Origin of the sequence: Gracilimonas sp., from assembly GCF_040218225.1 — a bacterium.
Classification (GTDB): domain Bacteria; phylum Bacteroidota; class Rhodothermia; order Balneolales; family Balneolaceae; genus Gracilimonas.
On the sequence record NZ_JAVJQO010000009.1, the window covers coordinates 1 to 44,275 of the forward strand.

Below are 44,275 nucleotides of genomic sequence, written 5' to 3' on the forward strand. Positions count from 1 at the left end.
CGATGGCGTGGAGATGGTAATGCCGGGAGATAATGTGAAGTTAAGCGTAGAACTCATCCAGCCGGTAGCGATGGAAGAGGGACTGCGATTTGCGATACGCGAAGGTGGCCGCACTGTCGGTGCCGGAGTGGTAACTAAAATATTGGATTAAGATAATACCTTAAATAAGGCCAGTGCATAGAGCAGACGGTTACCCGCCTGCTCTTGTGCGCTTTATACGGGTGTAGCTCAGTTGGCAGAGCACTGGTCTCCAAAACCAGGTGTCGGGAGTTCGAGCCTCTCCACCCGTGCAGATAAAATAAATGATATGAGCAAGATTAATGATTTTTTTGACGGTGTTGTAAAGGAATTCAAGAAGGTTTCCTGGCCGACCCAGAAAGAGCTGATCGATAACACGATTATCGTGGTGGTTTTTTCAATCATAATTTCGGTATTCATCTTTGGTGTTGATCAAATGTACAGCACCATATTAGAAGCTATTTATAATTAATAATGAGCAAAGAATTAACACATGATTGGTACGTAGTTCGCTGCTTTTCCAGTCATGAAAAAAAGGTTAAAGAGTTTCTCGAGCGCGAAATTGAAGATCAGGGTTTAGAGGATAAGATTAAGGAAATCTTGATTCCTACTGAAACGGTTGTTGAGATTCGCTCTGGAAAGAAGCGTACCCGAGAGAAAAACTTTTTCCCCGGTTATATTCTTTTGAATACTCATTATGATGAAGAAGTAAACAATTTGATACAAAGCGCACCTTCCTGCCTTGGTTTTTTGAAGGTAGGTAAAAATGAAACGGTGCCAACTCCACTGAAAGATCACGAAGTCAAACGCATCATTGGACGAGTGAAAGACGGTGGTGATGAACCACGGAATATTGAAATTCCGTACAGCGAGGGAGACCTGGTTAAAGTGATATCCGGTCCGTTTAAAGATTTTGACGGAACCGTTCAGGAAGTAAACCCTGAAAAACTAAAGCTGAGAGTCATGGTCAGTATTTTTGGCCGTAAGACTCCGGTTGAAGTAGATGTTAGCCAAGTTGAATCCGCTACATAAAGAACCTAGTTGATGCACACTAGCTATTACGCAAATTAAACAGAAGTTATTAATTATAGGATCCTGAGAATCCATGGCTAAAAAAGTTGAGAAAATCCTGAAGCTCCAGATTGTTGGGGGGCAGGCAAACCCTGCGCCACCTGTTGGACCGGCACTCGGTCAGGCGGGAATCAATATTATGGAGTTTTGTAAAGCCTTTAACGCTAAGACTCAGGACAAGGCCGGAACTGTTGTTCCTGTTGAGATTACAGTTTATGCTGATAAGTCTTTTACATTCAAAACAAAGACTCCACCAGCACCTGTACTTCTTAAGAAAGCAGCGAAAATCAAGTCCGGATCAGGTGAACCTAACCGAAATAAAGTAGGTACAGTAACCTGGAGCCAATGCAAAGAAATCGCAGAAGAAAAGATGGAAGACTTAAATGCGTTTGACATCGAAGCTGGCGCGGAAATGGTTGCAGGAACGGCTCGCAGTATGGGTCTTAGAGTAAATCGCGAAAAGTAAGGAAATTGTGATCATGGCAAAAAGAGGAAAGAAATATCAACAGGCCGTGGCACTCGTGAACCCCGAGGTAGAGTATACTTTGGAAGAAGCGTGCGATCTGGTTAAAAAAACATCTAACACGAACTTTGATGCATCCGTTGATGTCGACGTGCGATTGGGAGTTGATCCCCGTCATGCCGACCAAATGGTGCGTGGTACAGTGAGCTTGCCTCATGGTACTGGTAAAGAAGTTACAGTTTTGGCTCTCGTTAACGAAGCCAAGCAGGATGAAGCCAGAGAAGCTGGTGCCGACCATGTTGGTCTTGATGATTACATCACGAAAATAGAAGAGGGGTGGGCAGATATCGATGTGATAATTGCAACACCCGACGTAATGGGTAAACTCGGTAAGCTTGGGCGCTTTTTAGGGCCCCGCGGACTGATGCCTAACCCTAAGAGTGGAACCGTAACAATGGATGTGGCCGATGCTGTTAAGCAAGTTAAAGCCGGTCAGATTGATTTCCGTGTTGATAAAGCCGGAATCCTACATACATCTATTGGTAAAGTAAGTTTCGATGCAAATGACCTTAAGGAGAATGCAGAGTCATTTTTCCGTACGGTAATGAGCTTGAGACCGGCTTCCGCAAAAGGGCTGTATGTGAAAAGTGTTTTCATAAGCAGCACAATGGGACCAAGCATCCCGATAAGCAGAACCGCAGTTACATCCCTATAATAGGAGGAAATTAAATTATGCCTACTGCAGAAAAGCGTGCAATTCTTGATGAACTTACCGAAAAACTGAAAAGTTCGAGTGCTTTATACATTGCGAACTATTCAGGAATGTCGGTACCTGAAGTCAATGAATTGCGTGGTGCATTTCGTAAGGGAGATATTAGATTCAAAGTTTACAAGAACAAACTTGTAAAGCTCGCAATGAAAGAAGTTGGTGGATACGATGATATTATCCCCTCATTGGTTGAGCAGAATGCTTTTGCATTCGTTGAAGAAGAATTATCTGCACCTGCCAAGGTATTGAAAGATTTTATCAAGGATAATAATAAGCCAGAATTCAAAGCAGCTATCGTAGACGGAGATTTTTACGGTGCGGATAAGCTGGACGTTCTCGCAGCTATGAAGTCGAAGGACGAGATTATTGGCGATATCCTTGGTCTGTTGATGGCCCCACTATCAAATGTAGTTGGAGCGCTTGAAGCACAAGGATCTAACCTTGTTGGTGCTGTTAAAACCATCGCTGAAAAAGGCGAAGAGTAACCCTTATTTATTACAACTAGAATTTTTTATATCAAAACAACTGGAGATAACAAATGGCTGACGTTAAAGAATTAGCTGAACAGCTTGTCAACCTAACAATTAAAGAAGCAAACGAACTTGCTAAAGTTCTTGAAGAAGAATACGATATCAAACCTGCTCAAGCTGCTGTTGCAGTAGCTGGACCTGCTGGTGGTGGAGATGCTGCTGGTGGTGGAGAAGAGCAAACTGAGTTTGACGTAGTTCTGAAAAGCGCTGGTGCAAAGAAAATCGCGGTAATCAAAGAAGTACGCGGTATCACTGGTCTTGGGCTGAAAGAAGCCAAAGAATTGGTTGACGGAGCTCCTAATACTGTTAAAGAAGCAGTAGCTAAAGAAGAAGCTGAGCAAATCAAAGCCAAGCTTGAAGAAGCTGGTGCCGAAGTAGAGCTTAAGTAACTCATACTTACACATTCGTTGGTAGCCAATGCCGTGAAAACGGTATTGGCTATTGGCGTCTATATAAATTGACCCCATTAGCCCTGGGGTTTGCCCGTATCATTTACCTTCAATCTAAGAGGAGAGGTTCCTTTTGAGCAAGAAGATGCAAACTATTCCGAACACGGAACGCTTATCGTTTGGTAAAACCAAGCACGTATTGGATTATCCGGATTTTCTGGATATCCAGTTAGAGTCATTCGAAAAATTTGTACAACTTGATATTGCTCCCAACGAGCGAGAAAATCAAGGACTACAACGAATTTTTAATGAAAATTTTCCAATTCAGGACAGTCGCGAAACGCACATCCTTGAATTTCTTTATTATAATGTGGATGTGCCTCGTTATACGATTGCTGAATGCCAGGATCGTGGCCTGACGTATTCCGTTCCGCTTAAAGCAAAATTGCGATTATCATCGGTTGATGATAGCGACGAAGCCAGCGAAACTATTGAGCAGGAAGTATTTTTAGGAGACCTGCCCTGGATGTCGAATCGCGGAACATTCATCATCAACGGTGCTGAGCGCGTTATTGTAAGCCAGCTTCACCGTTCACCAGGTGTATTCTTTGGACAAAACGTTCACCCGAACGGTACACAGCTATATTCTGCTCGTGTTATTCCTTTCAAAGGTTCATGGATTGAATTTACTACTGATATTCGTGACGTTCTTTGGGCTTATATCGATCGTAAGAAGAAAGTTCCGGCCACTACATTATTACGTGCGCTTGGTTATTCTTCCGATATCGAACTGCTAAGCCTTTTCGAGCTTTCTGAAGAAATTAAATTTGGTAAGAAAGATCATTACAACAAAAATCTTGTTGGCAAGCGACTTGCCGAGAACATTGTTGTAGAGAGCATGGAAGAGGTAGTTGATGATGAGACCGGTGAAGTTACCGAAGCTCTGAATCGTCAAATTATCTTCGAACGTGATCACGAATTGACGGAAGATGACTACGGCTCACTAAAAGATGCAGAAGTTGAAAAAGTTCTGGTACAGAAAATCTCAGCTGAAGAGTCTGAGCGTTCTGTAATGATGAACACACTCCGTAAGGATCCTACCTACGATGAGAGTACTGCACTTGGAGAAATTTACCAGCAGATTAGGTCCGGTGAAATGCCAGATCCGGAAACTGCGCGATCTATCCTTGAGAGACTGTTCTTCAGCGACAAGAAATATGATCTTGGTGAGGTCGGTCGTTACCGATTGAATAAGCGTCTGAAATTAGACCAGGAAAATACCGTACAGTATCTGACAAAAGAAGATATTGTAGCGATTGTGAAAGAGGTTATCCGTCTGAAGAACCTGAAATCTCAGGTTGATGATATTGACCATTTAAGTAACCGACGTGTACGAACCGTAGGTGAGCAGTTAGGTCAGCAGTTCGCAATTGGTCTTGCCCGAATGGCACGTACCATCCGCGAGCGTATGAACTCTCGTGATGCTGAGCAGCTTACTCCACAGGATCTCGTGAATGCACGTACCATTTCAAGTGTGATTAACACTTTCTTTGGTACCAACCAGCTTTCACAGTTTATGGATCAAACCAACCCATTGGCGGAGCTGACGCACAAGCGTCGTATGTCTGCATTAGGACCTGGTGGTCTGACTCGTGAGCGAGCCGGTTTTGAGGTTCGTGACGTTCACTATACACACTATGGACGTCTCTGCCCGATTGAAACGCCTGAGGGACCAAATATTGGTTTGATTTCCTCACTGTGTGTGCACGCGAAAGTAAACGACTTCGGATTCATTGAAACTCCTTACCGTAAAGTGAAAGAGGGTAAAGTTTCTAAAGATGTTGAATACCTCGCTGCTGAGCAGGAAGATGAAACAGTTATCGCTCAGGCTAACGCTGAGATAGATGATAAAGGTATTTTTGAGAGTGAAGCTATTTTCTCTCGTACACGTGAAGGTAACTACCTGCGTGTGAAACCAGATGAAATTGAATATATGGATGTTGCCACCAACCAGATTACTTCTCTGGCGGCAGCACTGATTCCATTTATTGAACATGATGATGCTAACCGTGCCCTGATGGGTTCGAACATGCAGCGTCAGGCTGTTCCGCTTCTTCGTCCAGAAGCTCCTGTAGTGGGAACCGGACTTGAGCAGAGAGCAGCTCGCGACTCACGTGCTATCATTACCGCAGATGCGGACGGTGAAGTAGTATACGTAAGTGCGACTGAAATCCGGGTTAAATACGATCGTTCTGAAGATGAGCAGCATTGCTACTTCGACGGTGGTGTGAAAACATACAGGCTGGATAAGTTCATTCGTACGAATCAGGATACTACCATTAACCAGCGTCCGGTTGTGAAGATTGGCGATAAAGTGAAAGCCGGTCAGGCTCTTGCCGACGGTTGTTCAACCGACAAGGGTGAGCTTGCTCTTGGCCGTAACCTACTTGTGGCTTTCATGCCATGGCGCGGTTATAACTTTGAGGATGCCATTGTAGTAAGTGAGCGCATCGTTCAAGACGATATTTATACTTCCATTCACGTAACGGAATTCGAACAACAGGTTCGTGATACCAAGCGTGGAGAAGAAGAACTAACTCGTGAAATTCCAAACGTAAGTGAGGAAGCAACCCGCAACCTCGACGAGCGTGGAATTATTCGCGTAGGTGCCAAGATTGAACACGGTGATATCCTGGTAGGTAAGATCACTCCGAAAGGAGAAACCGATCCAACCCCGGAAGAAAAACTACTCCGTGCTATCTTTGGTGATAAAGCCGGTGATGTAAAAGATGCATCTCTGAAAGTACCTCCGGGTGTTCAGGGAACCGTAATCGACACCAAGCTTTTCAGCCGTAAGCGTGATGAGTTGGTATCTCGCAAAGAAGAGAAGAAACGCGTTGAGCAGGAAGAAGAACGTCACTCCCAAAAAGTTGCTGAACTGAATCAGCAGTGGGCAGACAAGATGTATTCATTGCTTCGCGATAAAACTTCTCCGGGTGTATACAACTACAGTCATGTAGAGTTGATCCCGAAAGGCGAGAAATACAAGAAATCTGTATTTGAAGAATTAGATCCGGTAAATATTAACGAAAACATTGACTGGGCCACAGATGGTGAGCTTGTGAAGATGGTTCGTAGATTATTTGCCAACTACCGCGAGCTTCGTCGTGAAATTGACACCGAAGCTAAGCGTCGTAAATTTGCGATTCAGGTAGGAGATGAACTCCCACCGGGAATCATCCAGAAAGCAAAAGTTTATGTTGCTAAGAAACGTAAGCTGCACGTGGGTGATAAGATGGCCGGTCGTCACGGTAACAAGGGTGTGGTTGCTAAAATCGTACCTCAGGAAGACATGCCGTTTATGGAAGACGGAACCCCGGTTGACATCTGTCTTAACCCGCTGGGTGTACCTTCCCGTATGAACCTCGGTCAGATTTACGAAACCATTCTTGGATGGGCCGCTAAGAAAATGGGTGTGACGTTTGCGTCGCCTATCTTCGACGGTGCTTCTATGGATGAAGTTAGAGAAAAATTAAAAGAAGCCGGATTGCCTGAAGATGGCCGCGTAAACCTTTACGACGGACGAACAGGCGAGCCATTCGCGCAGAAGACAACCGTAGGTTATATCTACATGTTGAAACTGAACCACCTGATTCAGGACAAGATGCACTCTCGTTCTATCGGGCCATATTCACTCATTACGCAACAGCCATTGGGCGGTAAAGCTCAGTTTGGTGGTCAGCGTCTTGGTGAGATGGAGGTTTGGGCACTGTACGCATATGGTGCATCCAGCATCTTGAAAGAAATGCTCACTGTGAAAAGTGATGACGTAAAAGGGCGCTCTAAAGTTTATGAAGCTATCGTGAAAGGTGAGAACCTGCCCGATGGTGACGTGCCCGAATCATTCAAGGTATTGTTACGAGAGCTTATGGGTCTCGGCCTTGAAATGCATATTGAATAATTTCACTGTTAATAATTTGGAGGAACATCCTTGCCAGTAACTAAGACATTAACAGTCACCAAAGATTTCGACAGCATTGGGGTATCCCTTGCTTCCGCGGAAACGATTTTATCTCGTTCCCACGGCGAAGTCTTGACTCCTGAGACAATAAACTATCGAACCTTTAAGCCGGAAATGGACGGTCTTTTCTGTGAAAAGATCTTCGGGCCGGTGAAGGATTATGAATGCCACTGTGGTAAATACAAGCGTATCCGCTACAAGGGAATTATCTGCGACCGTTGCGGTGTGGAAGTTACCCGGAAAGCTGTACGCCGTGAGCGAATGGGGCACATTACCCTTACCGTTCCTGTAGTACACATTTGGTACTTCAAATCTCTTCCTAACAAGATCGCTTACCTTCTTGGAATGAGCTCCAAGAACCTGGATAAGATCGTTTATTACGAAACATTCGTAGTGATCAATCCTGGTGTGGCGCGTGACCTCGGTTATGCCCAGGGCGATATGATCTCTGAAGAAGAGAAATGGGATATTTTAGAACAGCTGCCAGAAGATAACCAGGAACTGGATGACGACGATGACGACAAATTCATCGTGAAGGAAGGAGCCGATGCTCTTGAAGCACTCCTTGGCGATCTGGATCTTGACGATCTGGCTTACAATTTGCGTTATGAAGTGAAGCATGAGACTTCACAGATGCGTAAGAAGAAAAAGCTGAAGCGTCTTCAGGTGATTGAGTCATTCCGTGCGGCTAACCAGCATACCGAAAACCGTCCCGAGTGGATGGTACAGAGTGTAATTCCGGTAATTCCACCAGAATTACGTCCGTTGGTACCGCTTGAAGGTGGTCGTTTTGCAACATCTGATTTGAACGATCTTTACCGTCGTGTGATCATCCGTAACAATCGTCTGAAGAGATTGATTGATATCAAAGCTCCTGATGTAATTCTCCGAAATGAGAAACGCATGCTGCAGGAAGCGGTTGATTCTCTGTACGACAACTCAAGAAAATCAAACGCAGTACGAAATAACAACCGACCGCTTAAATCACTTTCAGATATGCTGAAAGGTAAGAGTGGCCGTTTCCGTCAAAACCTTCTTGGTAAGCGTGTTGACTATTCCGGTCGTTCTGTGATTGTGGTAGGACCCGAGCTGAAAATGCACGAATGTGGTCTGCCAAAAGAGATGGCGGTTGAGCTCTACAAACCATTTATTATCCGACGACTCATTGAGCGTGGATATGTGAAAACGGTTAAGAGCGCTAAGAAAGTAGTAGACCGACGTGATGCCGTTGTATGGGAAGTCCTTGAAAATGTAATTGACGGACACCCCGTACTTCTTAACCGTGCTCCAACCTTGCACAGGTTAGGTATTCAGGCTTTCCAGCCGGTACTTATTGAAGAAAAAGCTATCCGACTACACCCGCTCGCATGTACAGCGTTTAACGCTGACTTTGACGGTGATCAGATGGCTGTTCACCTTCCATTAAGTCACGATGCGGTTCTTGAAGCATCTGTGCTGATGTTAGGTTCACACAATATTTTATCTCCTGCGAACGGAGGCCCGATTGCGGTTCCTTCTCAGGATATGATTTTAGGTCTGTACTATCTCACCAAGCCAAATGATGGCCAGAAAGGCGAAGGAAAAACATTCTCTTCTCCTGCAGAAGTATTGGTTGCCTTCGACCAGGGTAAGATTGCTACACATGCCAAAATCAACGTTCGAATTCCAGCGGTAAACGAGGAAGGAGAAACCGTTCACGAAGTGATTAAAACTTCAACGGGACGAGTACTCTTCAACCAGATTACACCGAAGGAAATCCCATTCATCAACAAGACACTCGGTAAAAAAGAACTGAGAAATCTGATTGGTGATATTCATGCTAAAGTAGGAACGGCGAAAACTTCCCGATTCCTCGACGACATGAAGAAAGTTGGTTATGAAGAAGCCACAATTGGTGGTCTGTCTTTCAGCCTTGATGATATCATTATTCCGGATGCTAAAGGTGAGTTGATCACTAAAGCGAAGGATGAAGTGACTGATATTCAAGGTCGTTATGAGATGGGTTTCATTACCGATAACGAGCGTTACAATCAGGTTATTGATAAATGGACCAGTACCACAAACCGTGTGTCTGAAACATTATTCTCAGCTCTTGCGAGCGACAGAGATGGTTTCAACCCGGTATATATGATGGCGGATTCCGGAGCTCGAGGTTCTAAAGAGCAGATTCGTCAGTTAGGTGGTATGCGTGGTCTGATGGCGAAACCTCAGAAGAGTTCCATGCAGCAGGGCAATGAGGTAATTGAGAACCCGATTCTTTCTTCTTTCAAAGAAGGGCTGACGGTACTTGAGTACTTTATCTCTACTCACGGTGCGCGTAAAGGTCTTGCCGATACCGCTCTTAAAACTGCCGATGCTGGTTACCTGACTCGTCGTCTGGTTGATGTTTCACAAGATGTGATCATCAACGAGAAAGACTGTGGTACCCTCCGTGGTATTAAGATGGCGGCTCTGAAAGACAACGAAGATATTATCGAAAGTCTCGAAGATCGTATTATCGGGCGTGTTTCACTCCACGATATCTACGATCCTATTTCTGACGAGCTTATTTGTGAAGCCAACCAGATGATTGATGAGGTTGTAGCTCAGAAAATCGCAGAGACTTCTATCGAAGAAGTAGAAATTCGTTCAGTACTTACCTGTGAAACCGGACGTGGTGTATGTGCCAAATGTTATGGCCGTGACCTCGCACGGGGAACCGTAGTTGAGAAAGGGGAAGCCGTAGGGGTTATCGCTGCTCAGTCTATTGGTGAGCCGGGTACACAGCTGACCCTTCGAACCTTCCACGTTGGTGGTACGGCATCTCGTCTGGAGGCTGAATCTCAGCATAAGACGAAATTCGAAGGTAAAGTAGAATTTGAAAACGTTCGCGTTGTGGTTTACGACGACGGTGAAGAAGAACACAATGTGGTTCTCTCCCGTGCTGGTGAAATCAAGATTGTGAACGATGAAGGTAAAGTTCTTATCAACTACAATGTGCCTTACGGTTCAGAGATGTTGGTTGAGGAAGGCGATGTGGTACCTAAAGGAGCTGTGCTCTGTAAGTGGGATCCATATAACGCCCTTATCTTCTCAGAAATTGACGGTACCGTTGAATACAAAGATATCATTGACGGAGTAACTTCGTCTGAGGATACCGATGCTCAAACCGGTCACCGTGAAAAAGTTATCACCGACTCCAAAGATCGCTCGCTGGTACCAACCCTCGTGATCAAAGGAACCAAAGACCGAATCCGCGAAAATACACTGCCTGTTGATACTCACATCGTTATTGAAGACGGTGCCAAGGTTGAAGCTGGTCAGGTTATTGCTAAGATTCCGCGTGCTACATCCAAGTCTAAGGATATCACCGCCGGTCTGCCGCGTGTAACTGAACTATTTGAAGCACGTTCTCCAAGTGAACCTGCCGTTGTTTCTGAAATTGACGGTATTGTTGAAATGGGTGGGCGTAAGCGTGGTTCACAAGAGGTATTTGTGAAATCCAAAGACGGAACGGATGAGAAGAAATATCTGATCTCGCTGAGCAAACATATTTTGGTTCAATCCAATGATTTTGTGAAAGCTGGTCAGCCTCTCTCAGACGGTACTATTCCGGCTCAGGATATTCTGAATATTCTCGGACCTTATGCTGTACAGTCGTATCTCGTGAATGAAATTCAGGAGGTTTACCGACTACAGGGTGTGAAAATCAATGACAAGCACATTGAGGTTATTGTACGCACCATGATGCAGAAGGTAGAAATCACCGATCCGGGCGATACCATGTTCCTTGAAGGAGACAAAGTGGATCGCTTTGAAGTGAATATCAAGAACGACGAACTGATTGGTAAGTTTGTAGTTACCAACCCAGGTGGATCTGACCTTAAGAAAGGGGCTATCCTTGACCGTCGTGAAGTTAGAGATATAAACAACGAGCTGATTAAAGAAGGTGCAGAAGAACTCGAAACCCGTGAAGCAGAGCCGGCTATTTCTAAGCCAATTCTGTTGGGTATTACTCGAGCTGCTCTTTCAACCGACAGTTGGTTGTCAGCTGCTTCCTTCCAGGAAACAACCAAGGTACTTACTCAGGCTTCTATTGAGGCCAAGAAAGACTTCCTCCGCGGACTTAAAGAGAATGTGGTGGTTGGACATAAAGTGCCTGCCGGTACCGGTCTTCGCGACTACAACGACATTGTTGTTGGGTCTAAGAAAGACATGGAAGAAGGAGACGAGGAAATCGCCAAGGTATTTGAAGAACTTGGTGGAAGTGAAAATGGTGAAAGCGAAACCGCCGAAGCCGAAGACTAATCACTTCAGCAACTCTTCGTTAGCCGAAGTAGCATAGATAAAATTAAAAGCCCTGTTCATTAAGTTGAGCAGGGCTTTTTTGTTTTATCTAATCAACGTATATCGTTGTCATGCTGAATTTAGTTCAGTATCATGATGTTTGATCATCTTGATTAACTAGTCTACGATTAGCTAGAAACCTTCCACTAAAGTATCGAGTCTTCAGTTTGTTGCCCTGCATTCATTTGCTTCTAAGAAATTAATTTTGCTATTTCTAAGTAAATAATAATGATTTAACATCATAGAAAATGACCAATGACAGATTAGAGAACTCGGAAGAAGTAAACGATAAAAACACAATAAATAGTAGTTCCAGTGTTAATGAGCCCCATTTCTTTAGTACCTCAAATTTTAAGTTGGTACTAATGTCAATTTGTACTTTCGGGATTTATGAACTTTTTTGGTTTTATAAAAATTGGGATTTGATAAAAAACAGGTGGGCTCAAAAGATAATGCCTTTTTGGCGGGCTTTTTTTGCACCGATTTGGGCTTACAGTTGTTTTAAAGAGATTAAGAATGCTGCACTTCAAAACAATTTATCACAGACATTGCCAATCGTTTTTTTAGCGGTAGGATATTTTATAATTCAGGCACTATGGAGATTGCCAGATCCATATTGGTTGCTTTCAACGTTTAGTTTTGTATTTATTATTCCAGCTAATAATGTTGCGCTAAGAGTTAATGAGAGTATCAACCCAAGTTTTGAAAATAACTCTTATTTCTCAGGAACAAATATAATTGCCATTGTTATAGGTGGCTTATTATTTGTATTAGGGTTACTGGAAACGGTTATGCCAAGTGGATAAAGAATAATCATACTTTGGAGTATTAAGGAATGGACTTCATTCTTATCATTTTAATCGTAGGTTCAATTGGTGGTGTGATAAAATCTGTCCATGAAATCAAAAAAAAGAGGATGGAAAAGGAAGAGTTGAAAGAAAAATTGGGAGATGAATATGATGAGTATATTGAAATGCGAAAAAAGAAAACTTACTAGAGGCTTAATTTTATGAAGAATTTTTTGTTTTGATCTTCACTTTCTTCTCATCAAGTATTTTTGCTCAGTCAAATTCTTTTACCGGAAAAATTCTTTACGAATATAGCTTTCAGAAGCCCGATACAAAAGAAGATATTACTGATCGTTTAGCCCCTGAGTTAGGGTATGAGCAGCATTATTTTATCAATTCCAAGAATTACAAGGCCTATGATGAAAACGGAAATTTTGTTCAGTCTTATAATAGTGAAACTAACAAGTATTATTTTCTGGATCCTTTAACAGATCAAATCATGGTTATTAATGGATCAATAAAAACTTCCCAAAATGTTAAGGTTACTTATTTAGATGATATAGAAGTCATAATGGGAAAAAAGTGTAAGAAATTGATCGTTAAAACTGAAAGACAAGAAACGATATACTACTACTCGGAGGAGATAAGGGTAAACCCAGAACCATTTTTAAATCACCATTTTGGAGATTGGAGTTATTACATGGAAGCAAGTAATGGTGCTCTGCCGCTTAAATATGTCGTTGAAAACGAACAGTATACCTGGATTTCGACAGCTAAAGAAATCGAAGAGATGAAACTAAGTTATAAGGATTTTGATCCGGATATTATATTCGAGTAACTTTTTTTCCTCGTTCCGTAGCTCTGCTGCGGAACACCACACCGAGCCTCTGCCTCAAATCTTGTCATGCTGAACTTGATTCAGCATCTGAAGAAGGCGAAACTTTAGCGAAGGAGCGTGTCAAAAACAGGCAATCACTCCCTTCAGACCCTGAATCAAGTTCAGGGTGACAACCTATTTTAACATACTTAAATGATTAACCTCTCAATGTAGGATAAAGATCCGCCAAATCAGGGTTCAGTGTTTTAATCAATTCCCATTTCCAAGCTCTTTTCCAGTTCTTTAGTTGCTTTTCTCTTTCTATAGCATCAGAAATGGTACCGTGTTCTTCTGCATACAACAGAATTATACATTTGTATTTTGCAGTAAACTCCGAGCCTTCGCCTTGTTTATGCTCCCAGATTCTACGGTTTAAGTTATTGGTTACTCCAATGTATAAAGTAGTCCGGGCTATGTTGGATAGTATGTAGACATAGGCCTTGGTCATATAAGTATGAGCGTTTTGAGAGGTATTCCTTACAAAACCTTTTTTAGATGTCGTCATGCTGAACTTGATTCAGCATTTGAATAAGGCGAAACTTTAGCGAAGGAGCATGTCAAAAACAGGCAATCACTCCTTTCAGACCCTGAATCAAGTTCAGGGTAACAACCTTTTTTGCAGTCGCTTTGCAATTTGGAACTCTCCGTAATTTTCATTTTAAGTTTATGCTAATAAATTTTTCAAAAATCGGAGGTACTTGTGTCTATTCTAGAGAGAACATGTAATCTATCAATATATTTATGCGTGGCTGTAGCTGCTTTATTAGCTTTCACTACAGCATGCAGCGATAATTCAACCGGAAGTAACGGATCGTCAAATAATCCGCAGTCATTTTCAGTAAAAGGAGAGCTGTCCGGCTATGATCATGGCGAACAAGAGCTGTATCAAGCCGAAGACTTTGTAGATTTGATTGACGGAACTATTAATGCAGATGGTACATTTACTGTTGAATTTTTAGGTGAGGAAGCAGTTCAGGAAGCGTTAAAACCACTAAGTGATGATAGCGAAGGGTTTGTATCGATGTACTGCCGGAATGCAGTCCGGGAAAATCTTGACGATGGTCACCAGTTTGTTGGACTGAGTGTATTCAATTTTACCTACGGTGAAGAAACCAATGTAGGTGGGATAGGACTTAGCAGTGGCGCTCCAAATAGAAATGTTTATCCACCAAGTAGTGATTTTAGAGGAGAATACCAGGTTCGCTGGATATATTCCACACACGAAGCCACGATATCTGAAGAATGTGATTCAGGCAGCGGTGGAACTGAGGAAGTTGAAATCGAATTAATGGAAGGCTGGAATGAGGTTATTTTTAATGTAAGTGATGGCGAACGTTTAAGAATGTATACTGGCGAACGCCCTTCGGAAGTTGGCTGGACATTGGAAACATAATGGAATGTCGTTCCCTTTTTGGCCATGCTGAAATTTAATTCAGTATTTGGAATGATGAACCTTATCAAAAAAAACCCGCAAGGCTCTGAAGTCTTGCGGGTTATCTAAAGGCTAAATTAATCAGGATTACTTTACAGAGGCGTTGCTTCAGAGCTTCCGGTATCTGAAGGTTTTCCCAACATATCATCGAGTGAATAGCTTCCGGTTCCCATTATAGATAAAGCTAAGCTGGTGAGTAGCAACATAATCTCAAGTCGCATGCCGCTGAAGCCTCCATCCCCACCCATCTTTACCGTAAAAATGGCTACCAGCATAGTAAATGCCAGAAGTATTCCCGGAATTTCAACTTTGTATCCAACCAACATCATAATCCCGCCTACAAATTCAACCAAGGCAACTACCCAGGCCATTACTCCAGCCATAGGAATACCGATATTACCGAAAAATCCCTGAACACCTTCAATTCCGGTTAGTTTGCCCCATCCTGCAATGATAAAAATAACACCAACACCTATTCGTAGCAGTAGAATTGCTAAGTTTTTATTTTTCATAAAATCTCCAATTTGGGTTTAAGGGTATAACCAATCTATTTTAAATGGACTAAACTTCAAAAGAAAAAGTTTAATGTCTAACTAAATGACTCAATCCGAAGCGATAAGACTTATCGAAGAAGCAGGTTTTAAAGGTAATCAGGCAGAGAAATGGGTAGATCTGGGTTGTGGGAGCGGCTTGTTTAGCTATGCACTGGCTCAGATATTATCAAAAGATAGTCATATTCTGATGGTGGATAAGGTCAATCAGGCTCCGATAAAGTCATCGGTTCATGGTATTCATTTAGAGTTCTTGCAGATGGATTTCAGTAAACAACAACTTCCGAAAGATGAATATGATGGTATTTTGATGGCTAACTCTCTTCATTATGTGAAAAACAAAAAGACATTCATTCAAAAGTTAACACATCATCTCTCAGAAAATGGAAGACTGGTTATTGTCGAGTATGGCACAAATAATGCAAATCCCTGGATTCCATACCCGATCACATTAAGGCAGCTGGAAGAATTATTTAAGGAGGAAGGATTTAAATCAGTAAGAAAAATCGGTGAACGCCCATCCAGATACGGACATAAGAATATGTATGCAGCGGAAGTAAGATAGACCAGTGACCAAATTAAGATTCAGTCACTGGTTGGCAGGTCAATTCAATATTTAGTTGCCACCATCACGGTTAGCGGTACGGGGACTAGGCCATTCCATTTGTTCGCCTGTCCACCGGCTAACGGGAAGAACCGCTTTATCACGAGGGAAAGTTTCGGGATCTTCGCTGGCCATATAGGTTAAAATCGCAGTTAAGATGGCATTACTTCGAACATCATCGAAAACGATTTTATCATAGGTATCACGATTAGTGTGCCAGGTATAATTCCAGTAACTCCAGCTTAATGAACTCAGAGAAAACCCGGGAGCTCCGGCTGATACAAAGGATGCATAATCGGAGCCACCACCACCAGGGGTTCCCGGAAAGGTAGTTTCAATATGCTGGGTAATATCACGCGGTACGGCTTCCAGCCACCTTCCCAAAAACTCGTAAGCATGAAGAAATCCCTGTCCTGAGATCCGAACTACACGTCCGGTCCCATTATCCTGATTAAATAATGCCTGCATGTTGTCAACGATTTCAGGATTATCTTCCACAAAAGCTGCTGATCCGTTCAGTCCCTGTTCTTCGCTCCCCCAAAGTCCCACAATAATGGTTCTTTTTGGGTTTGGATACACTTCTTTCAGGATTCGTGCGGCTTCCATCATGGTAATTGAACCTGTGGCATTGTCAGTGGCTCCGGTTCCGCCATCCCAGGAGTCGTAATGAGCAGAAAGGATGATATATTCATCGGCTTTTTCTGAACCGGGAATCGTAGCAATGGTATTGAAAGTCGGAACTTTCCCCAATTTCTTGGATTGTGCATTAACTTTGATTTTGGGTTCATCGCCATATTCAACCATGCGATACAGCATACCATAATCTTCAAGAGCAAGGTCTATAACGGGTACTTTTTTGGTTCCTGCACTAAAGATTTTGTTTACGCCAAACCCACTTGACCAGCGTGACTGAATGATTCCAGCAGCTCCGGCTTCTTCCAGAACCGGCAGTATTTCACGTGAGTTGTAGCCAATTTTATCGAATCGGGCTCGCCAGGCATCTTCCATAGCATCGCGCCCCTCTTTCATTTTTTCAAAAGATTCTTCGGTAGCGAATTCTTCCCAGTTATAATCAGGTCGTCCAGTGGGTTGCATCATTGAGACAAGGATGAATTTTCCTTTGATGGTTTTCAGCCATTCTTCAAAAGCCGCTTTATTTTCTACGTCGGGGATAATATCCAAACCTCCTTCTACGCCACCTTTTTTAGTAGCAGGACTCCAGGCAAGCTGCATCCCTTCCAGTGATACTACACGCGGTGAAATCAAGTCAATATGGGTGATGCCACGTTCCCACCCCTGCCATTGGCCAAACTGCTGATTCTCTGCTGAGATACCCCATTCTTCAAACTGTTCCACCGCCCATTCATGAGCATGTTGCATCTGTGGTGTACCCACAAGCCGTGGTCCGATTACATCGGTAAGCTGATGTGCCAGATATTCCAGCTGCGAATTTTCAGTCGCTTCTTGTACGATAGCATCCACCATTTCGTCGGTTGTCTGAGCATTGACCAGGCCGAATGGCAGCAACATCGAAATGCATAGTAATAATGTGATTCTTTTCATGAATCCGATCTCCGATTCTGTCAGTTAAGATTAACCGGAGAATATATTCTATTAATCTATAAAAGGGGGAGACTGAAATTTCTTTTTACGAATAAAAAAACCGCCTCAAAAGAGACGGTTTCCTGCGCTATCATGTGGATGTTAAATTTTACACGTCAGTTCCGGCTAATTCATAGCCAGCTTGTCTCCAGCCAGCAAGGCCTTCTTCAAAATCACTGACGTTGGTATAACCCATTTCTTCCAGCTTCTGTGCAAGATTAGGAGACGCATCACAATCGGAATTTGCGCAGTAAACAATAATTTCGGCATCCATAAACGGAATAACCTCTTTAGCCACTTCGGCGTTTTCCGTTGGTATATTTAGGGAACCCGGAATATGCTTAGCCAGATAGGCATCACGTGATAGTGCATTTATAATTATTGGCGAATGTTCGCCTGTCATTTTTCGATGTAAAGTTTCTACGTCTGTTCGTTGAAGTGTTGCTGTGGCAGTCATAATCTTTGAGTTTAGATTCGACTTTTTACTTCACTTTCATAACAAATCATAGCCTGTTCACATTCAGAGATGCTTCTCTTTATAAATGGAAAAGAATGTATGGGCAGAGGGTTCTATGATCTCATCCGGAAAATCATAGGCAGGATTATGCAGTGGGGGCAGGCTTTCTCCGGCTCCAAAACCAAATTGGGCACCTTTATTTGTTGCGGTGAAGTAGGCGAAATCTTCAGACCAATTGTTGGGATGTTTCATTTGCTGAACCGTTAGTTTATTGGACTCGGCAGACTTAGTAATCATGTCCACACAATCAGGGTCATTGAGAGTAGCAGGATAGATTTCTGAATAACTCCAGTCATAATCCAGCCCATTTTCCTGTGCCAGTTCTCCAACAATGGCTTCTGATTTATTGCAAAGCAGATCAAGGTCATCGTTTTCATAGGCCCTTAATGTGATGCCCATTTCCAAGCTTCCAGGAGAAACCCCGAAAGCAATCTCACCCAACCGGATATATATCAGCGTGGCTATGGTGTGGTCTTTAAAAGAAGATTGATCATTGTTAGCGAGATTCAGAATTTGATCCGTAATTTTGGTAGCTGTTTCGTAGGGGTTCAATCCGTTTTGAGGTTCTGCCGCATGGGATGTCCGCCCCTCAAGTTTTATGGTGAAGCCACAGGAAGCAGCAGAAAAACTTCCTTTTTTCAGTAATATAGTATTCTTTTCGACGCCGGGAATATTATGAAGGGCAAAGATATAATCCGGGGAAAGGGCATGGAATTCTTTGGATTCCACAACATCTTTAGCACCAAGGTAGGTTTCTTCCGCTGGCTGAAAGAGTAAAACAGCTTTTCCTTTCTTTGGGCGGTTCTGGGAAATAAGCTGACCTAATCGAGCTATGATAGCCATGTGCCCATCATGCCCACATAAATGGGCAACTCCTTTAATAGATGACCGATAAGCCCGGTTCGGTTTTTCCTGAATAGGAAGTGCATCCAGTTCACACCGAAAAATCAGGGTTTCCCCGGCTTCTTCCCCCTCAAATACGAATGCCTTCCCCGTTTTTGAAATGGATATTTCTTTATCCGGATTTAATGGTTCGAAAAAAGATGAAATGCGTTTTGAAGTTTCAAACTCCAGGTTTGATAATTCAGGGTAACGGTGAAGGGTACGTCTCAGGTTGATGACATCTTGTAAATCGGACATAAACTAATTTTTAACAGCTGTAACCATGATTTCTACTTTCGCATCCAGCGGAATACGGCTGACCTCAACAACCGCTCGTGCAGGTGGGTTTTCAGGAAAATACTGAATATAAATATCATTGAACGAACCATAGTCATCCATATCATCCAAAAAAACCTGTGCTTTCACAACATCTGACATTGCAAAACCAGCCTCTTCTAAGACTGCTTTAATATTATTCAGGGTTTGATGGGTTTGTGAATTAAGGTCATCACCAGCCAGTTCCCGGCTTTCCGGAATCAGGCCAATTTGCCCGGAAAGATAGAGTGTGTTACCAACCTGAATGGCCTGGGAGTATACTCCAACTGATGCGGGTGCTTTATCAGTATTAATGACTTTCTTTTGCTGTTCTGTACTTGTCTCAGTTTCAACCTCAATGCAGGATGAAAATACTCCTATAATTATCAGGCTGACAAGAGGTAGTTTAAAAGTGAAATTTTCTATCTTCATAAGTTCGAATATTTAGGTAGTTGTCACACTGAATTTGATGGGGCTCTGCATAAACGCCTTTACTAAACTTTTTTAATCTGATCTTTCATAGCGCTGATAAACCGGTCAATTTCTTCCAGGGTAGTGTAAACATTTGGAGTGACACGAATACCCCGAAACTGATCGCGATTAATGGGAGTGGTAATAATACGATAATCACGCCAAAGAGCACTATTCAGATCATTGGGTTCCATCCCCTTGATTTCGACCGTGGCAATTCCGCAGGCATATGTTGGGTTTCGGCTGGTATGAAGAACTACTTTGTCTCCATCCACAAGCTCGTCAATCCAAAGATCATTAAGGTGTTTAAGCCGGGCTTCCTTGCGGGCTGAGCCGATACCTTCATGGAAAGTTAAGGCCTCACCAATAGCCAGGAAATTAGCAGCCGGGTGAGTGCCGATTTCCTCAAACTTACGGATGTCTTCGTCCTGTGATTCTTCTGCTGCCATCAAAGGCCAGAGGTCTTTAATCTTGTTTTTACGGACGTAAAGCATACCCGTTCCATGAGGTGCAAATAGCCATTTATGAAGGCTGGATGTATAATAATCACAATCCAGATCCGAATGATTAAATGTAAAATGAGCGAAAGCGTGGGCGCCATCTACAATAACCGGTATTCCTTTTTTACGAGCCATCTGCACCACTTTTTTTACAGGGAGAATCTGCCCTGTAAGGTTGATGATATGGCACATCAAAATCAGCTTGGTATTTGGAGTGATAGCCTCTTCGAATCGGCGAACAATCTCGGCATCATCTTCTGCCGGCACCGGGATACTTATTTGGTTAAGTTTGATGCCTTCACGTCTTTCCCGCTGTTTAAAGGTATTGATCATCCGGGGGTAATCCTGGTCGGTTGTCAATACTTCATCACCTGCTTTCAAATCGAAACCAAACTGGCAAATTTGCAAGCTTTCAGAAGCATTTCTGGTGATGGCGATTTCTTCAGTATCTACCCCAAAGTTACGAGCCAGCCGTTGTCTTACGCCTTCTCTTCGGGGTTCTAAAATCCTCCACATATTATATACCGGTGCCTGATTGGAGAAGTCCAGATGCTTTTTCATGGCTTCCTGCACAAATGCCGGGGAAGGGCTAACGCCTCCATTATTCAGGTTGATGAGGCTTCTATCTACGGTGAAGGCTTGCTGTACATGAGCCCAGAAATCTTCATTTCGGGCAATTTCTTTAGCGGTACCCGAATAGTTTCCAAGGTCTTCTTTAAGGCTGTGATACTTTAGCGGATTAAAAAAAGTTGAGGCTGTTAATGCCGCTGCCCCGCCACTGATTTTTTTTAAGAACTGTTTCCGTGTTTCCATTGCAATTCCCCTTTTATGCTGATTGGGAATTAGCCATAGAAAAGCAAAAAAGCAAGCCGGATTATAGGTAGTATGGCGTTATTATGAACCAACAGGCCGGCAGATACAGGTTGATTCAGCATTAGTAGAGGTCGAGGTAGCAGCCAATAGATTAGGAAGATTCAAGCAATCAATCCTTTCAGACCCTGAATCAAGTTCAGGGTGACTACATGTTAAATAAAACATGCAATTAGCCCCTTAGTATTGGATAAAGGTCAACTAAATCAGGATTGAGGGTTTTAATTAAATCCCACTTCCAGGCTTTTCTCCAGTTCTTTAGCTGTTTTTCTCTTTCTATTGCATCAGATATAGTACCGTGTTCTTCGGTATAAAGTAGAATCGTACACTTGTATTTTGCGGTAAATGTAGAACCTTTCCCCTGCTTGTGTTCCCAAACTCTGCGGCTAATATCCTTAGTCACCCCAATGTATAAAGTAGTTCGGCCAATATTTGACAGTATGTATACATAAGCACCTCTCATGTAAGTAAGAGCAATTTAAAAGCAATTACTTACACTCTTCTCCGATGTTTCTAAGAACCCACCAATTATGCCTCCGGGTCGTCATGCTGAATTTAATTCAGCATCTGAGGAGGAAGGTGATGTAGAGAAGGAGTTTGTCATGTTCAGGGTTGATAGCTTTTCAATAAAAAAGCCCTGCTCAATTTCTTGGTCAGGGCTTCAAGTTCTTAAAAATGTAATCTATTCGATCAGGCTTTTTTCTTAGCTGTTTCGATAGATTCCAATAAATCTTCGGCTTCCTTAATCAGTCCTTCTGCTTTTTCTTTAGCATCTAAAACTACTTTGTCGCCTTTCTCTTTAGCTTCAGAAACTAAAATCTCTTTTTCTTCACGAAGTTGCTCAATTAAATCATTGAGCTCATCGTAATAGTTGCTGAGTCTGTAAGAGAGGCGGTCTCTTGTGTTTTTGCCTGTATCCGGAGCGTAAAGCAATGCAAATGCAGCGCCAACAAGGGCTCCTGAAATAATTCCTGAAATAAAATCTGATGATCTGCTCATAATTTTTTCTCCTTTTTATATTCTAAACAAGTATAGCGCAAACAAGTTCCAAATTCCAAGTCTCCGCGTGATTTTTATACAAAATTAAAAGTGGACTAGATTTTGCGTAATTATCAATCTCGCATTGAGATACGCTATTGACAGCCGAAAAATTATTACGCCTCAGCCACGGTTTTGTTACCTCTGAATAATGTCTTGAACCATTGTATTACTATACTGAGTGATACGGATAAAACGGGGGTAATAAATAAGGTCAGTATGGACCCGAACATTAACCCTCCAATCACAGCTTTTGCCAATGGTGACCATGTTTCTGCTCCGGAACCAATCTCAAGGGAAAGAGGAATCATAGAGCAGATGGTTGTGATCGCTGTCAATAAAATGGGTCTCATTCTGCGACGACATGCTTCCAGGATACTTTTTAACAGAGTAGAATCTCTTTTTAAGAGATCATTTTCCATGCCTTTGGTGTACAGGTGCATATAATCCACCAGTACAATTCCGTTATTTACAATAATTCCCACCAGCATAAATACCCCAATGTTAGCGGTAGTACTTAGTGGGTCGCCGATCATAAATAAGAAGGCAAGAGCGCCAAACATAGCAAGTGGAATACACAACCAAATTACGAATGGATCCCGGAAGTTTTCAAAGAGGGAAGCCATGATCATGAACATAAGTATCAAGGCAGCCATCAGAGCAAAACCAAACTCAGATTGCCCCTGCTGTGTCTCCTGTGTTCCGCCGGTAAACTCGTATCGGTATCCGTCAGGCAGAACGATCTCAGATTCTATGAAATCACGAACTACCTTCTCATACTCAAGCGCATTTCCCTGGATTTGAATATTCACATCAAGTACGGTCTCGCGATCACGGCGCTGGAAAGAATCAACTCCGCGTACGGGAATGAATTCACCTACCGCTGCAACTGGAATACGCTGATCCTCAAACTGAAATACTTCCAGGTCAAATAATTCTTCCCGGCTTGTAAGAGCTTGTTTTTGAGTACGGACTTCAATGGGGATTTCCCGGCCTTCATTAATAAAGTATCCGGCATTGTTACCAAGGGTTTGGGTTCTCATAGCCGATGCAATGGTATTCAGATTTGTGCCAAGGCGTGCTAGCCGCTCACGATCGGCTATAAAATGAAGTTCCGGTGTTGGATCTGTGCGGCCATTGTCTACATCAATAACCGTTGGATCCTGCATCATCCTGGCTTCAATTTTTTGGGAAATGGCCAGTAATTCCTCAATATCGGCTCCAATTAAACTAAGCCGGATTGAATTTCCACCTGAATCCCAGCCTCGCCCAAAGCGAAGTCCGCCGCCTTCAACCCGTACACGTACATCTACGCCCGGCGCGGTTAATTCCTGTCTGAGTTGAGCTGCAAATTGCGTGCTGCTTATCTCGCGTTGTGTTTCCGGGACCAGGGTCAGGCTGATTTCACCCCTGTTACTGGAATTATTCCATCGGCTTCGGCCAATATTGGTAATAATGGTTTCCACTTCCGGCATGTTATCAACCCGGCGGCTGAATTCATCCAATACATCCGCAGTCTTTATTAGCTGACTTCCTTCCGGAAGGCTGATGTTAACATCGATTTGCCCGGAGTCTGCTTCAGGAAATCCTTCTTTTGGGATGTTGGTGTATAGTAAAAATGTACCGGCTGCAATAGCTATCATTCCTAAAAGCGGAACCCACTTGTGTTGGAAAAACCATCCCAGGATTTTGGTGTAGCCTTTTTCGAGTTTAGAGATACCTTTAAAAGCCCAGTTCTTTTGGTTGAATTGTTTAGCATCCAGAGCCAAAAGTGAAATTACGGGTACCAGAATAATTGAAGACAGGAATGAAAACCCGATAGCAAAACAGATGGCATAGGCAAATTCCCGGAAGAAAGCGCCTTGTGTTCCTGATATCATAATGATAGGTACAAAGACCCCGAGGGTAGTAAGGGTAGAGCCAAGCAAGGCTCCAATTACCTCATTGGTTCCCTGGAGTGCGGCATCAAACCGGGATAATCCGTCTTCCAGTTTTCGGGCTATGCTTTCTGTTACCACGATGGAGTTATCCACCAAAAGCCCGATAGCGAGTGCAAGAGCAGAAATTGTAAGGATATTTAAGGTAAGGTCAGCTGCGTACATAGCCGCAAAGGTGGCAGCTATAGAAACAGGTATAGTAGAAGCGACAACCAGTGAAATACGCCATCCGCCCATAAAGACAAGAATGACCAGGATAACCACAACCAGAGCAGCCACAGCTGACTGGGACAGGTTATTGATAGAGTCTTCAATGGTTTTTCCTTCATCAGAAAGAACTCGTAAGGTGACTCCCGGCGGTAATACTTCGTTGATCTCAGGAACCACTTCTTTCACGGCATTTACCACGTCGAGCGTGTTGGCATCTGAATTTTTCTGGACTTCTACCGAGACACTGTTTTTGCCATTTACTTTTACCAGACTGGTGATATCTGTAAAGCCGTCGCTAACATCAGCGACATCTTTTACCCGAATGGGGATGCCATTTTCAGACATACGGATAATGGTATTCCGGATTTGCTCTACGGTCTCATAAGTTGATTCTGCCCGTATGCTATAATTTGTGCGGTTAGTAACCACATTGCCTATGGGAAGCTGAACATTGTTAGAGCGTAGTGCATTTTCAATATCAGAAGGAACAAGGTTGTATTGTGCCAGCGACATAGGCGAGACATCCACATAGATACGGCGTTCTAACCCGCCTTGAGTTTCAGCAGATGCTAGCCCTTCAATCCGTTCAAGTCGCGTTTCGACCAATTCCAGACCTATATTTCGAAGTTCGTCCAGCCCCCGGTTATCAGCGTCAATACTGAGCCTCATAATGGGCCTGTTTTCCGGGTCAAATTGGAAAATAACGGGTTCCTGGGCCTGCTGGGGAAGTTCACCCCGAATTTGATCGATGGCTTTCCGGACTTTTAATTCCGTTTTTCGGATGTCGGAACCTTCACGTAATCGCAAAATGATAAAGGCACTTCCGCGGCTAACCCGGGCTTCAAGGGTTTCAATTCCTTCAATAGCCGAAAGTGCTCCCTCTATAGGGCTTACAATGATTCGGTTGATGTCTTCCGGGGCTACATTATTATATCCGGTTGATACAGCCAACACCGGTATGTTTAAGGATGGATAAAGTGTAACCTTGAGATTGGTTAATGAAAATACTCCAAATCCGATCACGATCAGTGTAGTCATGATGACCGTGATAGGGCGTTTTAGGATACTTCCTGCTACGGAAAATTGCTTCATGCCAATGCCTCTTGTGGTTTAGCTAAAGGGTCTTCTTTATGAACGGCGTCAAAGCCGAATTTTTCAACCAGGCTGTTGATGATATTGTAAAAACAAGGCACTACAAAAAGCATCAACAAAGTACTCATGGTCAGTCCGCCAATAACAGTTCTTGCCATTGGACTCCATGTTTCTGAACCGGAACCCAATTCCAATGCCAGTGGCACCATCGAGAGGATGGTCGTAAATGCCGTCATCAAAATAGGACGTAAACGTCGGGTTGCTCCATCAACAATGGCTTTTTCCCTGTCAATTCCGCGTGCTTGTAAAATTTTGATGTAGTCAATCATCACAATACCATTGTTTACAACAATACCGGTTAACAAAATAAGCCCAACCATTGATGTTACACTTATAGAGGTGCCGGTAATCCAAAGCATAAGGAGTACACCTGTTAGCGCAAGGGGTATGGTCAATATGATGATAAATGGTTCGACCAGACTTTCAAATTGTGAAGCCATCACCATATAGGTTAAAATACCGGCGATCATGAATGCTATCATCAGGAAGCCAAATGACTCTGCCTGTTCTTCAGCTGTACCAGAAATTTCATACCTGTATTCATCCGGCCAGTTTACCTGATCAAGGGATGCCCGGGCTCGTTCGGAAGCAGTGGCAAGGTCAATATCTTCAAGCTCGGCTGTAACTTCCGTTACCCGTTCCTGGTCGATACGCAGTACATTAGTTGGGCCGGTGTAGCGCTCAATACGAGCCAGGTTCTTTAAGGGCATCCATTCTCCTGCCGGAGTTTGTATTTGTATATTTGCCAAATCTACAGATTGAGCTTTATCGCGGGGATCAAGTTCTACCACTACTTCAAATTCCACACCCTGATCTACGAAGGCTGTAGCCACATTTCCTTTTACGGCATTACTAACTGCGCTTGCCACCTGATTTGTATTCATGCCAAGGCGGGAAATGCGTTCACGGTCCATAATAAGCCTTAACTCTGGCCGCCCCTGATCTCCTGAACTGAATACGTTGTTTATCCCATCAATATCGAGGAGTCGCGATTTTACGCCATCGGCTAACTCTTTCTTGGTTTCGGGATTGTATCCAAAAATCTGTACGATCAGTCCTGTTTCTCCATCGGGACTGAGTGGGTCGATAATAACTTCCTGAATTTGTACTCCAGGTACAATTTGCAGCTCGCGTAGTAGCGATGCTGTGATCTCAGCCTGCGAGCGGTTCCGTTCACTTTGTGAGACCAATTCAACCCGAACTGTACCAGTAAAACCACCGGGATCGTCGGCCCCTTCAATACCTTCTTTGTCCCCATAATCAGAAACAACAAGCCGGGCTTCCGGAACTTCTTGTTGAATGATGGATTCAACCTGTGCCATCGAACGTTCCAATTCAAAAAGGTTAATACCGGGTTCACGCTGTACTTCAAGCACAAAAGCGTTCTCATCTACCCGAGGGAAAAATTCTCCTCCAATCACATAAAAAAGAGGAACACTGGCTACAAATAACAGGAAGGCTGCAAGTACAACGCGTCCGCTTTTACCGATTACTTTCTGGAGCTGGTTTTGATAAGTAGATTCGAGTCTTTGGAGCAGATCGCCAAAGAAACGAGCAATTTTATTATTTGCACTCATATCAAGTACTGAATCTTTAAAAAACTGGGAAGCCATCAACGGGATAAGCGTCAGTGCCACCAGGGTAGAAACGATCAGTGAAAATGAAATGGTAAGGGCGAGATCACGGAATAAAAACCCGGCAATGCCCGGGACAAACAAAATAGGAAGGAACACAACCAGCGTAGTCAAAGTGGATACAATGATTGGAACGGCAACCTCTTTAGCTCCGCTTACCGAAGCCTCATCTCGGCCGGAGCCTTGTTCCCTGAAACGGAAAATATTCTCAAGTACCACAACCGCATTATCAACTACAAGACCCACGGCAAGGGTCAAACCTGAAAGAGAAATGATATTCAGGCTCAGGTCGGCCAGATCCATCACTAAAAAAGTAGTAACAATAGAAACCGGGATGGAAATAGCAATAATAGTCGCCGAGCGACCGCTTCTCAAAAAGGCGAGCAATATCAGAACAACCAAAATAATTGCCTGAACGCCCGTCCAAAGCAGGTTGCTGATGGATTGTTCTATAAAGTCGGCCTTGTTGGTGAGTACTGACACTTCTACATCGGATGGCAAACTTACTTGAATTTCATCCAGTCCATCTACTACAGCATTAGCCGCAGTAACCACATTGGCATCACTCTGGCGATACACATTTACAATGATTCCATCTTCGCCATTTACCCGGACATTACCGATGGGTTGAGCGATACCATCATCTACGCTGGCAATATCTTTCAACAGCAGTGGCTGTCCATCTCTAACAGTGATGATCGTATTCCGAATTTGGTTCACGTCTTTAAACTCACCGATGGTACGTAAAGAGTAATTTGTATTTCCCTCAGTGAGCTGACCAGCGGGGACCTGGATGTTTTCCTGCTGAAGTTTCTGAGCAATTTCCTGAATGGTAATATTGTAAAGCCGCATCTGTTCATTGTTGATGCGTACGTTTATCTGCCGCTCAAGTCCACCGGAAGTCTCAGCGGAAGCAATCCCATTAATGCGTTCAATACGCTGTTCTAATACCTGTTTTGAGTACGTGCGTAACTCGCGCGGGCTACGGGCATTGGAGGTCAGGGTAAGCACGACAATAGGTTCCTGATTGGGGTCGTAAGAAAACACAAGCGGGGTTTCGGCGTCATCCGGAATTTGGCGTTCCACAAAACCCAGCTCTTTCCGCACGTCGTTTTCAGCTTGGTATAGATCCGTTCCCCATTCAAAATTCAGTTTTACGACAGAAGCACCCTGACTTGAAAGAGAGCGAACTTTACGGATACCACTAATACTCCCAACAGATTCTTCGATGGGGCGGGTCACCAGCGTTTCAATGTCTTCCGGGGCTACGCCTTCATAACTGGTGTAAACGGTAATGGTTGGAAATGAAACATCCGGATATAGATTTAATCTCAGATTCTGTAATCCATAAAATCCAAACCCCAGAAGGATCAGGGTAGACATCAAAAATGTAATAGGGCGATCAACCGCTAATTTGGATAAAGATCCCATGCTTACTGCTCGTTTGAGGTTGAATCAGCTTGTTGTTGTCTTAAGTCGCGAAGATAAGCCATGCGCTCTTCCCGAGACATATCCTGCATCTTTTCACGTGCTTCTGCACGTTCTGCTTCACTCATATTATCCAGTGGGTTTTGCCTTTCTCCTGATGCAGAGTTCTGCTCCTGATTTCCAAGCTGTCGTTGTTGCGGGGTCTGGAATCGTTCTCCGGATGCAACCTGAATGCGTGCACCATCATCCAGCCCGCTTTGGCCGGTTACAATAATTTTATCACTTGGAAGCAGACCGCTGAGAACCTCAATTCGATCTCCCTGTTCAATTCCCAATTCAAGTTCACGGCGTTCCGCAACCGTATCTCCTCGTGAGACAAACACGGAATAACTTCGTTCCAGGTCAATGGTATTTGTTTCCGGGTTGATTACCGTCTCTACCTGTTCCACCAGTGCACTTCGGGGTACAACCATTGCCCGATCTTTGGTAGTGATATTGATAATGTTCTCAACTAAAACCCCCGGATAAATGGAATTACCTCTGGAAGTAAGCGTAATAACAACTTCACCAAGTCCCGTAGTGGCATCCAGTTGAGGGCTTTTGCGGGATACAACGCCTTTAGCACTTACTCCGCTTTCATTTGAAACTCGCAAACTAACTTCTTGTCCAATCTTTACAGCCCTCCAGTCCTGAACGGGCAGATATATTCTTGATTCATACCCATTGGTACTGGCGACCTGGAATAACTCCGTTCCATTAGTGGCTAAATCACCAACCTCGAGAGCTCTTGATGTAACCACTCCATTTACCGGAGATCGAACAACGGTGTTATTAAAATCCTCTTGTGCTTGTGTGAGTGCAGAACGCGCTGACTCAAACTGTGCCCTTGAACTCTGATAGGCTGCTTGTGCAATATCTAATGCTGATTCGCTGGTTAAATCGCGCTCCATCAGGCTTTGTTGCCTTATATATTCTGAGCTGTCTCTGCGAAGGGCGATCTGGCTTTGCTGTAATTGAGATTTCGCCTGACTGAGCTGATCTCTGAACGTGGCATCGTAAATTTTAGCGAGTGCTTCTCCCTGACGTACCGTGTCTCCAAGATCAACATAGATTTCGGTAATGCGATTGCTAACCTGTGGTAAAACCGAAATTACGTTTTGAGCTTTTACGTTACCAAAAGAGCGAACCTGATCGGCTATAGCATCGATTTCGACTTCGCTGGTTTCTACACTGGTAGCCTGACGGCCACTAAATCCAGAAAAACCAGACCGACTATTTTCATTCGAATTATCATTGCCACAGCTAATTAGTAATAAGCTAAGAACAGCAATTTGTAAATAAGATATTTTCACTTTGTCTTGATTGAATTTTAGTCTTTTTAGACCCTAAAGGTTGAACAGCTTAAGTTCATTATAAAGTTTGATTTTACAAGGTCTTGTTTTGTAAAAAAAAGAAATTAATAGTTACGAGTTGTAACAAGATTGAGAGGAAATGAATCCTTATCTTTAGAAGACAAATAACAATCAAACTTTCGTTCACTTATGAAATTTTTTATTGACACAGCCGATCTCGATGAAATTAAAGAAGCCAATGACCTTGGTGTTCTTGATGGGGTGACGACCAACCCAAGCCTCTGTGCTAAAATTGGAGTTCGGGATTTTGAAGGACATATCGCCAAAATTTGTGAAATGGTTACCGGGGATGTTTCCGCCGAGGTTGTTTCAACTGAGTATGACGATATCGTGAAGGAAGGCCGGAATATTGCAAAAATTGCCGACAACGTGGTGGTTAAAGTTCCTTTGATTAAAGATGGCATTAAAGCGATTAAAACTTTTTCTGAAGAAGGAATCAAAACAAACTGTACCTTGTGCTTTTCTCCCACACAGGCGCTGATAGCAGCAAAAGCCGGAGCTACTTACATATCCCCATTTTTAGGTCGTTTGGATGATATTTCATCCGACGGCATGCAGCTGATTCGTGATATCGTCACTATTTATGACAACTACGGATACGAAACGGAAGTATTGGCTGCAAGTATCCGTCACCCAATGCATCTGCTTGAATGTGCAAAAGAAGGAGCAGATGTAGCTACTATGCCTCTTGGTGTAATTAAGAGCTTGCTAAAACATCCACTGACCGACAGCGGGCTTGAGCGCTTCCTGGCTGATTGGGATAAGCTTCAAAAAAGCCTGGAAGACTAAGAATTACTTAGCGATTCCTGAGTAGAATCAAGGATGTATATAACCGTATAAATTTAAAAGCGGAGGAATTTCCCTCCGCTTTTTTAGTTTCTACAAACCGGCATTTTTAAATTCAGGAGCTTTTCTGACCTTCGTGCCTTGTTCAAAAGCATAAGCTATTTCGAGAAGTTCGGGTTCACTCCATGCTCTTCCAAAGAATGAAATTCCCACAGGCAAGCCATCAATATATCCCATGGGAACTGTAATGTTTGGATATCCCGCACGGGCGGCAGGGGAACTGGAAGAAACAGCAAAATTATCGCCATTGGTAAGGTCGGTTTTCCATGCAGGTCCGCCGGTTGGTCCAATAATAGCATCCAGGTTATGCTCATCCATTACCTTATCGATGCCTTCCTCGCGGGTGAATTTCATCATTCGGGACAGTGCATTGGTATATTCTTCGGAAGTTAAATCCCCCTTTTGACTGGCAGTAATCAAAAGATCATGATCGAAGTAATGCATTTCTACAGAGTCAGCCAGGGTAGAGTCAACCAATTCAGACATGGATTTAACCGGAGCATCATCACCAAGCGAAGCAAAGTATTTATTCAGTCCATCTTTGAATTCATAAAGCAATACCTGGAAAGAGTCTCCGCCCACATTTTCTGACGAGATGCGGTCGATCTCGATTACAGTTACTCCCTGGCTTTCCAAAAACCGAACGGTTTGGTGCATCAGGGTATCTACGCGGTGATGCCCGCCAAGCGAGCCGGTCCATAGCCCGATTCGTTTGCCTTCTAATCCATTTGCATTGAGAAATTGAGTGTAGTCGGCATGAAAATTCCCTTCGCTTGCAGCGGTTTTAGAGTCTGCCTCATCTATACCAACCATGGTTCCAAGCGCGATAGCAGCGTCTTCAACGGTGCGGGTCATAGGTCCGGGAGTGTCCTGGGTATGCGAAATAGGAATGATTCCCGAACGGCTTAATAATCCTACGGTTGGTTTGATACCAACCAACCCGTTTGCTGAAGAAGGACAGGTGATAGATCCATTCGTTTCAGTGCCAATGGCAAAGACGGCTAAATTTGCCGAAGCCGCAGCTCCCGAACCGGCGCTGGAACCACACGGGTTTCGGGTAACATCGTACGGATTGTGTGTTTGTCCGCCTAAAGCACTCCAGCCACTGGATGAAAAATTACTATGAAAATTAGCCCATTCACTCAGGTTGGCTTTACCAATAATGATAGCACCGGCATCTCTTAGTTTTTGAGTGATAAAGGCATCCTGATCAGGAACAGAACCTTTCATGATGTTTGCCCCGGCTGTAGTTGGCATATCGTAAGTGTCAATATTGTCTTTCAGTACAACCGGAATTCCATGCAGAGGGCCTCTTTTGGTGCCCGCTTGCAGTTCTTCATCCAGCTGCCGTGCAACTTCCATGGCATTTGGGTTTATATAAATCATTGAGTTGAGCTGGGGCCCAAAATCATCGATTGCCTCAATGCGTTTCAGGTAGGCATCGGTTATATCCTGGATAGTAAAATCCCCATTCTCATATCCGGCTTGTAATTCAGTAATGGTAATTTCTTCAAGGTCCAGTTTATGATATCCGGATTGTGGCTCGCAGGCAATGAATAATAAAAAAGCGGACAGTAAATAGAGTGAAAGTTGTTTCATGGGTAAGGTTGGTTAATCCATTAATTGAGGATGGAATATACAAGGGAAGGGATGGATTTCCAGTGTAATTGGAAGTTTTTACAGCGTATGCTTGCGTAATATTTTATTCATCAAAAATTCATATGAAAGGTGTACAGTGATTTAAGCCTTTTGTAAAAGGTGGAATCTAACAATTTTGGGAGGGAGCAATCATGAAGAATATCGTGATTTTAGGTGCAGGAACTGCCGGGACGGTAATGCTCAATAAACTAAGGTATGCTCTTGAGCCTGATGAGTGGAAGCTGACCATCGTTGACAAGGATGAGAATCACTATTATCAACCGGGCTTTCTCTTTATACCGTTTGGAATATATAAACCGGAAGAGGTTGTCAAGCTCAAAAGAGACTATCTCCCCGAGGATGCAGAATTCATCGTGTCAGATATTGACCAGATTGATGCTAAGAACAAATTGGTTTATCTGGATAATCAGGATGTTCTTCAATACGACTATTTAATTATTGCGACCGGAACGGAAATTTGTCCGGAAGAAATTGAAGGGATGAAGGATGTACATTGGTATAGTTCCATTTTTGATTTTTATACACTTGAGGGAGCTTTAGCTCTGGCAGAATTTCTGAAAACATGGAAAGGCGGAAAAATGGTCGTGAACATTGCAGAAATGCCAATCAAATGTCCGGTAGCTCCTCTGGAATTCGTCTTTCTGGCTGATGATTACTTTCGAAAAAGAGGAATGCGTGAACAAGTGGAAATCATTCTTGTTACACCATTGGATAGTGCTTTTACAAAACCGGTTGCCGCCGCTGAACTTGGAGGGTTCATGAGTGACAAGGGAATTAAAATTGTCACCGAATTCAATATTGGCTGGGTAGATAATGAAAGGAAAAAGATTGTTTCCTGGGATGAAAGAGAAGTAGATTTTGACCTGCTTGTTACAATTCCTACAAACATGGGGAATAAAGCTATCGAAAGAAGTGGGTTGGGGGATGAGCTGAATTTTGTTCCAACCGATAAACATACACTTCAATCCAAAGAATGGGAGAATATCTTTGTAATTGGTGATGCTACCGACCTTCCAACATCCAAAGCAGGATCCGTAGCCCATTTTGAGTCAGAGATTCTATTTGAGAACCTTATGAATATTATTAAGGGTCGCCCTATGACCGCGAGTTTTGATGGTCACGCTAACTGTTTTATAGAATCAGGAGACGGAAAAGGTTTGCTCATTGATTTCAACTATGAGGTAGAGCCACTGCCGGGTAAATTTCCTATTCCCGTCGTTGGTCCTTTCTCTTTGCTAAAGGAAACCAGGATGAATCACCTGGGGAAAATGGGATTCAAGTGGCTCTATTGGAACGTGCTGCTAAAGGGAATGGATATGCCTCTTGAATCAAAAATGAGTATGTCTGGCAAATATTACCCGAATGTGAAAAATGGATTTTCATAAACAAAAAACTGAGGTTTGTGATGGATGTTAAACTATTAAATAAACAATTGGAATATGATAAAGACGGTCACTTAGCTAATCGTGAAGATTGGTCAGAAGCACTAGCTCAGGAACTGGCTTATCTGGAAGATGTAGGGGAGTTAACCGACCGGCACTGGACGGTCATCAATTTCATGCGCAAAGAATTTGATGAAAAGGGAGATGCTCCTTCAATTAGGAAGCTTAATAAACAGAGTAGAGTTTCAACAAAAGAACTGTATGCACTTTTCCCAAAAGGTCCGGCAAAGAAGGCAGCTAAAATTGCGGGCCTTCCCAAGCCAAAAGGATGCATTTAAATATTAACAATGGTTAAGGAGGAGGTGTTATGGATAAATTCGAATCTCAAACAATGAACGCCGGTCTTTATGATCGTGAAGAAAAAGCCAAACCGATAGAAAGAGTATCTATAATTATTTCCAAGGGATCGTTGGAGGGAGTGTATCCTGGCTTAATTATGGCAAACGGAGCGCGTATGGAAGGAATTGAAGCAACCATGTTCTTTACTTTTTTTGGGATGGAGGCAATCATCAACAAAAAAATGGATCACTTGAAAGTAGCTACTGTTGGCAATCCTGCTATGCATATTCCTACAATGATAGGCGGACTGCCGGGGATGTCAGCATTTGCTACCAGTAGAATGAAGGCAGAGATGGAAAAGCTGGATATCCCGCCGGTTAGAGAGTTCCTCGAGATGATACATGATGCGGGCGGTCAACTTTATGCATGCAGAGCATCGGTTGATATGTTCCATCTTACGGAGGAAGATTTCTGTGACGAACTGGATGGTATACTTTCAGTAGGTGAATTCTATGAGAAGTCGGCTGGTGCAGAAATTATATTCACCTAATTAAAACTTAAAAGTAAAAGCACCCCAAAGATAATGTTTGGGATGGTACCGTATTTAGCATCATCCCAAGCACCTATGATCATTACTTGTGAGATCAGGATAGCGGAAAAACCAAGACCAAGATACAGACTGTTTTCAGCCATATAAAGATTAACGGCCGAGATAATGAGAATAAAACTGATCAGCCAGAAAGTACCTGCTGTTTTAGAAACAGGAAGTTTTAATTCTCCAAAATCTGCAAATTGGTATGCTTTTAAAAAGCCAAGGAGATGGATGAGGCCATGAAGGGTCATGAAAATGGCAATGGCTGTTTTCATGTAAACTCCTTTTCTGATTAGAAATTATCGGATTTTAAGAAGCTTTAGTAAAGATTTGATGAATAAACGAGCTTTTACTTAACCAGGGATAACTTTCTGGATGCCGAAAAGTCCTCGGTTTTAATGCGGTAAATATAAAACCCACTGGATAGTTTAGAAGCATCAAAAGTAACAGTATGCCAGCCAGCTGATTTATAGTCATCTTCCAGGGTGGCTACCGTTTGTCCAAGCATATTTAGCACTTCTATTTCTACATGGGTAGCTTCCGGAATGCTGTATCGTATGAATGTTATAGGATTAAAGGGGTTGGGATAGTTTTGTTCCAGTTTATATTCCAGATTATTGCTGAACGCCGATTTTCTGACCGGAGAACGTACTGCTTTAAAGCTTCTCTCCTCAGACCAGTCCGAGTTCCCTCCAATATTGGTCGCTTGCATACGCCAGAATAATTGCTGTTTGGAAGGAAGGTTCTTCTCGAAAGTCAGGGAAGAGTCAGTTGCAATAAAAGTGGAATCGAAGATCACCTCTTCAAATTCTTCGTCTGAGGCTAATTGAAGCCGGTAGTTTTCGGCTCGTTTTGTTTCATACCAGGAAAAAAAAGGTTTTGTGGAAGCATCTTCGGCTTCATCTTCGGGTGTTTTTAATTCAACAACTTCCGGTCTTTCTATAATGGTGATAAACTCAGAAGGTTCACTCCAAGGCCCCATCTCGTCGGCATTTGTACCTCGTACCCGCCAGTGATAATAGCTTAGATATTCTAAAGGCTCTTTCAGGGTATATGTGGTAGTATCAATATCAGTAATATTGAATTTGACAGGGCTAAAATCTTCATTATCAGAAATTTGCAACTGATAATGATCAGCCAAAAATGCTTCTTCCCAACTAAAAGTGGGAGAGGTATTAATGTGCTCTTCCAAGCCAAAAGGCTGTTCCAGTTCTACGATTTCAGGTATACGAAAGACTTTCAGGGGAAAGATTTTTTTGTAGAACTGACTTTCAAAACTGAGATCGTATTCTCCCTTATCATTTACTGTAGACTGCCATATCATCGAAAAAGTAGTGTCTTCTCCGGGATCGAGTGAGATGTCGAATAATTGGTCTAGTTCAGTTCCTTTTCCGTCATTAAGTATGATGTCATTTGTGTCAGAGTAGTACCCCGCATTTTTTACAGCGACTTCAAACTCGATTAAATCACCACTGGTTATGGAAGACGCTCCTTCAACTTCAGTAATTACGAAATAAGGCATGGTCCATAACAGTTGTGGGGTTTTATCGGGCACATAACCCCAGATTTTATTAAATGAAAACCCCTTCAAATGCTGATAGCTTTCAGCTCCTGTAATTTGGGCAGCAGAAACAGCAGATATGCCCTCCATAGTACCCTTACTTAGGGGTTTTTTCTGTGTTGAGGAATCTTTATTCCAGAAACCAGCTTTTACCGGATCACGGTTCACCCCGATAAACCCCCCGGCATCAATGGTTCCTTCAACTTTGCTGGTCGTATAGCATTCTTCGATGATTCCATCTTTGCGGTTTACCCCAGCTAAACCACCTACCAGATTAAACCCTTTCACATCTCCAGATGAATACGACCATTGTATCTCACCAGAGTGATTATTTCCGACCAATCCCCCCACATACGACCTTCCGGATGCAGCAGCTGTTGAAAAAGAACGAGTGATTATTCCTCCATTACTTCCGGTAAGGCCTCCAACCGAAGAGGCTTCTTCTCCGGTAGCTGAGCCAGATGATATTGATTCTGAGATCAAGCCATCATAATTATTTCCAACCAATACGCCAATATTATGTCCGGTTCCCGAGACCTGAGCCTCAGCTACAGCCCGAATAACTCGACCCCGGTTAATTCCGGTTACGCCTCCTACATAAGAGCGACCAATGACAGAAGTTTTGCTCTCCGTGTTTTCAACCCTTCCCCGGTTAAAACCAACTATGCCACCCACATATGTTCTGCCTGTTATCTTTCCTGTAACTGAAGAACCTGAGATCGTACTTTTTGATGCACGGCCAGCAAGACTCCCGGTTGTATTTCCGCCTTTTATGAAAATGCTATCCAGATGAATATTCTGCAATTCAGCATTGTTTAGCAGTCCAAATAAGCCAACATATTCTGAATTAGGACGGTTTATATTAAGCTTGTTAACTCTAAAATCCTTTCCATCAAGGCTCCCTGTAAATCCCTTATCATTTGAGCCAATCGGTAGAAATCCTTTTCCATCATTCCAGGATGAAGTTTCAGCTGCTTCAATATCATTAACAAGAATGAAATGTTTATCCAGATGATTACTGACTTCCTGAAGCTGCTGTATATCAGATATTTGATACGGATCATTCGCTGAACCTGAACCACCGGAAAATTGTGCGTAAACTTCACCCAAGCCCGATAAGCATAAAAGAATGATATATAAGTGAGGCCTGAAAAAGATGTTTTTAGTCACAAAATTAAATTTTCATCTAAAGTCTTTCCTTCTCTAAAAAATATCATTTTCAGTGGTAGGTGCCAATAGGGATATTCCAGGAATGTAGTTCTGGGTTGCGGGCAGGCTCAGTTTCTTAGCCTTGAAAGGTGATTGTAAAAGTAGTCCCGATATCGACCTTGCTATCAACAGAAATATGACCACCCAGACTGCTAACATGATTATATACTAAATAAAGACCAATACCTTTACTGTCTTCGAGATCATGAAATTTTTGATACAGCCCAAAAACTTTTTCCCCTTGTTTTTCACTATCAAAACCCCGCCCATTATCAGAGAATATAAGCTGCTTTTTACCCTCAGCTATTTGTGTGGTGATGGAAATAACCGGAGGCCGGTCGGGATGGGCATATTTAATGGAGTTCGAAATAAGGTTTAGAAAAATACTTTCAAGGTAATCGGGGTGAAATTCTATGATTTGAAAATCATCCAGATTAATATCAAAAGTGGTTTCTGAATCTGATATGAGGGATTCTAGGGAGTTAATTACAGATTTCAGTACGTCCGCAATATTCAAGTCCCCGACAGGAATATGCAGTGTCTTATTATTTTTTAGCCCATCAATATGTTGATCCAGAGTTCTCTTAAGTTTTTCCGTGGATGTTTTAAGCAACTCCACAAACTCTCTGGTTTCAGGTTCCTTGATATTGGAAATATCCATCAACCCAAAAATAGTGAGTATACTGCTGATGGGAGACCTTAAATCATGAGAGGTGCTAAAGTTCAGTTGCTTTAGCTGCTTGTTGGATTGGGTTAATTCAGATAAAAGCTTATTTCTTTTCTGTTCAAGCTTTTTCTTATGTGTGATATTTTTAGCAATGGCATATACAACCTCTTTATCGGCCTGGGGAATAGATGTCCACGAAAACCATAACGTTTTTCCGCTTTTAGAGATATAACGGTTTTCAAAGTTCAGTAATGGCTTCCCCGCATGAATATTTTGTCGATGCTTCGCCGTAATTTGCTTGTCTTCCGGGTGCACAAAATGATTGACGGGTTTAGCCATTAGCTCTTCTTTCGAATACTCCAAAAGTTTACAGAGGGCTGGGTTTATTTTTTTGAAATAACCATCAAAGCCCGCAATGCATAACAAGTCAGTCGTTTGCTCAAAAAAGGGTTGTAATGAATATTCAGTTATTTTTTCCGGATTCTTGTCCATTTCGTATAAAGATTTGCAAATACCTAAAGCTTCTTTTCAATATAGGAAAGAGAAACCAATTTCAGCCATAGACTGAATAACGGTAAATGCACCATAGGTTTAGAAGCTTATTGCAACCCAATTCTATCTAAGAAACAAGGTTTTAACTTTAAGCTTCAGGCTTCTCCTATTAAATCCTGAGCTATGATTGAAGAAGAAAGTACTCCGGGTAATCCTGCACCGGGGTGTGTGCCGGCGCCAACGAAATATAGATTTTCAACATCTTCTGATTTATTGTGAGGCCGGAACCAAGCCGACTGAGTCAAAATAGGTTCTACAGAAAAAGCAGATCCTTTATAGCTATTTAATACATTTTGGAAGTGCAGGGGATCTATGTAGTGTTCAGCAATAATATTTTCCTGCAAATCGGGCAGATAGTTCTCTTCCAGGAAGTTCATGATAGCGTCCCGGTATTTGGGCGCCATTTCATTCCAGTCGGTACCGCTGTCCAGATGAGGTACAGGAGATAGTACATAAAACCCTTCACAACCTTCCGGGGCCATAGACGGATCAGTGATGGTAGGCATATGTAAGTAGAGAGAGAAGTCTTCTGCCAGATGTTTTTTATGAAAAATATCTTCCAGTAATCCCTTGTATCGGTCGCCCAGAATAATATTATGATGAGCCAATCCGGAATCGAGGTATCGTTTTTTGGTTCCAAAATAAATCACAAAAAGCGACATGCTGTACTTAGTGCGCTCAATCTTGCGATCGGTGTATTTTTTGCGGTGTACAGGGTTGATTAGGTTTTTGTAGGTGAAGGCTACATCGGCATTAGACACAACTTCATCAGCCTGTAGTTTTTCTCTATTCTTGAGTCTTACACCGGTTGCTTTGCCGTTTGTAATAAGGATTTCCTCTACCTCAGCTTCAGTATGGATGTTGCCGCCTTGCTCGAGGATAAGTTTCTCAAGGGCATTTACAATGGCTCCGGTTCCACCCATCGCATAATGAACCCCCCATTCACGTTCCAGGTAGTGAATCATAGCATAGATTGAAGTTGTATCAAAAGGATTACCACCTACCAAAAGAGGGTGAAATGAAAAGCAGCGTTTGAGGAAGTCATCCTCTATAAACTGCTCTACGTATTTATAGACTGTTTTGTAAGACTGAAGCTTAATAAGGTCAGGAGCTACTTTCAGCATATCTGTAAACTTCAGGAAGGGCTTGTCTGCCAGTTCCACGAAGCCTTTGTCGAATATCGCTTTCGTGGTTTTGATAAACTTCTCATAGCCTTCTATATCAGACGGATTTCGCTTTCGGATTTCTTCCAGGGTAAACTCATGATCATTATTATAATCGAAGTGTTTCCCATCAGCATCAAATATTCTGTAGAAGGGATCGCAGGGAACAAACTCCACGTAATCTTCCCGTTTCTTTCCTGCTGCTTCAAAAATATCATCAAACATAAATGGAGCCGTAATAACCGTAGGACCGCCATCAAACTTAAAGCCGTTTTTCTCATAGACGTAGGCACGCCCGCCAAGCTTATCTCTTTTTTCGAGGATGGTAACATCATGGCCGGCAGAAAGCAGCCGGGAAGCCGCGCCTAAGCCACCAAATCCGCTGCCTATAACAATGATTTTCTTTTTCATTGAAAGTTAATTTTAGGTTTTGTGCGGAAAACGGAAAATCAGGACTAATCAATCCCGAAATTTCAATTATTTTCAATCTGTTTTACGAAACCTGCATGCCCTTGCTGGTTTAAGCGATTCATCTCGTTTTTCGCTTCTTCAGGATCTGTATAGGTTCCTTTATAAACGCGGTAAAACTTTTTGCCATTTACTTTAACAGTCTCTACAAAACTTCCGTCAACTTTTGCGGAATGCTTGTCAGCTTCGCTCTTGGTTTGATATGATCCAAGCTGAACGGTGTAGGTGGGTACTTTGATATCTGTAATTCGCGAATTCTCCAAATCTCCTTTAACCAGATAAAGTCTTACCCGGGCAGTTCCAGGGCCAATCATATCAATTTCTTTAGCAGCAGCTCTGGATAAATCTATGATTCGGTCTTTTGCATATGGTCCGCGATCGTTTATGCGAACCTGAACTGTTTTTCCGTTATCCAGATTTTCGACCAACAAAATTGTTCCAAAAGGAAGTGTCCGGTGAGCGGCTGTTACTCCATCCATGTCATAAACTTCGCCATTGGCGGTTAGTTTTCCATGGAAATTAGGGCCATACCAACTGGAAATGCCGGTTTCGATGGAGCGGGCATTTTCTGAAGAAGCGGGAGCTGTAAAATCAGCTCCTCTTTTTGTAACTCCACAAGCAGAAAATATAGCTGCTGAGACTACAAACAGAGTAATGACTTTAAACGAATGCATGCAGATGATTTAAATTGAACTACTAAAATATATCCTGCTTTGTGGTGAAATGCTATCAGGCAGATTTCAGAATAACCGAAAACACGGACCCTTTGCCAGCCTCGGTGTCCAGTTCTATGCGCCCATCCATTCTGTGAACTAATTTTTGAACAATAAAGAGTCCGAGGCCCGTAGTCTTTTCACCACCAGTTGGGGCGGCAGATAATTTAGAGAACTTACTGTACAGTCTCTTTTTATCCTCTTTCGTGAAGCCAGGTCCTTCATCACCAACACTAATTTTAACCTTATCTGTATTTGAGAGATGTTGTACAGTGATGGTTACTTCAGAGTTTGGCCGGGAGAATTTATAGGCATTATTAACCAGGTTTTCCAGTACCCGGGTTAACGCGTCTTGATCAGCTAAGACATCAGGTATATTATCCTCAATTTTCAAGGAGGTTTTAATAGATTTTTTCTCTCCTAAAATTCTGAGGGAATTGAAAACTTCGGTAACGGTTTGTTCTGCAGAAATCGGTTTTGGATTAATCTTAACTTCACCTAGTTCAATTTTATTGGCGTCCATCATGTTGCTGACCAGATTATTAATGCGCATGGTCAAGTCATGAATGTTGCCAGCATATTCCTCGATCTCTTCAGGAGGGAGTTTATCTGCATCCATTGCCAGGAGCTCTGATATAGCTGTGATGGAACTAAGAGGACTGCGTAAATCGTGTGATACTACACCAATGAAGCGGTGGATATTATCGTTGAGGTGGGAAAGGTTTCTGGCGCCGTCACTTAAAGATTTATTTAGAGCATCCTGACGTTCCTGCTGTTTTTTGTAGGAAAGAAGGATAGTGCCCAGAATCAAAAGACCTATTAGTGAGATAGAAAATAATATGATGAGAGCCTCACGGGTAAGCCAATCTAAACTTCCTGCAAAATGAAGTAATCCCAATGGGTTAAAATCGAGCAGATAGTTTAATCCTACCTCACCCACTGAAATAGCACACAATCTATCCCAGAAGCTTAGTGAGACGATTAACATACCTGCCAGGTATGTGCCGCCAATCATTTGTTACCCTTAAAAGCTGTATTTCCTAAAGTTTGAGGAATATAGGCTTATGCTTTGATAAAATCATTTTCGAAAAATTTTTCCGGAAATTTTTTCTAAATCGCAGTCCTTTGATTATTAGAACTGCAAAAAAACCACCCGATCAGGTAGTTTTTTATCAAAGGAAAAAGAGTACAATAATATTTAATCCGTTGTTTAGTGCTTTGTAAAGATCTAAAACAATACAAATCAAATAATAAAACTATGCGGTTATACAAAACTCTGCTTGTTCTGTGCGGACTCTTAATAAGTTCTGCAACGCAAGCTCAAAGTGTAATTTCATTTATGGGCGGCACACTAGAAAGCTCAACTATGACGCTCAGCTTTACGGCTGGTGAAGCACTGGTTGGTAACTTTAGTGGTAACTCTATAAGTGTAGCAGGGGGATTCAGTAATGGCAATGACCTAGTGTCTACATCTAATGAAATTCCAAAGGATGACTTGCCGGTTACATTTCGGTTAAGGCAGAACTATCCGAACCCATTTAATCCTTCCACAAACATTTCCTTTGACTTACCAAGGTCATCAGAAATCAGGCTGGAAGTTTTTAATTCGATAGGTGCAAAAGTGGCAATACTTGCTGAAGGGCGAAAACCAGCGGGCAGTTACACACTTCGTTTTAATGCTTCAACTTTTGCCAGCGGTATGTATTTCTACCGGTTTATAGCAGATGGTAAAGTTATATCAACTCAAAAAATGCTTTTGATCAAGTAATTTAAAAAAGGACAATAAAATGAATAAAATATTCTACAAACTAATTTTTACGATATTGGCTGTATTATTCGCAGCTGAAGTGATGGCACAGGTTCCCCAGGGATTCAATTTTCAGGCAGTGGCAAGGAATGCAGATGGCGATCTGATAACTAATTCGGAACTTGGCGTGCGGGTAAGTGTGCTTCAGGGAAGTGAAACAGGAACGGCCGTGTATATCGAAACTCAAACACCAACTACAAGTGCGGCAGGCTCTTTTCAGATTGTGATTGGTGAAGGCACTTCGGAAGATGATTTCAGTACCATCGACTGGTCATCTGATAATTATTATGTGAAACTGGAAATCGATGCTGCCGGTGGAACAGAGTACGAAGAACTTGGAACTACACGACTTCTATCTGTTCCATATGCTTTGCTTGCTCATGATGTAGTAAATGAAGGAAGCGGAAGCACTGAACCAATTACAGAGTATACTCTTAATACAACGGAAGGAGATACATCATTTACTGTGAGCGCGATCGGTAATTCTGGTTTGGCTGCTATCAGAGGTAACTCCAGCACAGATGGAGTAAATTATGGTGTTATTGGTACAGCAAATTCAACCTCTTCTAATGCCAATACTATGTATGGAGTATTCGGAACGGCTCCAGGAGATGGAACAGGTACTCAAATAGGAGTCATAGGTTCAGCAATCAACGATGCTGGTACAGGCGGCCGGCGTTACGGGTTATATGGTCAGGCTCGTTCTCAGGGAAGAGAAAACATTGGGGGATTTGGTGTAGGCCTTGGCCCTGGTGATGGAGAAATAGTGCCTTTAGGAGATCCTCGTGAAGCCGAGGGAAATGTAGGTGGCTATAATGTTGGTTTCGTGGGCTGGGCTCGTGATAACTTAAATGGAAACCTGGGAATTAGAGGATTTGTTTATGGAGATCAAGGCGGAAGAATAAATATAGCTGGAGCATTTCATAATGAAGCAACTGCTATTGGTATTAATAATGGTGTTGAAACCCTTGTGAAAGGATCACAAACTTTAAACCGGGGATATTTTGGAGTAGTTGATGGGGCAACCAAAAATATTGGTATGCAGATGTATGTCAATAATGGGATCTCAAATATTGGTTTAGATATTCATGCTGATACAGCGGCCGTTTTTCATGGCTTGGTAGAAGTAAATCATGACCTTCAAGTAAATGGTGATATCCGTCATACAGGGGGTATTACCCAAACCTCTGACCGTAATCTGAAAGAAAATATTCAGCCGCTGCAAAATGGGTTGAGTACTATCATGAAGCTAAACCCCACCACCTATCATTTTCGGGGTAATGGAGAGTATAAAGGACTGAAGCTTTCTTCCGGTCTGCATTATGGGCTTATTGCTCAGGAAGTAGAACAAGTTCTGCCTTCGCTGGTCAAAAATAATCTTCATACTTATTCTGAAATGAAGGTAGACGGGCAAGGTCCTGACGCCATATCAGAAACTGAAATTGAGAAAACCATGGAATATAAAACCATGAACTACACGGAGCTGATTCCGGTGCTCATCAAAGGAATG

Annotated in this window: 39 protein-coding genes and 1 tRNA gene; 21 read left to right on the forward strand and 19 right to left on the reverse strand. The window is 42.7% G+C overall.

Features of this window, described 5'->3' with window-relative positions:
• The 13 genes from RIB15_RS15460 to RIB15_RS15520 form a co-directional block, all read left to right on the forward strand.
• The coding region (locus RIB15_RS15460) for an EF-Tu C-terminal domain-related protein (RefSeq protein ID WP_502881341.1) at positions 1 to 151 on the forward strand (151 nt) is incomplete at its 5' end.
• A gap of 66 nt (positions 152 to 217) precedes the next feature.
• A tRNA-Trp gene (locus RIB15_RS15465) sits at positions 218 to 290 on the forward strand.
• A 17-nt stretch (positions 291 to 307) separates the two neighbouring features.
• Positions 308 to 490, forward strand: coding sequence for a preprotein translocase subunit SecE (gene secE / locus RIB15_RS15470; RefSeq protein ID WP_350203082.1), 183 nt, complete (start codon positions 308 to 310; stop codon positions 488 to 490).
• Between the two features lie 2 nt (positions 491 to 492).
• Entirely contained in the window at positions 493 to 1,050 is a 558-nt protein-coding gene (gene nusG, locus RIB15_RS15475) for a transcription termination/antitermination protein NusG (RefSeq protein ID WP_255134581.1), read from the forward strand.
• A gap of 73 nt (positions 1,051 to 1,123) precedes the next feature.
• Positions 1,124 to 1,555 (forward strand): 50S ribosomal protein L11, encoded by a 432-nt coding sequence (gene rplK, locus RIB15_RS15480; RefSeq protein ID WP_255134582.1) that lies wholly within the window; start codon positions 1,124 to 1,126, stop codon positions 1,553 to 1,555.
• A gap of 13 nt (positions 1,556 to 1,568) precedes the next feature.
• A complete protein-coding gene (gene rplA, locus RIB15_RS15485; RefSeq protein WP_350203083.1) occupies positions 1,569 to 2,267 on the forward strand; it encodes a 50S ribosomal protein L1 in 699 nt (232 codons plus the stop codon).
• Positions 2,268 to 2,284: 17 nt separating this feature from the next.
• A complete protein-coding gene (gene rplJ / locus RIB15_RS15490; protein WP_350203084.1) occupies positions 2,285 to 2,806 on the forward strand; it encodes a 50S ribosomal protein L10 in 522 nt (173 codons plus the stop codon).
• A gap of 53 nt (positions 2,807 to 2,859) precedes the next feature.
• The gene (gene rplL, locus RIB15_RS15495; protein WP_350203085.1) at positions 2,860 to 3,240 is read left to right on the forward strand and encodes a 50S ribosomal protein L7/L12; all 381 of its coding nucleotides are present in this window, start codon (positions 2,860 to 2,862) and stop codon (positions 3,238 to 3,240) included.
• A gap of 145 nt (positions 3,241 to 3,385) precedes the next feature.
• Positions 3,386 to 7,201 (forward strand): DNA-directed RNA polymerase subunit beta, encoded by a 3,816-nt coding sequence (gene rpoB, locus RIB15_RS15500; RefSeq protein WP_350203115.1) that lies wholly within the window; start codon positions 3,386 to 3,388, stop codon positions 7,199 to 7,201.
• 30 nt (positions 7,202 to 7,231) lie between these two features.
• Positions 7,232 to 11,548, forward strand: coding sequence for a DNA-directed RNA polymerase subunit beta' (gene rpoC, locus RIB15_RS15505; RefSeq protein ID WP_350203086.1), 4,317 nt, complete (start codon positions 7,232 to 7,234; stop codon positions 11,546 to 11,548).
• Positions 11,549 to 11,835: 287 nt separating this feature from the next.
• Entirely contained in the window at positions 11,836 to 12,393 is a 558-nt protein-coding gene (locus RIB15_RS15510; protein ID WP_350203087.1) for a hypothetical protein, read from the forward strand.
• 29 nt (positions 12,394 to 12,422) lie between these two features.
• Entirely contained in the window at positions 12,423 to 12,584 is a 162-nt protein-coding gene (locus RIB15_RS15515; RefSeq protein WP_350203088.1) for a hypothetical protein, read from the forward strand.
• 29 nt (positions 12,585 to 12,613) lie between these two features.
• Entirely contained in the window at positions 12,614 to 13,213 is a 600-nt protein-coding gene (locus RIB15_RS15520; protein ID WP_350203089.1) for a hypothetical protein, read from the forward strand.
• A gap of 196 nt (positions 13,214 to 13,409) precedes the next feature.
• Here the strand turns inward: RIB15_RS15520 and RIB15_RS15525 are convergent, their stop codons facing one another.
• Complete coding sequence (locus RIB15_RS15525) at positions 13,410 to 13,757, reverse strand: GIY-YIG nuclease family protein (protein WP_502881381.1); 348 nt, start codon at positions 13,755 to 13,757, stop codon at positions 13,410 to 13,412.
• 195 nt (positions 13,758 to 13,952) lie between these two features.
• Between RIB15_RS15525 and RIB15_RS15530 the strand changes: the two genes are divergently transcribed.
• Positions 13,953 to 14,645, forward strand: a complete 693-nt coding sequence (locus tag RIB15_RS15530) for a hypothetical protein (RefSeq protein WP_350203090.1) — start codon at positions 13,953 to 13,955, stop codon at positions 14,643 to 14,645.
• Between the two features lie 131 nt (positions 14,646 to 14,776).
• On the opposite strand, the gene RIB15_RS15535 is transcribed toward RIB15_RS15530, so the two are convergent.
• Complete coding sequence (locus RIB15_RS15535; protein WP_350203091.1) at positions 14,777 to 15,196, reverse strand: DoxX family protein; 420 nt, start codon at positions 15,194 to 15,196, stop codon at positions 14,777 to 14,779.
• Positions 15,197 to 15,281: 85 nt separating this feature from the next.
• Here RIB15_RS15535 and RIB15_RS15540 point away from each other — a divergent pair, with 85 nt between their 5' ends.
• Positions 15,282 to 15,800, forward strand: a complete 519-nt coding sequence (locus tag RIB15_RS15540; RefSeq protein WP_350203092.1) for a class I SAM-dependent methyltransferase — start codon at positions 15,282 to 15,284, stop codon at positions 15,798 to 15,800.
• Positions 15,801 to 15,851: 51 nt separating this feature from the next.
• Here RIB15_RS15540 and RIB15_RS15545 read toward each other — a convergent pair whose 3' ends face one another.
• The 10 genes from RIB15_RS15545 to RIB15_RS15590 all read right to left on the reverse strand — a co-directional run bounded on the left by RIB15_RS15545 (position 15,852) and on the right by RIB15_RS15590 (position 29,747).
• The gene (locus RIB15_RS15545; RefSeq protein ID WP_350203093.1) at positions 15,852 to 17,402 is read right to left on the reverse strand and encodes a M20/M25/M40 family metallo-hydrolase; all 1,551 of its coding nucleotides are present in this window, start codon (positions 17,400 to 17,402) and stop codon (positions 15,852 to 15,854) included.
• Positions 17,403 to 17,550: 148 nt separating this feature from the next.
• Positions 17,551 to 17,898, reverse strand: coding sequence for a rhodanese-like domain-containing protein (locus tag RIB15_RS15550; protein WP_350203094.1), 348 nt, complete (start codon positions 17,896 to 17,898; stop codon positions 17,551 to 17,553).
• A gap of 63 nt (positions 17,899 to 17,961) precedes the next feature.
• Positions 17,962 to 19,098 carry an amidohydrolase gene (locus RIB15_RS15555; protein ID WP_350203095.1) on the reverse strand — a complete coding sequence of 379 codons (1,137 nt, stop codon included), beginning with the start codon at positions 19,096 to 19,098 and terminating at the stop codon, positions 17,962 to 17,964.
• A gap of 3 nt (positions 19,099 to 19,101) precedes the next feature.
• Positions 19,102 to 19,587 carry a RidA family protein gene (locus tag RIB15_RS15560; RefSeq protein WP_350203096.1) on the reverse strand — a complete coding sequence of 162 codons (486 nt, stop codon included), beginning with the start codon at positions 19,585 to 19,587 and terminating at the stop codon, positions 19,102 to 19,104.
• Between the two features lie 62 nt (positions 19,588 to 19,649).
• Positions 19,650 to 20,939, reverse strand: coding sequence for an aminotransferase class V-fold PLP-dependent enzyme (locus tag RIB15_RS15565; protein ID WP_350203097.1), 1,290 nt, complete (start codon positions 20,937 to 20,939; stop codon positions 19,650 to 19,652).
• 229 nt (positions 20,940 to 21,168) lie between these two features.
• Positions 21,169 to 21,459 (reverse strand): GIY-YIG nuclease family protein, encoded by a 291-nt coding sequence (locus RIB15_RS15570; protein WP_350203098.1) that lies wholly within the window; start codon positions 21,457 to 21,459, stop codon positions 21,169 to 21,171.
• Positions 21,460 to 21,686: 227 nt separating this feature from the next.
• Positions 21,687 to 21,995 (reverse strand): YtxH domain-containing protein, encoded by a 309-nt coding sequence (locus RIB15_RS15575; RefSeq protein WP_350203099.1) that lies wholly within the window; start codon positions 21,993 to 21,995, stop codon positions 21,687 to 21,689.
• 155 nt (positions 21,996 to 22,150) lie between these two features.
• A complete protein-coding gene (locus RIB15_RS15580) occupies positions 22,151 to 25,273 on the reverse strand; it encodes an efflux RND transporter permease subunit (RefSeq protein ID WP_350203100.1) in 3,123 nt (1,040 codons plus the stop codon).
• Positions 25,270 to 28,398, reverse strand: coding sequence for an efflux RND transporter permease subunit (locus RIB15_RS15585; protein ID WP_350203101.1), 3,129 nt, complete (start codon positions 28,396 to 28,398; stop codon positions 25,270 to 25,272). Before RIB15_RS15585 ends, RIB15_RS15580 begins: the two co-directional genes overlap by 4 nt.
• A gap of 2 nt (positions 28,399 to 28,400) precedes the next feature.
• Positions 28,401 to 29,747 carry an efflux RND transporter periplasmic adaptor subunit gene (locus tag RIB15_RS15590; protein ID WP_350203102.1) on the reverse strand — a complete coding sequence of 449 codons (1,347 nt, stop codon included), beginning with the start codon at positions 29,745 to 29,747 and terminating at the stop codon, positions 28,401 to 28,403.
• 189 nt (positions 29,748 to 29,936) lie between these two features.
• Between RIB15_RS15590 and fsa the strand changes: the two genes are divergently transcribed.
• On the forward strand, positions 29,937 to 30,596 hold the full coding sequence (gene fsa, locus RIB15_RS15595) for a fructose-6-phosphate aldolase (RefSeq protein WP_350203103.1): 660 nt from the start codon (positions 29,937 to 29,939) through the stop codon (positions 30,594 to 30,596).
• Between the two features lie 90 nt (positions 30,597 to 30,686).
• Here fsa and RIB15_RS15600 read toward each other — a convergent pair whose 3' ends face one another.
• Positions 30,687 to 32,252: an amidase gene (locus tag RIB15_RS15600; protein ID WP_350203104.1), complete on the reverse strand. Its 1,566-nt coding sequence runs from the start codon at positions 32,250 to 32,252 to the stop codon at positions 30,687 to 30,689.
• A 191-nt stretch (positions 32,253 to 32,443) separates the two neighbouring features.
• On the opposite strand from RIB15_RS15600, the gene sqr reads away from it, so the two are divergent.
• From sqr to RIB15_RS15615, 3 genes are read left to right on the forward strand one after another with little or no spacing between them, the layout of a single operon-like run.
• Positions 32,444 to 33,697 carry a type III sulfide quinone reductase, selenoprotein subtype gene (sqr, locus tag RIB15_RS15605; RefSeq protein WP_350203105.1) on the forward strand — a complete coding sequence of 418 codons (1,254 nt, stop codon included), beginning with the start codon at positions 32,444 to 32,446 and terminating at the stop codon, positions 33,695 to 33,697.
• Between the two features lie 20 nt (positions 33,698 to 33,717).
• A complete protein-coding gene (locus RIB15_RS15610; RefSeq protein WP_350203106.1) occupies positions 33,718 to 34,032 on the forward strand; it encodes a TusE/DsrC/DsvC family sulfur relay protein in 315 nt (104 codons plus the stop codon).
• A gap of 53 nt (positions 34,033 to 34,085) precedes the next feature.
• Positions 34,086 to 34,583, forward strand: a complete 498-nt coding sequence (locus RIB15_RS15615) for a DsrE/DsrF/DrsH-like family protein (RefSeq protein ID WP_350203117.1) — start codon at positions 34,086 to 34,088, stop codon at positions 34,581 to 34,583.
• Here RIB15_RS15615 and RIB15_RS15620 read toward each other — a convergent pair.
• The 6 genes from RIB15_RS15620 to RIB15_RS15645 all read right to left on the reverse strand — a co-directional run bounded on the left by RIB15_RS15620 (position 34,580) and on the right by RIB15_RS15645 (position 41,973).
• Positions 34,580 to 34,900, reverse strand: a complete 321-nt coding sequence (locus RIB15_RS15620; protein ID WP_350203107.1) for a hypothetical protein — start codon at positions 34,898 to 34,900, stop codon at positions 34,580 to 34,582. The two genes, RIB15_RS15615 and RIB15_RS15620, sit on opposite strands and share 4 nt — an antisense overlap.
• 74 nt (positions 34,901 to 34,974) lie before the next feature.
• Positions 34,975 to 37,296 (reverse strand): T9SS type A sorting domain-containing protein, encoded by a 2,322-nt coding sequence (locus RIB15_RS15625; protein WP_350203108.1) that lies wholly within the window; start codon positions 37,294 to 37,296, stop codon positions 34,975 to 34,977.
• Between the two features lie 175 nt (positions 37,297 to 37,471).
• On the reverse strand, positions 37,472 to 38,554 hold the full coding sequence (locus tag RIB15_RS15630; RefSeq protein WP_350203109.1) for a PAS domain-containing sensor histidine kinase: 1,083 nt from the start codon (positions 38,552 to 38,554) through the stop codon (positions 37,472 to 37,474).
• A gap of 155 nt (positions 38,555 to 38,709) precedes the next feature.
• Positions 38,710 to 40,188, reverse strand: coding sequence for a phytoene desaturase (locus RIB15_RS15635; RefSeq protein WP_350203110.1), 1,479 nt, complete (start codon positions 40,186 to 40,188; stop codon positions 38,710 to 38,712).
• Between the two features lie 62 nt (positions 40,189 to 40,250).
• Complete coding sequence (locus RIB15_RS15640; RefSeq protein ID WP_350203111.1) at positions 40,251 to 40,919, reverse strand: septal ring lytic transglycosylase RlpA family protein; 669 nt, start codon at positions 40,917 to 40,919, stop codon at positions 40,251 to 40,253.
• 55 nt (positions 40,920 to 40,974) lie between these two features.
• Positions 40,975 to 41,973 carry a sensor histidine kinase gene (locus RIB15_RS15645; RefSeq protein ID WP_350203112.1) on the reverse strand — a complete coding sequence of 333 codons (999 nt, stop codon included), beginning with the start codon at positions 41,971 to 41,973 and terminating at the stop codon, positions 40,975 to 40,977.
• Between the two features lie 243 nt (positions 41,974 to 42,216).
• Here RIB15_RS15645 and RIB15_RS15650 point away from each other — a divergent pair, with 243 nt between their 5' ends.
• Together RIB15_RS15650 and RIB15_RS15655 are read left to right on the forward strand one after the other, a co-directional pair.
• Entirely contained in the window at positions 42,217 to 42,726 is a 510-nt protein-coding gene (locus tag RIB15_RS15650; RefSeq protein WP_350203113.1) for a T9SS type A sorting domain-containing protein, read from the forward strand.
• Between the two features lie 19 nt (positions 42,727 to 42,745).
• Positions 42,746 to 44,275, forward strand: a 1,530-nt coding sequence (locus tag RIB15_RS15655; protein ID WP_350203114.1) for a tail fiber domain-containing protein, incomplete at its 3' end; no start/stop codon positions are given.

Bases quoted from the DNA above. Each gene is read 5' to 3' on its own strand.
- RIB15_RS15510 (WP_350203087.1), top strand. From the start codon at position 11,836: ATGACCAATGACAGATTAGAGAACTCGGAAGAAGTAAACGATAAAAAC.
- RIB15_RS15575 (WP_350203099.1), bottom strand. From the start codon at position 21,995: ATGAGCAGATCATCAGATTTTATTTCAGGAATTATTTCAGGAGCCCTT.
- RIB15_RS15610 (WP_350203106.1), top strand. From the start codon at position 33,718: ATGGATGTTAAACTATTAAATAAACAATTGGAATATGATAAAGACGGT.
- rplK (WP_255134582.1), top strand. From the start codon at position 1,124: ATGGCTAAAAAAGTTGAGAAAATCCTGAAGCTCCAGATTGTTGGGGGG.
- rplA (WP_350203083.1), top strand. From the start codon at position 1,569: ATGGCAAAAAGAGGAAAGAAATATCAACAGGCCGTGGCACTCGTGAAC.
- rplJ (WP_350203084.1), top strand. From the start codon at position 2,285: ATGCCTACTGCAGAAAAGCGTGCAATTCTTGATGAACTTACCGAAAAA.
- RIB15_RS15525 (WP_502881381.1), bottom strand. From the start codon at position 13,757: ATGACGACATCTAAAAAAGGTTTTGTAAGGAATACCTCTCAAAACGCT.
- RIB15_RS15540 (WP_350203092.1), top strand. From the start codon at position 15,282: ATGACTCAATCCGAAGCGATAAGACTTATCGAAGAAGCAGGTTTTAAA.
- RIB15_RS15555 (WP_350203095.1), bottom strand. From the start codon at position 19,098: ATGTCCGATTTACAAGATGTCATCAACCTGAGACGTACCCTTCACCGT.
- RIB15_RS15630 (WP_350203109.1), bottom strand. From the start codon at position 38,554: ATGGACAAGAATCCGGAAAAAATAACTGAATATTCATTACAACCCTTT.
- RIB15_RS15565 (WP_350203097.1), bottom strand. From the start codon at position 20,939: ATGGAAACACGGAAACAGTTCTTAAAAAAAATCAGTGGCGGGGCAGCG.
- RIB15_RS15580 (WP_350203100.1), bottom strand. From the start codon at position 25,273: ATGAAGCAATTTTCCGTAGCAGGAAGTATCCTAAAACGCCCTATCACG.
- RIB15_RS15560 (WP_350203096.1), bottom strand. From the start codon at position 19,587: ATGAAGATAGAAAATTTCACTTTTAAACTACCTCTTGTCAGCCTGATA.
- RIB15_RS15535 (WP_350203091.1), bottom strand. From the start codon at position 15,196: ATGAAAAATAAAAACTTAGCAATTCTACTGCTACGAATAGGTGTTGGT.
- RIB15_RS15600 (WP_350203104.1), bottom strand. From the start codon at position 32,252: ATGAAACAACTTTCACTCTATTTACTGTCCGCTTTTTTATTATTCATT.
- fsa (WP_350203103.1), top strand. From the start codon at position 29,937: ATGAAATTTTTTATTGACACAGCCGATCTCGATGAAATTAAAGAAGCC.
- secE (WP_350203082.1), top strand. From the start codon at position 308: ATGAGCAAGATTAATGATTTTTTTGACGGTGTTGTAAAGGAATTCAAG.
- RIB15_RS15585 (WP_350203101.1), bottom strand. From the start codon at position 28,398: ATGGGATCTTTATCCAAATTAGCGGTTGATCGCCCTATTACATTTTTG.
- RIB15_RS15515 (WP_350203088.1), top strand. From the start codon at position 12,423: ATGGACTTCATTCTTATCATTTTAATCGTAGGTTCAATTGGTGGTGTG.
- RIB15_RS15545 (WP_350203093.1), bottom strand. From the start codon at position 17,402: ATGAAAAGAATCACATTATTACTATGCATTTCGATGTTGCTGCCATTC.
- RIB15_RS15640 (WP_350203111.1), bottom strand. From the start codon at position 40,919: ATGCATTCGTTTAAAGTCATTACTCTGTTTGTAGTCTCAGCAGCTATA.
- RIB15_RS15570 (WP_350203098.1), bottom strand. From the start codon at position 21,459: ATGAGAGGTGCTTATGTATACATACTGTCAAATATTGGCCGAACTACT.
- nusG (WP_255134581.1), top strand. From the start codon at position 493: ATGAGCAAAGAATTAACACATGATTGGTACGTAGTTCGCTGCTTTTCC.
- rplL (WP_350203085.1), top strand. From the start codon at position 2,860: ATGGCTGACGTTAAAGAATTAGCTGAACAGCTTGTCAACCTAACAATT.
- RIB15_RS15635 (WP_350203110.1), bottom strand. From the start codon at position 40,188: ATGAAAAAGAAAATCATTGTTATAGGCAGCGGATTTGGTGGCTTAGGC.
- RIB15_RS15645 (WP_350203112.1), bottom strand. From the start codon at position 41,973: ATGATTGGCGGCACATACCTGGCAGGTATGTTAATCGTCTCACTAAGC.
- RIB15_RS15550 (WP_350203094.1), bottom strand. From the start codon at position 17,898: ATGACTGCCACAGCAACACTTCAACGAACAGACGTAGAAACTTTACAT.
- RIB15_RS15615 (WP_350203117.1), top strand. From the start codon at position 34,086: ATGAACGCCGGTCTTTATGATCGTGAAGAAAAAGCCAAACCGATAGAA.
- rpoB (WP_350203115.1), top strand. From the start codon at position 3,386: ATGCAAACTATTCCGAACACGGAACGCTTATCGTTTGGTAAAACCAAG.
- RIB15_RS15650 (WP_350203113.1), top strand. From the start codon at position 42,217: ATGCGGTTATACAAAACTCTGCTTGTTCTGTGCGGACTCTTAATAAGT.
- RIB15_RS15620 (WP_350203107.1), bottom strand. From the start codon at position 34,900: ATGAAAACAGCCATTGCCATTTTCATGACCCTTCATGGCCTCATCCAT.
- sqr (WP_350203105.1), top strand. From the start codon at position 32,444: ATGAAGAATATCGTGATTTTAGGTGCAGGAACTGCCGGGACGGTAATG.